Below are 57,211 nucleotides of genomic sequence, written 5' to 3'. Positions count from 1 at the left end.
TATCCTCGGGTCGCTCTACGGCGGACTCGGCGTGTCCGTTGCGTTGCAGAACGCGATGAACACCGCATGGGCCGTACCGAAGAATCTTCGGCCCGATCCCATTCGAGCCCGAGTGCGGGGATTGGGTTTGCTGAGCACCGTGGGTCTGGCGGTACTGGCGATCACCGCACTCAATGTGCTCAGTGCTGCAGGATATTTCGGCCCGGAATCCGGTCTCGTCGTGTTCGTGATCGGAACGCTGCTGTACGTCGGGGTGTTCGTCGTTGCGTTTCGGCTCGCCACAGTGCGAGCGGTGTCGATCGGACAGGTACTCCCGGGAGCCATAGCAGCCGGTTTGACGTGGCAGCTGCTGCAGACCTTCGGCGGTGTGTACGTGAAGTACGTCGCTGCAAGTGCGACGGTGACGAACGGTGTCTTTGCGGTCGTGCTCGGGCTGTTGGCCTTTCTGTACGTGACCTCGGTATCGATCGTGATCTGCATCGAGATCAACGTGGTTCGTGTCGACAGGCTGTTCCCGCGGGCCCTTCTGGCCCCGTTCACCGACGACGTCGACCTGACCGAAGGTGACAAACTCACCTACACCGGACAGGCAGAAGCGCAGCGCAGTACTGCGTTCGAGGAAATAGACGTGACGTTCGAGGACCCACCGAGCGCTCAGTCGGACTCCGGCCCGAACTCCGGCTCGGCAGCCGGGGCACCGTAGAAGCGGTCGATCCTGGTCTCCATCGGGAAGAGCACTGCCGTGTCGCCGAACATCAGACGCGTAGCCGACTCTGCCGCCGCCGCAACGGCCTCGGACACCCACGGTGCGTCTCCGAGTGGACAATGCACGACTACTTCGTCGTGCTGAAAGAACACCAACTCACTTCTGCTCGACCGCAATCGCCCGCGCAGATCTGCCAACAGGCACAGCGCCCACTCGGCTGCGGTCGCCTGCACCACGAAGTTGCGCGTGAATCGGCCACGCGCGTGGGCGTCACCGGTGGACCACCATTGCGGCGTAGGGGGAGGGCACGCTCGGCCCAGCCACGACCGGACCACCTCCCCCCGCTCACCGGCCCGCGCCGCCTCTTCCACGACCGCCACCGCGTCGGGGAATCTGGCGCGTAGGCGGGTCAGCAACGCACGAGCCTCACCCGACGTCGCGCCGTACAGCACTCCGAGAACAGCGACCTTGGCGTGCGCACGATCACCGTCGAACGACTCGGCCGCGACGGGGGCGTAGAGATCCGCTGTTCCCGCAGCGGCGACCATGCGTGGGTCACCCGACATCGCGGCGAGAATGCGGGGCTCGAGCTGGCCGGCGTCGGCGGCGACGAAGGTGTACCCCGAGTCGGCGACCACGCTGGCGCGCAGCGGTTTCGGGATCTGCAGACCCCCACCGCCCCGGCTCGCCCAGCGACCGGAGACGACGGCCCCTGGCACGTAGACCGGCCGGAAACGATCTCCGCGAACCCACGCGTCCAGCCACGTCCACCCGTTGGTGCTGTGCAGTTTCGACAGATCTCGGTGGCGAAGCAACAGCGGCACCGCAGGATGGTCGATGTCTCGGATCACGTGTGCTCGAGTGGATGTGAGCTCGATACCGGCGCGCGCGAACGCGGCGACCACCTCTGCGGGTGAACCGGGGTTCACGCGGCGCCCGAACGCCGACGAGATCTCGTTCTCGAGCTTCACCAACGCAGGAGGAGTCGATCCGTCGACCGGCCTCGCACCGAGCGCCGCGTCGAGGTGCCGCCGATGCGCAGCGGCCGAGAACGGCAATCCGTCGAAGGTCATCTCCGCCGCGGCCAGACCTCCGGCCGACTCGGCGGCCGCCAACAGCTGCAGCGCCCGATCGTCACCGATCTCCTCGCTCTGACGGCGGTAGTCGGCGAGCACTGCCACCGGATCGGCATGCGGGTCGGCGTCGAACAACCCGGGTCGAAGGTCTGCGGGTGTGGACGGTGTCGTGGTGCGCCCCGTTCGCATCGCCAGAATGGCACCGACGAGGGCGAGATCGTGGCAGCGCCGGACCCGCACCCCTCCGTCGAGCAGTCGCGGGTAGATGCGGCTCGTGTCCTCCCACACCCAACGGGGAGCGTGCTCTCGCTCGACAGCGGCCACGGAGCCCACCAGATCGTCGGTGACCTCCTCGGCAGGGGAACTGCCGCCGGACGGGGAACCGTCCTCGTCGAGGCGGATCAGTACGGCCCGGTTGCCCTGGGGAACGAGCAGCACCTTCATCGGCGTCTGCGAAGTTCGAGAACGCTCACGACACAGAAGTCTGCTGCATGCTCTGCGGCCGACGATGCGCGGGTTCTGCGTTCACGCGATGGTGTCCGAGCGGGCCTCGCGGGCGGTCGAGGGCCGTTATCAGGGCTCTGAGCAGCCGATTTGGAGAATGGGTAGTGACCTTTGATAGTCTCTATCCCGGCTCGAAACGCAGTGCACATCGATCGGATGCGCACTTCGATTCAAGTCCATTGGGGTATGGTGTAATTGGCAACACAGCGGTTTCTGGTACCGCCATTCTAGGTTCGAGTCCTGGTACCCCAGCGAGCAGGTGAGCGGCGATTTTGCCGCCGATGCCGAGGCAGTTAAGCTACCTCAGCATCACGTGTTCGATACAGCGTCAACAATGCAGGTGAAGTTCCTGGCCCCGTCGTCTAGCGGCCTAGGACGCCGCCCTCTCAAGGCGGTAGCGCGGGTTCGAATCCCGTCGGGGCTACGAAGACAGCACCCCCTCGATCTCCGGATCGAGGGGGTGCTGTCGTTTCGGTGTGACCGTCGTTGCTGTCGCGCGGTGGTGTCGCTTCGCGTCAGACGCTCTTGCGGCGGAACATCTTCTGGTGATCGGCCGGACCGTGGGCATTGTTCACCTTGGGGCCACCGTCCTTGTGGTCGACGGAATTGTGCGATTTGCTGTTCTTCTGTTCGAGAACCTCGCGGAACTTCTTCTTCAACTCTTCGCTGCCGGATTCTGACATGGGGCACTCCTTGCAGTCGGCGACCGGCCGGGTGGGCCGTTCGAGACGAACGTACTCCACTTCTGCGGCCTCATCAGCCGGTTTTTGGTGGGGTGCCGCTCGATCGGCCTCGGTTCGGCGCTCAGAGGCGCTTGTGCAGCGCGTCGGCGGCGGCGAGCAGGTCTGCCGCCCAGCGTGCGCCCGGCTTGCGTCCGATGCGGTCGATCGGGCCGGACACCGAGATCGCTGCCACGACAGTGTCGTTGCTGTCGCGAACGGGAGCCGAGACGCTCGCGACCCCCGGCTCACGTTCACCTGCGCTCTGCGCCCACCCTCGCCTGCGGATCTCCAGCAGCACCCGTTCGCCGAATTCGGCGTCCGGCAGCACTGTGCGTTGAGTCTGCGAATCTGCCCACGCCAGAAGAACTTTCGCACCGGAGCCGGCTGTCATGGGTAGCCGGGCCCCGACGAGCACGGTATCTCGGAGACCGGTCGGGGGCTCCATGGATGCGACACAGACGCGAACGGTCCCCTCGCGGCGGTAGATCTGCACGCTCTCTCCGGTGATTTCGCGAAGCCGAGGCAGTACAGATGCTGCGGCGTCGAGCAGCGCATCCGACGCGCTCGCCGCCAATTCCCCCAGCCCCGGACCGGTGCGCCACAATCCGTCGGAATCGCGCACGAGGAGGCGGTGGGTTTCGAGTCCGACCGCGAGCCGATGCGCAGTGGCGCGGGGGAGCGCTGTGCGGGCACACAGGTCGTTGAGAGTGCAGGGTGTCTCGGCCACTGCATGCAACACGGCCATGGCCTTGTCGAGGACACCGATACCGCTCGATTTGTCGACGGCGCCGCTCAGGCTATGCTGTCTCATAGAACGATATTAGCCTCCCGAATGCTGAGATTGCACAACCGCGAGAAGTCCAGCGTGCCGCGGGGGACGATGTCGAGACGATCACGCGAGGTGGACCAGCCCGTCCGCCGGCGCGACGACAGGGAAGACGAGGTCTGCGACAGCGATGTCCGAAACGACGAAATCCGATGCGTCCGTAGCACAAGCGCCGAAGACGCTGGCGGAGAAGGTGTGGGACCAACATGTGGTCGTCCCCGGTGGGGGAGAAGGCGGTGCACGTGAGCCGGATCTGATCTACATCGATCTGCACCTCGTACACGAGGTCACCAGCCCCCAGGCATTCGACGGTCTGCGTTTGGCCGGCCGCGAGCTTCGTCGCCCGGACCTGACGATCGCAACGGAGGATCACAACGTCCCGACGGCCGACATCTTCGCGCCGATCGCAGATCTCGTCTCACGCACCCAGGTCGATACTCTTCGCAGCAACTGCGAGGAATTCGGAGTTCGGTTGTACCCGATGGGAGATCTCGATCAGGGCATCGTCCACATCATCGGCCCGCAGCTCGGTCTGACCCAGCCGGGTATGACCATCGTGTGCGGAGACAGCCACACCTCGACGCACGGTGCATTCGGTTCGATCGCAATGGGAATCGGCACCAGCGAGGTCGAGCATGTGATGGCCACCCAGACTCTGTCTCTGCGACCGTTCAAGACCATGGCCATCACCGTCGACGGAGAACTGGCTCCCGGTGTGACGAGCAAGGATCTGATTCTCGCGGTGATCGCCAAGATCGGTACCGGCGGCGGTCAGGGATACGTGCTCGAATATCGCGGTGAGGCCATCCGCAAGTTGTCGATGGAAGCCCGAATGACCATCTGCAACATGTCGATCGAGGCCGGGGCGCGCGCGGGCATGATCGCACCCGACGAGATCACGTACGAATACCTGAAGGGACGGCCGCATGCGCCCCAGGGGGCGGAGTGGGATGCGGCGGTGGCCGCCTGGAACGAACTGGCAACCGACCCGGATGCAGTGTTCGACAACGAGGTACACATCGATGCGAGCACTCTGACGCCGTTCGTCACCTGGGGAACGAACCCGGGTCAAGGTGCTCCGTTGGGCGATGCCGTGCCCGATCCCGAGGCAATGCTCGACGAAGGCGAGCGCGTATCGGCCCAGAAGGCCTTGCAGTACATGGGTCTCGAAGCCGGTACACCGATCCGCGAGATCTCCGTCGACACCGTGTTCGTCGGCTCCTGCACCAACGGCCGCATCGAGGATCTGCGTGCGGTGGCGTCCGTCCTCGAGGGTCGCCGCGTCGCAGACGGCGTGCGAATGCTGGTGGTACCCGGGTCGATGCGGGTGCGCGCGCAGGCCGAAGAGGAAGGACTCGGTGAGATCTTCACCGCAGCAGGGGCCGAGTGGCGGCAGGCCGGCTGCTCGATGTGTCTGGGAATGAACCCCGATCAGCTCACCTCGGGAGAGCGTTCGGCGTCCACGTCCAACCGCAATTTCGAGGGGCGTCAGGGCAAGGGTGGTCGCACTCACCTCGTGTCGCCTCTGGTTGCGGCGGCCACTGCAGTTCGCGGAACCCTGTCCTCTCCGGCGGATCTCGCGTAGCAGCGAGCCCTCCGACCGGATCGATCGAACTCACAGGAGAAATTTCGATGGAAGCTTTCACTCGACACAAAGGCATCGGCGTTCCGCTCCGGCGGTCCAATGTCGACACCGACCAGATCATTCCGGCGGTCTATCTCAAGCGAGTGACTCGCACCGGATTCGAGGACGGATTGTTCGCCGGTTGGCGATCCGATCCGAACTTCATCTTGAACCTCGCGCCCTACGACCGCGGATCGGTTCTCGTGGCCGGGCCGGACTTCGGCACGGGATCGTCACGCGAGCACGCTGTCTGGGCGCTGTCGGACTTCGGTTTCAGGGTCGTCATCGCATCCAGATTCGCCGATATCTTCCGCGGAAACATGGGCAAGGCCGGGTTGGTGGCGGCCGAGGTCGAGCAATCGGACGTCGAATTGCTGTGGAAAGCCTTAGAAGAACAGCCCGGTCTGGAGCTCGTCGTGGACCTCGTCGACAAGACGGTCACGGCTGGAACCTTGGTGGTGCGCTTCGCGATTGACGACTACACGCGGTGGCGTCTGCTGGAGGGTCTGGACGACATCGGACTGACATTACGCCAGGTAGAGGCCATTACGGAGTACGAAAAGTCAAGGCCTTCATACAAACCCCTCACCCTTCCGGCAAGGATCGAGGAGCCTTCGAAAAGCTGACGGAGGGGGGTCCGACACGCTTTGCGGCCGTGAAGCATTCCGCGACACCGAAATGAAAATTGGCGTGGCGCATAGACTCTTGACGACTTGGGGTTTACCGTTGTAGTAGTCGGTCCGACGATGGGCCACAATATAGCGGAGGAAATCCATGAACAAGGCAGAGCTGATTGACGCCCTGACCGAGAAGTTGGGGTCTGACAGGCGGAGCGCCACAGAGGCTGTCGAGAACATCGTCGACACCATCGTGCGCGCGGTCCACCGCGGCGAAAGTGTCACGATCACGGGCTTCGGCGTGTTCGAGCAGCGTCGTCGCGCGGCGCGTGTCGCCCGTAACCCCCGCACCGGTGAGACCGTTCGCGTCAAGCCGACCAACGTACCGGCATTCCGTCCGGGCGCGCAGTTCAAGGCCGTCATCGCCGGTGGACAGAAGCTGCCCGCAACCGGACCTGCCGTCAAGCGCGGTTCGGCAGCAGCTCCGGCCAAGAAGACTGCGGCAGCGAAGAAGACGGCCGCCAAGAAGGCAGCGGTGAAGACGACCGCCCGCAAGGCCACCACCGCGGCAGCCAAGAAGGCGGCTCCGGCGAAGACTGCCGCCAAGAAGGCAGCTCCCGCAAAGACCGCCGCCAAGAAGGCAGCTCCCGCAAAGACAACCGCACGCAAGACCACGACGGCTGCTGCCAAGAAGGCTCCGGCCAAGACGACCGCACGCAAGGCCGCAACCACTACGGCCCCTGCCAAGAAGGCTCCGGCCAAGACAGCGGCCAAGAAGACCGTCGCCAAGAAGGCCCCCGCCAAGAAGGCTCCGGCCAAGAAGGCACCCGCGAAGCGCGCTGCAAAGAAGTAGCGCTCGACCGGCACCGGTCATCCAGGACCGGGCCGTTCTCGCACTCCACAGAAGGCCCCGACCGAAATTTCGGTCGGGGCCTTCTGCCGTGTTCGTGATCCGAGGATCCTCGGATGCGACTCAGTCGTCGGCGACCAGGTTCGGTAGCGGGCTGGCGATGTGGTCGGCCGCGACGAGCCGACCGTCGTGGCGCGAGAGCACCCACACGCTCCCTTTTCGATTTCTGTTGGCAGGCAACGTGATGCCGTCCTTGTCGGCCCACCATCGCATGAGATCGGGGATCACCTTGCCTTGGCTGCAGATCACCGGTGTGCTCATGGACTCGGCGATGTCGCGAGCCCGGTGGCGGCCCTTTCGGGGGTCCTCGGCGTACCCCTCCTCGGACAGCAGATGCTCCGGTTCGACCTGCACGCCCAGTGATTCGGCAAACGGCGCGACCGTCTGTTCGCACCGGACGCGGTCGGCCGCATACACCGAGTCACCGCCGAACGCGCCCAGCAGTGAGACGAGTGCCTCGGCCTGACGTCTACCGGTCTTGTCGAGGGGGCGATCGGCGTCGTTGCCCTTGTATCGCGACCGCGAGCCGGCACTGCCGTGCCGGACCAGCAGCACGGTGGACGTAGCGGCCGGCTTGGCGACGAATCGTCGAAGAATCTTGTGGTCCATGGGATACGAGAGTTCGCCGCCGATCTTGTCGGGTGCGATCCAACGGAGTTCGTCCACTTCGTCGTTCGGGACGAATTCTCCGCCGGTTGCCTCGGCAGCCCAGTAGAGCACCTTCTTCATGCGACGGTGGCCGGGAATCGGGTAGGTGACGTAGGACAGCGACCGTCCGAGAGTCGAGTCGAAGCCCGTCTCCTCCTTGACTTCTCGGACAGCCGCGTCGACCGCTGTCTCCCCGGGATCGAGCTTTCCCTTGGGAAAAGACCAGTCGTCGTACTTCGGCCTGTGTACCAGAGCTACTTCCACCACCGAGTCGTTCTCCGGCGATCGTCGCCACAGAATCGATCCGGCCGCGAAGATGTTGGCGCGGGGGGAGCCATCGGAAGTGCCCATCAGGACGCCTGATTCCTCCGGCTGCGCATCAATTCCACCTGGTGTTCTCGGACACTTTCGCCTTGCGCAGGCGACGCGACCCAGCCACCGTCCGGCCCCAGTTCCCAGCAGCGGGTGGTGGGGTCGAGAGCCGAGTCGAAGATGTCACCGAGTTGCTTGGTCAGCTTCGGATCCTTGACCTGGGCCATCACTTCCACTCGCCGGTCGAGGTTTCGGTGCATCATGTCGGCGCTGCCGATCCAGAATTCGTCGGCACCCTGGAAATGCAGAACCCGTGAGTGTTCGAGGAACCTGCCGAGAATGGACCGAACTTCGATGTTCTCCGACAGGCCCGGTACGCCCGGCTTGAGCGCGCAGATCCCGCGTACGACCACCTTGACGGGGACCCCGGCGACCGATGCGCGGTACAGCGCGTCGATCACCTGCTCGTCGACAAGAGCGTTGGCCTTGAGGCGAATTCCGGCTGCGCGGCCCGCCTTGAGGTGCTCGACTTCTGCTTCGATGCGCTCGACGATGCCGCGTCGCACGCCGTACGGGGCCACGAGGAGATTGCGGTACTTGGACTTTCGCGAGTATCCGGTGAGCGAGTTGAACAGGTCGGTGAGGTCCGCACCGATTTCGGGCGACGACGTGAGCAACCCGACGTCCTCGTAGATACGCGCCGTCTTCGGGTTGTAGTTGCCCGTGCCGATATGGCAGTACCGGCGGATGACCGAACCTTCTCGGCGGACGACGAGGCAGGTCTTGCAGTGAGTCTTCAACCCGACGAGGCCGTAGACCACGTGCACCCCGGCCTTTTCGAGCTTGCGTGCCCACTCGATGTTCGCCTGCTCGTCGAATCGTGCCTTGATCTCGACGAGTGCAACCACCTGCTTGCCGGCCCCGGCCGCGTCGACGAGTGCGTTGACGATCGGTGAGTCACCCGAGGTGCGGTACAGAGTTTGCTTGATCGCGAGGACCTGTGGGTCGGCCGCAGCTTGTTCGATGAAGCGCTGCACGCTGGTGGAGAACGAGTCGTACGGGTGATGCACCAGAACGTCGCCGTCGCGAAGCGTCGAGAACACGCTCTTCGGGGTTTCGCGCTCACCGAACGCCGGATGTGTTGCCGGGACGAAGGGAGCGTCCTTGAGATTGGGGCGGTCGACGCTGTAGACCTGCCACAGGCACGACAGATCGAGCAGACCGGGAACCTGAATGACGTCGCCCGGATCGACGTCGAGTTCACGTAGCAACAGTTCGAGCATGTGCTCGGTCATATCGTCGGCGATCTCGAGGCGGACGGGAGAACCGAAACGCCTACGCGCCAGCTCTCGTTCGAGTGCCTGCAGGAGATCCTCGTCGCGGTCCTCTTCGACCTCGAAATCGGCGTTGCGAGTAATGCGGAACGCGTGGCTCTCGACCACCTCCATGCCGGGGAACAACACGTCGAGGTGCGCCGAGATCAATTCCTCCATCGACAGGAAGGCGTCGATGCGATGGCTCCCCTCACCGCGCTTGACGCGCACGAATCGGTCGACGTTGTCGGGTACCTTCACGCGGGCGAAGTGCTCGCCGGTTGTGGAGTAATCCTTCACCGTCACAGCGAGATTCAGGCTCAGGCCGCTGATGTACGGGAAGGGGTGCGCCGGGTCGACGGCCAGCGGGGTGAGGACCGGGAAGACCTGTTCGGTGAAATAGTCGGACAGACGCGCACGCTCGTCGCTGTCGAGATCGGACCACCGGATGATTGCGATGCCCTCGGCCGTGAGCTCGGGCAGGATCGAATCGAGCAGTACTCGGGCGTGTTTGAGAGCGAGCTCCTGAGTGCGCTGCCCGATGACCGCGAGCTGCTCGCGCGGGGTCATGCCATCGGCCGATCGAACCGACAGTCCGGTCTCGTCGCGGCGTTTGAGCCCTGCGACGCGAACCATGTAGAACTCGTCCAGATTGGACGCGTAGATGGCCAGGAACTTGGCACGCTCGAGTAGCGGCAGGGACGAGTCCTCTGCGAGCGCGAGAACGCGGGAGTTGAAATCCAACCAGCTCAATTCCCGGTTCAGGTACCGATTTTCGGGAAGCACCATGGCGGCATCCACCGATTCCGGAGTGGCGGCAGGAAGGGCGGAGGGAATGCTCGGCATCGTTGCGGTCACCGGGGCACTCCACACCGGCTCCGCACCGTTGCTGTCCGCACCGTTGCTCTCCGCGGTCTCGATCGCCGGATCTTCGGTCGCTGGCTGCGCGTCGTCTGTGCTCACAGCACGATCATCCCCCATACCCGCCGTCGGTGAAACTCCGATGACCGAACTTGTTCGCACGTTCACCGAATCACGCGGTGGTTGCGGATTCCTCGTCGCTCCAACCGAGTGAGCGGAGTACGGCTGTCGTCTCCGGTCCGACCCCGAGTCGATGAGCCCGACGTACGTCGTCGACGGTGTCGACGTCGAGTCGAAGTCCCGGCCACGTGCCGTCCAGTGGTCGCGCTCCCGACAAGGTGTGGCGGCGTGCGGAATCCGATCCGAACAGCGGCGCGAGCTCGTCGGCAGAATTCTTCAGGATCAGCGCTGCGGTTCCGGTGCCGTGATGGTCGACCACGACCGACCTGCCGCCGGAGACTGCCGTCGCATACGCCTGCGCGAGTTCGGCGGGACGAAGCGCAGGCAGATCCGCTTGCAGCGCAACGATGTCGATCCGATCGGCCGGGGCCGCGCCGGGGTTCCCGTGGCGATCGCGTGGTGCGTGATCGACTCGCAGTGCGGCCGCAGCAGCGGAGAATGCGGCATTGAGACGGGCTTCGGGATCTCGAGCGCCGGAAGCCGATGGTTCGTCCAGCACCCGGGCACCGATTTGTCGCGCGGTGTCGGCGACGACCGGATCGGGTGTGACGACGGTGACCGAATCGACCACCGACACCGAACCGGCCGCGGTGACCGTGTCGACGAACATGGCGAGCACCAATCGGGTCCGGTCGGCCCCGGAGAACTCGGACGCCAGACGGGACTTCGCCGCTGTCAGGTCCTTGACCGCGATGACGACTCCGACCGCGCGGCGCAGCGCATCGGACGGCCGACCCTCGCGGTCGTCGTCGCTGCTTCGAATTGCGCCCATGGTGTTCGATCCTGCCAGCGTCACCGATGTCTGCCGACTCCGACCGCCCGGGCAGGTCTGCGCGTTAGGGTGATGCGCGCGTAGGCAGGGCATCGGCGAGTAGGTGAGAGGTTGGCGGCATGAGCAGAGCAGCGGTACTGGGGTCCGGGTCGTGGGGTACCGCATTCGCCAAAGTGTTGGCCGATGCCGGAACCGATGTCACCATGTGGGCGCGCCGAGAGGAACTCGCTGCCTCGATCAGCGAACGGCACGAGAACGCGGACTACCTCCCCGGAATCGAACTGCCGTCGTCGATCCGCACCACGAGCGATCCGGCGACGGCCCTCGACGGTGCGGACATCGTGGTGCTCGCGGTGCCGTCGCAGAGTCTGCGCGCGAACCTGGGGGAGTGGACGGATGCGATCGCACCGCACGCGACACTGCTGTCTCTGGCCAAGGGCATAGAGACCGGAACGCTCATGCGCATGAGCCAGGTGATTTCACAGGTGACCGGGGCCGATCCCAGCCGGGTGGCCTGCCTGTCCGGGCCGAATCTGGCGCGCCCGATCGCCGAGGGGCAGCCGGCCGCGACCGTCATCGCGTGTTCCGACTCGCAACGAGCGCTCGAGATTCAAAAAGCTTGCGCCACAGGATATTTCAGGCCGTACACCAACTCCGACGTCATCGGTGCCGAGATCGGTGGCGCGTGCAAGAACGTCATCGCCCTCGCCTGTGGAATGGCCAGCGGAGTCGGCTACGGCGAGAACACCCTCGCGTCGATCATGACCCGAGGCCTGGCCGAGATCATCCGGCTCGGTGTCGCGCTCGGGGCCACACCGTCGACGCTGTCCGGGCTCGCCGGCGTGGGAGATCTGGTCGCCACCTGCTCGTCGCCGCTCTCGCGCAACCGTACGTTCGGTGAGCGGCTCGGTTCGGGAGGCTCCCTCGAGAGCGCGCAGGAAGCAGCGCACGGGCAGGTGGCCGAGGGCGTGAAGTCCTGTACGTCGGTGCGCGCGCTCGCCGAGAGCTACGACGTCGAGATGCCGTTGACCGATGCCGTGCACCGTGTGTGCCACGGGGGAATGTCGGTTCCGGACGCGGTGGGCCACCTGCTGGGGCGTCGAATCAAGCCCGAGTGAGGTCACGTTCTCGACGTGTGCACGAACAGGGCGAATCCGCGTTCGCGGGGAGACGGCGGTACGGTTTGTCACCGTGAGTACTCCCCGAATCAAAGTTGCCGTCGTCTTCGGTGGCCGCAGCAGTGAGCACGCGGTGTCCTGTGTCTCGGCGGGTAGCGTGCTCGCGAATCTGGACCCCGATACCTACGAGGTGGTCCCGGTGGGGATCACCCCCGACGGTGCCTGGGTGCTCGGCTCCAGTGATCCGGATGCGCTGACGATTCGTGATCGAGTACTGCCGACGGTGGACAAGTCCGGTGCCGCACTCGCGCTGAGCACCGATCCGGGACGCGCAGGCGCGCTGATCGCTCTCGGTGAGGGCGACGCCGGACAGGTCCTGGCTGCGGTCGACGTCGTGTTTCCGGTGCTGCACGGGCCGTACGGCGAGGACGGCACCCTGCAGGGAATGCTCGAACTCGCCGGTGTCCCGTACGTGGGTCCCGGAGTGTTGGCCAGTGCCGCAGGCATGGACAAGGAGTTCACCAAGAAGCTTCTGGGAGCCGACGGACTACCGATCGGCAGGCAGGTCGTGCTGCGACGCGGCACCGATGACCTGACCGAAGCCGAACGCGACCACATCGGTCTCCCTGCCTTCGTCAAGCCCGCGCGAGGCGGATCGTCGATCGGAATCTCGCGCATCACCTCGTGGGATCACCTGCAGTCGGCGATCGGCGTTGCCCGAGAGCACGACCCCAAGGTGATCGTCGAAGGAATGATCCACGGCCGCGAGGTCGAATGCGGCGTACTCGAATTCCCCGACGGCAGCGTGCGCGCCAGCGCGATCGCCGAGATCCGGCTCCCCGACGCGGACAGCGACGATCACGCCTTCTACGACTTCGACACCAAGTACCTCGACGATGTCAGCGAATTCGACATTCCTGCCACACTCGACGACGACATCAGCGATCGTATTCGCGAACTCGCAGTCTCGGCCTTCCGCGCATTGGACTGCCAAGGATTAGCGCGGGTCGACTTCTTCGTCACCGAGGAAGGCCCGGTGATCAACGAGATCAACACGATGCCCGGATTCACGTCGATCTCGATGTACCCCAAGATGTGGGCCGAGAGCGGAATCGACTACTCGACCCTGATCAGCACCCTGATCGACACCGCTCTCGCACGCGGTACCGGCCTGCGCTGACCCGGCGCTACTGCAACGGTGCCGGGTCGAGGGGCTGCTGGGGTAGTGCTGCCGACACTGCTGACGAGGCATCCTGCAGAGGTGTCGGGCCGGAGTCGCCGGGAATGGTGAGAGCGATGTACGTGCCCCGATCGACGACGAACCACGTGCTGGCGTCGATGCCGTCGTTCTCGCCGGACACCTCGAACCACTGGACGCCGTCGATCACCTGAAGTGGTGCAGCCACATCGAATCCGACAGGGCGAGGCAGCCCGCAGCGAAGCACGACCGGCTCGGCGTTCTCCTCGGCCGATACCCAGGCTCGGACTCCGACAGGTGCCGGGTCGGCCAGGTCGGCGCGGCTGTAGTCGCCCAGCTCGTCGGGCAGCGCATCGAGGAGGGTCGAGCACTGTGCGCTCGCGGCGTCGGGTGCGTCGACCGGCCCCAGCGCTACCGGATCGTGGGCGGGGGAGCTGTTCACCGCTATCGCGGCCACGAGAACTCCCACCACCAACGCGACCGGCAGGGCGATCGCGGTGGCTATGACCGCAGGGTGGCGCTGCTCGCGGGTCTCGTCGGCCGCTGCTGCATTCTCGGACCGGGTGCCGGCGTCGTCGCCGTTGTCTTTGTCGTGGTCGTGGTCGGCAGAGTTCATGCGCTACCGAACCGCCGAGGTCGACTGCGGGGCGACGGGACAGGTGAGGGTGCGCGTGATGGCGTCGACCTTCTGAATTCGGGAGACGATGTCCGCGATCTCGGTGTCGGATGCGCCGTCGGCCCTGACGATGACGTCGTAGGGTCCGACCACAGCTTCTGCGGATACGACGCCGTCGACCGACTCGATCTGCCGCGCAACGGTCGTGGCACGGCCGACTTCGGTCTGAACGAGAACGAAGGCTTGCACCATCGGTGGTCCCTTTCCTTGCTGGGACGATCGACTGTAAGTTGAGTCGACTGTACGTTGAGTCGGTTGCGTACTCACAGCACGAAACCGGCTGCGCCGGACCGGGCCCGGGCACCGCTAAAGGTACCGCAGGCGCGGTGCCGGTTTCGCGGGAGACCGACGTCCGAATTGCGCTCTGAGGGAGGAACATCATCGACGACACCGGCCCTTCGGGGACCACCGCCGCCGAACCGACGGTGGCCCAGATCGGCGAGTTCGACGTCATCGCCCGGGCCGTCGCCGATCGAGTGCAACCGACGTCGACCATCGTCGGCCCCGGCGACGACGCTGCCGTCGTCAGTGCATCCGACGGCAGGGTGGCCGCCACGACAGATATGTTGGTGCACGGCAGGCACTTTCGGCTCGATTGGTCGACTCCGGTGGAGATCGGCCGGAAGGCGATCGCGCAGAACGGGGCAGACATCGCCGCGATGGGTGGGCAGTGCTCGGCATTCCTGGTTGCTCTCGGCTGCCCGGCGGACACACCGGTGAGCGTGACGGACGGTCTGAACGAGGGCATGTGGCGCGAGGCGTCGGCTGCGGGTTCGGCGATCGTCGGCGGTGATGTGGTGCAATCGGATCAGCTGGTGATCTCGATCACTGCGCTCGGTGACCTACAGGGCAGGGCTCCCGTACTGCGATCGGGTGCGCAGGTCGGTGATGTGATCGCGTTCGCGGGGCGGCTCGGGTGGTCCGCGGCCGGACTCGCTCTGTTGCTCGCGGGCGGCGATCGCTCCGGGCACGACGCGGTTCTCGATGCACACCGCGTGCCCGCCCCGCCGTACCGTGCCGGAATCGAGGCCGCCGAGGCAGGCGCGACATCACTCACCGATGTGTCCGACGGGTTGTCGGCCGACCTGGGGCATATCGCCGACGCATCCGGCGTATCGATGGTTCTGGAACCGGAGCGTCTTCCGATCGCCGACGAAGTCCGTTCGGCTGCAGAGCTGTTGGGGGCAGATCCCCTCGAGTGGGTACTCACCGGCGGCGAGGATCATGCTCTCGTCGGCACGTTCCCCGGCCTCGCTACCGTTCCGACGGGGTGGATCGTGATCGGCCGCGTCGAGCCGGCGTCGAATGCAACCGACGGTGGCGTCACTGTCGCCGGGCACCACCGCGTGGGCAGATCCGGTTGGTCGAGCTTCGACGGAGAGTGAGCTCCGACCGGGTCCATGGAGTCGGCTAAGTTGCAAGGATGGCTATCTACGCGCTCGGCGACCGCGAACCCGATATTCACCCGGACGCCTATGTCCATCCCGATGCAGTCGTCATCGGAGCGGTGACCTTGGCGGCGGGATCGTCGGTGTGGCCGACGGCCGTGCTCCGAGCCGATTACGGCACGATCTCCGTCGGTGCGGGCACCAACATTCAGGACGGGACCGTCATCCACTGCACCCCCATCGACGCGACCGTGATCGGTGCCGGATGCGTTCTCGGTCACAATGCGCATGTCGAGGGTGCGACCATCGGCGACAACTGCCTCATTGCATCGGGTTCCGTGGTGCTCAACGGCTCGAGGATCGGGGCCGGTTCCATCGTGGGTGCGGGTGCGGTGGTGCCGTTCAAGTTCGTCGTTCCCGAACGCAGCATGGCGCTTGGTGTTCCCGCGAAAATCCGTGAGGGCTTCGAGGTTCCGGAGGGGCACGTGGACATCAACGTGCAGATGTACTCCGCGAACGCCGCGTACTACCGCGACGCGCTGCGCCGGATCGACCGATGACGGCCCGCCCGCTCGCCGAGAGCGTAGATCCGGGTTGGGCCCGTGCCTTGGCGCCGGTCGAGACGAATGTTGCTGCGATGGGCGACTTTCTGCGAGCCGAGCTCGCCGCCGGAAAGCACTACCTCCCCGCCGGTGAGAACGTTCTGCGTGCTTTTCGGTACCCGTTCGACCGGGTTCGGGTGCTGATCGTCGGCCAGGACCCGTACCCGACGCCGGGCCACGCAGTGGGGCTGAGCTTTTCGGTCGCCCCCGACGTGCGTCCCGTTCCACGCAGTCTGGCCAACATCTTCAAGGAATATTCGGACGATCTCGGTCTGCCGACACCCAGCAACGGTGATCTCACGCCGTGGGCGGAGCAGGGTGTGATGCTGCTCAACCGTGTGCTCACGGTCGAACCGTCCGCAGCGGCGTCGCACCGCAAGAGGGGCTGGGAAGCGGTGACGGAGCAGGCAATTCGTGCTCTTGTTGACAGAGCCGAGGATCCCCGGGCCCCTGGCCTGGTGGCGATTCTCTGGGGCCGTGACGCGGCGACGCTCAAACCCATGCTGGGATCGGTGCCGTGCATCGAGTCGGCCCATCCGTCACCGCTGTCCGCATCACGGGGATTCTTCGGATCCAAGCCCTTCAGTCGCGCCAACGAATTGTTGGTCGAGGGCGGAGACGAACCGATCGACTGGACGTTGCCGTGACCGGCTCAGGAAAAATCGGGTCGACGCTTCTCGACGAATGCGTCGACGCCTTCCACTCCTGCAGGTGAGACTGCGGCCGCCGAGATCGAGGCTGCCTCGGCATCCAATTGCTCTGCCAAAGTAGTGGTGTCGGACGCCGCAAGCAGCTTCTTGATTCCCTGATACGCCGAGGTGGGTCCGACGGCGAGGGTTCGGGCCAGTCGTTCGGCCTCGCTGTCGACGAAGTCGTCGCCCACGAGGCGGCTGAGGATTCCGAGGCGCACCGCATCCTCACCGTTGAGAATCGAATCGTTCAACAGGATGTCCATTGCGTGGCCGGATCCGACGATGCGGGGCAGGGTCCAGGACATGCCACCGTCCGGCGTGAATCCGATGGCGGGGTAGGCCGGTCGAAGCTTGGTCGACGGTCCGCCGATGGCGATATCGGTGAGACACACCAGGCTCATGCCTGCACCTGCCGCCCAGCCGTGTACACCGGCGACGATGGGGACGGTGACGGCGGCGAGTTCACGAACGAACGCATGGAACGTATCTGCGACGGACCCGACGAAGGCACCGCGATCGTCGGCACCGGCGAAGTCCCGTACGTTGCCGCCGGCGCAGAAGTTCGGCCCGCGGCCGATGAGCAGGACGCTTCCTACAGATGTGGCACCGGTGTTCACCTCGTGCAGTGCCTGCGTTCCCGAGGTGATGCCGTCCAGGTCGAGAGAGGAACCGCCCGCCTCGGTGGCGACGACGATGTGCAGCACTCCGTCTTCGATGCTGACCTTGCTCGAGCTTTCGCTGTCCGAATGAGTCACGTTCGGCACTCTATCGGACGTCCAACTGTTTGCCCGAATGCGCAGGAACATCGACAGACAACTGTGCCCCGCATCCGAGTGGATGCGGGGCACAGTTCTCGCACGCGGTCGAGGCCGTGGAGGAAATCGAAGAGCGGGGCCGAAATCAGCCCCGAACCACCTTGCCTGCCTTCAAGCAGGAGGTGCACACGTTCATGCGCTTGGAGTTGCCAGGCGCAACCTGAGCGTGAACGGTCTGAATGTTCGGGTTCCAACGACGGTTGGTCCGTCGGTGCGAGTGCGAGACCGACTTACCGAAGCCGGGCCCCTTGGCGCATACGTCGCAGACGGCAGCCATAGTCGCGAACTCCTTGTTAGATGTTGAGCGTTACATGTGGTCGAAGACATCGAAACGAACTACGAGCAGATGCAAGGATTGCAATGCGTGAAGATCGCCTCGAGGCAACCCTGCAAGAATAGCGGCGTCCCACCCAATCACCAAACCGCCACCGCAGACGAGGTGTACCGGCTCACGCGCGCCGCGCTGACGATTCTGCCCGACTAAGCTTCGGTCACTGTCCGCGGCCGACATCGTCGGGCCCGGGCGCAGGTACGGACGGAACGCAGGGGAGGCGCTCGAGGTGGTCGACGTACTCGAATCCATCGATGCCTCGGGCCTGCGCCGGTGGGCCTATCGCTGTGTGGATTCCCTCACTGCTCGGTGCGACGAGATCGACGCACTGAACGTCTTCCCGATTCCGGACTCCGATACCGGCACCAACCTGATGTTCACGTTCCGCGCTGCGGTCGAGTCCATGCGCAGTGCCGGGCCGGCCGCGGGCGCGGGTGCGATCGGACGGGCTCTGGCGGTGGGAGCCGTATCGGGCGCGCGAGGAAATTCCGGGGTCATCGTCTCGCAACTCCTGCGCGCCGTGGGTGAGGCCGCAGCCGACGGTCCGCTGGACACCGTGTCGATCCAGGCCATGTTGCGGCGTGCACGAGTTCTGGTGGCGGGCGCGGTCAGTGTCCCCGCCGAGGGCACCATGCTCACGGTGCTCGAGGCTGCTGCCCACGAGGCCGCTGCCCACGACGCGAACGTCGATCTGGCCACGCTGGTGGTCGATATCGCCGAGGCCACCGCTCGCGCTCTCGATCGCACGACGGACCAACTCGCACCGTTGCGAGAGGCGGGCGTCGTGGATGCGGGGGCGCTGGGGTTGTCGGTGATCTTCGACGCGTTGGTCGAGGTCGTGACCGGCCGCACCCCGCCGAGGCGACGCTATCGCCGTCCTCAGGACCACGAACGGGTGATCGAAGTCGGTGTTTCGAACGCACACGGAGCCTCCGACGGGGCAGCGACTCGCTCGCAGTCCCGGCCGCTCGGCTACGAGGTTCTCTACGTCGTCCCCGGCATCGACGACACCCGCGCGGCAGCGCTGCGTGCAGCGCTGTCGGACCTCGGCGATTCGGTCGTGGTTGCCGGAGACGGCTCCGGGGCGTACTCCGCTCATGTGCACACCACCGACCCGGGCGGTGCCGTCGAGTGCGGGATCGCGGCGGGAAGTATTCGAGGAGTGCGCATCTCGTGTTTCGGACTGGCCGAGTACGCCGTCGACGCGAACGTCGGTGAGCACGAGCCCGAGGCTATGTCGGTGGGTCGCGATATTTTGGCCCTGGTCGCCGGTGACGGTGCCGCGGCTCTCTACGTACAGGAAGGTGCGACGGTGGTGCGATGCGACGAGCCCATCGATTCGTCGGTGTTGCATCGCGCCATCGTGGGCATGAAGCACCGCGAGGTTCTGGTGCTGCCGAACGGGGCGCTGTCCGCTCAGGAGCTCGTTGCCGTCGGTGCTGCGGCCAGGGCCGACGGTAAGGACGTGTCGATGTTGCCGTGCTCGGCGATGGTGCAGGGGTTGGCTGCGCTCGCAGTGCACGACGCGGCCAGAGCAGCCGTCGACGACGCGTTCGCGATGTCCGATGCTGCAGCGGGGACGAGGTGGGGTTCGTTGCGCATCGCCGAGCAACGCTCGCTGACCTGGGTCGGCATGTGCGAGCCGGGTGACTGTCTCGGTCTGGCCGGGCAGGAAGTGGTGATCGTTGCCGAGCATCCGCTCGATGCCGGATGCAGACTGCTGGACCAGCTGTTGGCCACCGGCGGTGAGATGGTGACGGTGTTGCTCGGGGCGCTGGCTCCCGCGGATCTCGGAGGTCGGCTCGCCGACTATGTGGCGGGTGCGCATCCCGGCGTCGACGTGGTGGTCTACCCGGGCGGGCAGCCCGGGGATCTCGTGCAATTCGGAGTGGAATAGGGAATCTCGGAACAATGGCAACGCTGGTGGATCGGCTCGACGATGTCCTCGGAGCGGCGGCTGCGGCACCGCTGGCCGAGGTGTTCGGCATCCATACCGTCGAAGACCTGCTGCGGCACTACCCGCATCGCTACATGACGCACGGTTCCGAGCTCGGCGAGAAGGAACCCCCCGAGGGGGAACACATCACCATCGTCGCCACCGTGGAATCGGCCACCCTGCGTTCGATGAAGAACCGCAACGGTCAGTTCCTTGCCGTCACCCTTGCGGCCGACGGGCAGCGGATCGAAGCCACGTTCTTCAGCCCGCACAAGCTCAAACACGTGGTCGTTCCCGGGCGGCGGGGCATGTTCTCGGGCAAGGTCAAGTATTTCGGTCGGCGGTGGAATCTCACCCACCCCAGTTACGTGATCCTCGGGGGTGACGACAACGACGGGGCCATCGTCCCCGCGGGTCGCATCGTCGGCGGTGGCACGCTGGCCGGCCTGGCGCGTGGCTCGGTCGATTCGTCCGGAGCGGTCGACATGTCGGTGTTCGACCGCGCCTACGTACCTATCTATCCCGCGGCGAAAGATGTCGAGAGCTGGACATTCATGCGTTGCGTCCGGCAGGTACTCGACCAGCTGGACGACGTGGTCGATCCGCTCCCGGAATCGGTGCGCCGCGAGCGTGGCCTCATCGACATAGACGCCGCGCTGCGTTCGGTCCACTTTCCCGATACTGCGGCGGACAAGGACGCCGCCCGGGAACGATTGAAGTTCGACGAGGCATTGGCTGTTCAATTGGTACTCGCGGACCGACGACGCGACGCGTCCGACCGGGTAGCCGCGCGGTGCCCACCGATCACCGACGGCATCGCGGCGGAGTTCGATCGCCGGCTGCCGTTCGAGTTGACGGTCGGTCAGCACCAGGTTGCTGCGGAGATCGCCAACGACCTGTCGGGTCCGCATCCGATGTCGCGTCTGTTGCAGGGCGAGGTCGGCTCGGGTAAGACCATCGTCGCGTTGCGTGCCATGCTGCAGGTGATCGACGCCGGACACCAGTGCGCACTGTTGGCACCGACGGAAGTGCTTGCCTCCCAACATGCGCGATCGATTCGATCGATGCTCGGCACGCTGGCCGCCGGTGGCGAGCTGGGATCGCACGAGCTGGCCACCAAGGTGGCTCTGCTGACGGGGTCGATGTCCACTGCGGCAAAGCGATCGGCCCTGCTCGATGCCGTGACAGGTGATGCCGGGATCGTCATCGGCACCCACGCTCTCATCGAGGATCGGGTCGAGTTTCTCGACCTCGCGATGGTCGTCGTGGACGAGCAGCACAGATTCGGTGTGGAGCAGCGAGATGCCTTGCGCGCGAAGGCTCGTGGAAACACCAGCCCGCATCTCCTCGTGATGACGGCGACACCGATTCCGCGCACGATCGCGATGTCGACACTGGGGGACCTGGAGACGTCGGTACTGACGGAGCTTCCGCGCGGCAGGTCGCCGATCGTCAGCAACGTCGTCCCGGCCAGATCCAAACCCGGATGGGTGGATCGAGCCTGGCAACGGATTCACGAGGAGGTCGCGGCCGGCCGACAGGCCTACGTGGTCTGTTCTCGTATCGGTGACGGCGATGATGCGGACACGGGCAAGAAGAGCGGAGCGGCGAAGAAGGCTGCGCCGAAAGTGGAGGACGGGCCGGAGACGACGGCTGCCGTGGATCTCTACGAGACGCTCTCCGCCGGGCCGATGGCCGATCTGCGTGTGGGGCTGCTGCACGGTCGACTGTCCGGTGACGACAAGGACATCACCATGTCGGAATTCAACGCGGGTGAGATCGACGTGCTCGTCTGCACGACGGTGGTCGAGGTGGGCGTGGATGTACCCAATGCCACGGTCATGGTGATCATGGATGCCGACCGCTTCGGCGTCAGCCAGCTCCACCAGCTGCGTGGGCGAATCGGCCGCGGCGGGCATCAGGGGCTGTGCATCATGATCAGCTGGCTCAGCCCGGGCGGTGGGTCGTTCGCTCGGCTCGAGGCTGTGGCCGCCACCAACGACGGGTTCGAGCTCGCCAAACTGGACCTGGCGACCCGCCGAGAAGGTGACGTGTTGGGAGCCGCGCAGTCGGGCACGGTGACCGGACTTCGGTTGCTCTCGTTCATCGACGACGAGGACATCATTTCCGACGCCCAGGATTGTGCCCGGTCGTTGTTCGCGCGGGACCCGTCTCTGGCCGACAATCCCGGCATCGCGTCGATGATGCGTTCGGCGTGGCGATCCGACAGAATCGACTACCTCGACAAGTCCTGACCCCGTCGCAGTCCGCACTGCACCGTTTCAGTAGCCGAAATTGAACAAAAGTTCCCGCATCGTGAGATCAGTACGCCTCCGGGGCTCTGTCTGCCGGGTAAGTTGAGCCAATGTTCTCCAAAGTTTTGGTTGCCAACCGCGGCGAGATCGCTATCCGCGCCTTCCGTGCGTCCTACGAACTCGGTGCGTCGACGGTGGCGGTGTTCCCGTTCGAGGATCGAAACTCGGTGCACCGAACGAAGGCCGACGAGGCTTATCAGATCGGGGAGAAGGGCCATCCCGTTCGGGCGTATCTCTCGGTCGACGAGATCGTCGCCGCCGCCAAGCGTAGCGGTGCCGATGCTGTGTACCCCGGCTACGGATTCCTTTCCGAGAACCCGGATCTCGCCGCCGCGTGTGTGGAGGCGGGCATCACGTTCGTCGGGCCCTCCGCCGATGTCCTCGAGCTGACCGGTAACAAGGCGCGTGCGATCGCCGCTGCGAAGGCCGCGGGACTACCGGTGTTGGCGTCCTCCGAGCCTTCCGCCGATATCGACGAATTGGTCGCGGCATCCGAATCCATGACTTTCCCGCTGTTCGTCAAGGCCGTGGCAGGTGGCGGTGGTCGCGGAATGCGCCGCGTGGCCGAGCCCGAGCAACTACGCGAGTCCATCGAAGCTGCTGCGCGCGAAGCGGAGTCGGCGTTCGGCGATGCGACCGTGTTCCTCGAGCAGGCAGTGATCGACCCCCGTCATATCGAGGTACAGATTCTTGCCGACGGCCAAGGCAACGTCGTCCATCTCTTCGAGCGCGATTGCAGTGTGCAGCGTCGACACCAGAAGGTGATCGAGTTGGCACCGGCGCCCAACCTTCCTCAGGAATTACGCGAGAAGATCTGCGCCGACGCCGTGGCGTTCGCCAAGCAGATCGGCTATTCCTGCGCCGGTACCGTCGAGTTCCTTCTCGATACCCGCGGCAATCACGTCTTCATCGAGATGAATCCGCGAATTCAGGTGGAGCACACCGTCACCGAAGAAGTGACCGATGTGGACCTGGTGCAGTCGCAGTTGCGTATCGCCTCCGGCGAGACGTTGGCGGACCTGGGATTGCAGCAGGAGAACATCGTGTTGCGCGGTGCAGCGTTGCAATGCCGCATCACCACGGAGGATCCCGCCAACGGATTCCGGCCCGACGTCGGCCGCATCACTGCCTACCGCACCCCGGGCGGTGCCGGCGTGCGCCTCGACGGCGGCACGACGTTGGGTGCCGAGGTCGGTGCCTACTTCGACTCGATGCTCGTCAAGCTCACCTGTCGCGGCCGTGATTTCGACACTGCCGTGGCGCGTGCCCGACGTGCGGTGGCGGAGTTCAGAATTCGCGGTGTCGCGACGAACATCCCGTTCCTGCAGGCGGTTCTGGTCGACCCCGATTTCACCGCAGGACGCGTCACCACCTCCTTCATCGAGGAACGTCCGGAACTGCTGACGTCGCGTTCCTCGGGTGACCGTGGCACCAAAATTCTGACCTACCTGGCCGACGTGACGGTCAACAAGCCGCACGGGGAACGTCCCTCGCCGGTGTACCCGCACGACAAGCTGCCCGACATAGACTTCTCGGCTCCCATTCCCGACGGCTCCCGGCAACGGCTGCTGGCGCTCGGGCCGGAGGGGTTCGCCCGCGATCTGCGCAATCAGAAGGCGCTCGGTGTCACCGACACCACGTTCCGTGATGCCCATCAGTCGTTGTTGGCAACGCGTGTGCGCACCAGTGGTCTGCTCGGCGTAGCGCCGTACGTGGCGCGAACGACGCCGCAGTTACTCTCGATCGAGGCCTGGGGAGGGGCGACGTACGACGTGGCGTTGCGCTTCCTGCACGAGGATCCGTGGGAGCGGTTGGCGAGCTTGCGAGAAGCCGTGCCCAACATCGCGATTCAGATGTTGCTGCGCGGCAGGAACACCGTCGGATACACCCCGTACCCGGAGAAGGTCACCCGTAGCTTCGTCGCCGAGGCCACCGACACCGGAATCGACATCTTCCGTATCTTCGATGCGCTCAACAACGTCGATCAGATGCGTCCGGCGATCGATGCAGTGCGCGAAACCGGTACGGCCATCGCAGAAGTGGCCCTGAGTTACACCGGCGACCTGTCGAATCCGAACGAGAACCTGTACACGCTCGACTACTACCTGAAGTTGGCCGAGCAGATCGTCGATGCCGGCGCGCACGTGCTGGCCATCAAGGACATGGCGGGTCTGTTGCGTGCCCCCGCGGCCAAGACGCTGGTGACGGCGTTGCGGTCCAACTTCGACCTGCCGGTGCACGTGCACACCCACGACACTCCCGGCGGACAGCTCGCTACCTATCTCGCGGCCTGGGAAGCCGGAGCCGACGCGGTCGACGGTGCCTGTGCTGCCATGGCAGGAACCACCAGTCAGCCCGCGCTGTCGGCGATCGTCGCCGCGGCCGCGCACACCGAGCGCGACACCGGCCTCGATCTGCAGGCCGTCTGCGATCTCGAGCCGTACTGGGAGGCCGTGCGAAAGGTGTATGCGCCCTTCGAGTCCGGGCTGCCGGCACCGACCGGTCGCGTGTACACCCACGAGATTCCGGGCGGCCAGCTGTCGAACCTACGCCAACAGGCTATTTCGCTCGGTCTCGGTGATCGCTTCGAGACGGTCGAAGCCAATTACGCTGCGGCCGACCGCATGTTGGGTCGATTGACCAAGGTGACGCCGAGCTCGAAGGTCGTCGGCGATCTGGCTCTTGCGCTCGTGGGTGCGAATGCGTCCGCCGAGGAATTCGCCGAGGACCCCAGCCGGTACGACATCCCCGATTCCGTTGTCGGGTTCCTACGCGGCGACCTCGGAACACCCGCCGGCGGCTGGCCGGAGCCGCTGCGCACCAAGGCGCTCGAAGGCCGTGGTGCGGGCAAGCCGGTGACGCCGCTGACCGACGAGGACGAGAAGAACCTCGACGGGACGTCGGCGCAACGCCGTACCACTCTGAATCGGTTGCTCTTCCCCGGCCCCACAGCGGAACTCGAAGCTCATCGAGAGAAGTACGGCGACACGACCCGATTGTCGGCCAACCAGTTCTTCTACGGTCTGCGTCAGGGCGAGGAGCATCGAGTCACGCTCGAGAAGGGCGTCGAACTGCTCATCGGACTCGAAGCGATCTCCGACCCGGACGAACGCGGTATGCGCACCGTCATGTGCATCCTCAACGGGCAGCTACGTCCGGTGTCGGTGCGCGATCGGTCCATCGCGAGCGAAGCACCCACGGTCGAGAAGGCAGACCGCTCCAACTCCGGACACATTCCGGCTCCGTTCGCCGGGGTGGTCACCCTGGCAGTCGAGGAGGGCCAGAAGATCTCGGCCGGCGACACCATTGCCACGATCGAAGCGATGAAGATGGAGGCAGCGATCACCGCACCGCGGGGCGGCTCGGTCACTCGTCTGGCGATCTCGGGCGTTCAGCAGGTGGAGGGCGGCGATCTGCTCGTCGTCATCGGTGGGGGGTCGACGGGCGAAGAGGCCGGGAGCGAATGACCCGGATCGTCGCGGGCGTTGCCGGGGGTCGCCGATTGGCGGTCCCCGGCCAAGGCACCCGGCCCACGTCGGAGCGGGTTCGAGAGGCACTGTTCAGTGCGCTCGAAAGTCGGATGGAGCTCGACGGGGCCGCGGTGTTGGATCTGTTCGCAGGGTCGGGTGCGCTCGGCCTCGAAGCACTCTCACGTGGGGCCGCGTCGGCGGTGCTGGTCGAATCCGACGCACGGGCGGCCGCGGTAGTGCGCAAGAACATCGAATCGGTCGGCCTGACCGGAGCTTCGGTCAAATGCGCGCCGGTGGCCTCGGTCCTGGCCGGCACCGCCGACGCGGCCTACGACCTGGTGTTGGCAGATCCGCCGTACGCCGTCACGGACACCGCCGTGGCCGGCCTCCTCGAGCGGCTGGTGAGCGGGGGATGGCTCTCGGTCGACGCGGTGGTCGTGCTCGAACGGTCGTCGCGTTCGCCGGAGACCGTATGGCCGACTGGGCTCGTGCCGGAGAAGTCCAAGAAGTACGGCGAGAGCCGAATCGAGATCGCAATCCGGTCAGGAGTGGAGCCTGCGGAATGACCGGGTTGGGTCAGGAGTGGAGCCTGCGGAATGACCGGGTTGGGTCAGGAGTGGAGCCTGCGGAATGACCGAAGTGGTCAGGAGTGGAGCCTGCGGAATGAGCTGTCTGAGCTGATAGGTTCGCGGGCATGACTGGCGCACTGTGTCCTGGATCCTTCGACCCGGTGACCATCGGTCACCTGGATATCTTCGAGCGCGCGGCGGCCGCCTTCGACGAGGTGGTGGTGACGGTGATGGTGAACAAGAGCAAGAAGGGCATGTTCAGCGTCGAGGAGCGGATCGAGATGCTCGAGGTCGCGACCGAGCATCTGCCTAACGTTCGGGTCGGTTCGTGGTATGGCCTGCTGGTCGATTACGCACGGCAAGAGGGCTTTTCGGCGATCGTGAAGGGTCTTCGGAGTGCTGTCGACTTCGATTACGAGTTGCAGATGGCGCAGATGAACCGGACGCTGACCGGAGTGGACACGGTGTTCCTCCCTGCGAATCCGGCGCACAGTTTTCTGTCGAGCTCGTTGGTCAAGGAGGTGGCCACGTTCGGGGGAGACGTCACCGGTATGTTGCCGCCGTTCGTGCAGGACCGGTTGATGTCGCGTATCGCCGAGCGTGCCGCCCAGTAGTTCGATGGCCCAGTAGTTCGAAAGGGCGACACACCGGGTGGGTATAGCGCAGACCGGCGTATCGGCGGGCAGACTGAGAAGCGAAGAACTGTGGGTGTCGTCTGCGGAGCAGATGCGTTCACGGTGGCAGATTCGACGATTGGGGTAACCGGTGTACCGCGTATTCGAGGCGCTCGACGAGCTCGTCGCCATTGTCGAGGAGGCGCGCGGCGTTCCGATGACTGCCGGGTGTGTCGTCCCTCGCGGCGATGTCCTGGAACTGCTCGACGACGTCCGTGACGCAATCCCCGGCGAGCTCGACGACGCGCAGGACGTGTTGGATCATCGCGACAAGCTGGTGGGTGACGCGCGGGCGACGGCGGAGAAGACCGTCACCAGTGCGAACGCCGAAGCTCAGGACACGGTGGAGAACGCACGCGACTCGGCGGACCGCATTCTCGCCGACGCCAAAGCCCAGGCCGATCGCATGGTGTCCGAAGCGTCGGCGCATGCCGATCAGCTCGTGGCCGATGCCGAAGCCGAGGCCGAGCGAACGGTTCTCGAAGGCCAGCGTGAGTACGAGGCGCTGACCGTTCGCGCTCGCACCGAGGCCGATCGGATGATCGAGTCCGGTACGGCGTCGTACGAGCGGTCGGTCGCAGACGGCACCGCCGAACAGAACCGGCTCGTCTCGGAGACGGAGGTCGTGCAGGCGGCCCACGCCGAGTCGGCTCGGGTGATCGACAGCGCACACGCCGAATCCGATCGGATGCGCAGCGAGTGCGACGTCTACGTCGACACCAAGCTTGCAGAGTTCGAGGAGTTCCTCAGCGGCACCATTCGGTCGGTGGGTCGCGGTCGGCAGCAGTTGCGCACCGGCTCGGGCGTCCCGGACTACGGCAACGAACCGTACGGTGACACCTCCTACGGAAGTGCAGACCAGGGACGTCGTAGTCGGCACTGACCCGTCACGATTTGCTCACGTATGCGCAGATGCGTATCGTTATGTGGTTGCTTACCGACAGTAGGCACACCGACAGTAAGGAAGATCAGCCGTGCCCCCGCCCAAGAGAACGACGCGTCCCGAACTGGACGCAGGATTCGTTCTGGACATTCTCAACCTCGGTCGTCGACCCGGGTCGACGAAAACCATCGAGCGGACGGTTCCGGCTCCTTCCCGAATCGGCCTCGATGCCATCGCCATCGAAGCCGGTGTACCGGTTTCGCTCGATCTGCAGTTGCAGGCGGTATCCGAGGGCGTTCTCGTCACCGGTTCCGTGCGAGCTGCCACGGCCGGTGAGTGCACGCGCTGCCTCGACCCGGTCACTGGCAATGTCGACGTCTACCTCACCGAGCTGTTCGCTTACCCGAACAGCATCACCGAGGAGACCACGGATGCGGACGAGATTCACCGTATCGTCGACGACCTGATAGATCTCGAACCCGTCATCGTCGACGCGGTCGGTCTGGAGCTTCCACTCCACCCCGTCTGCAGTGACGAGTGCGAGGGATTGTGCCCAGAATGCGGCGTTCGCCTGGCGATTGCTGAATCCGGCCACAGTCACGATACAATTGATCCTCGCTGGGCTGGACTTGCAGCCAAATTTGGCGTGGATCCAGAACCGAGCACAGAACTTGTGAACAACGAAGCCGAGGAGAAGTAAGTGGCTGTCCCGAAGCGCAAAATGTCGCGTTCCAACACGAGGTCGCGTCGTGCACAGTGGAAAACCACTGCGCCCACCCTCGTGACGTGCCCCAACCGTGGTTGCGGCGAGAAGACGCTGCCCCACATCGCGTGCCCTTCGTGCGGTACCTACAAGGGCCGCCAGGTCGTCGCAGCGGTCTGATTCCCGCTCAGGTGACAAACGAAGTAGTGGACCGACACAACGGCGGGCCACAGAACAATAGCTCCACTGCCGTCAGCGGCGGGGACGACCGAGAGTCGCTCCTCGCCGCTATCGGTGTTTCTCTGTCCGAACCCTTGTTGACGCTGGCTCTGACGCACCGGTCGTTCGCCTACGAGCACGGTGGTCTGCCGACCAACGAACGGCTCGAGTTCTTGGGCGACTCCGTGCTCGGCTTGGCGGTCACCGAGCACCTGTACGCGGTGCACCCCACCAAGTCCGAAGGACAGCTGGCCAAGATCAGAGCCAGTGTGGTCAACATGCATGCGCTCGCCGAGGTGGCTCGTGATCTCGGTGACGGCGGCCTCGGTCGTCATCTGTTGCTGGGTAAGGGCGAAGAGCAGACCGGCGGGCGCGACAAGCCCAGCATCTTGGCCGACGGTATGGAGTCCTTGCTGGGTGCCATCCACCTGCAACACGGAATCGATGTTGCCCGCACCGTGGTTCTGACACTGTTCGCCGGCTTGCTCGATCGGGCTCCCAAGCTCGGTGCGGGTCTGGATTGGAAGACCAGCCTGCAGGAGTTGACTGCGGAACGTGCACTGGGTGTCCCCGCGTACGAGATCTCGTCCACCGGACCCGACCACGACAAGGAATTCACGGCCACTGTGCTCGTCGGCGGATTCCCGCGCGGCGTCGGGGTGGGCCGGTCGAAGAAGGAAGCCGAGCAAAAGGCTGCCAGCACGGCGTGGAACTCGTTGTCGGACAACGAGACTCCTGTCGTTGCCGACTCCGCATCCGACTCTTCCTGATGCCCGAACTGCCTGAGGTCGAGGTGGTCCGGCTCGGCCTGGAATCTCACGTGGTCGGCAAGACGGTGCGCTCGGTGGAGGTACTGCACCCTCGCGCCGTACGGCGACACGACCTCGGCGGCCTCGATCTGATCGGCCAATTGCAGGGTCAGCGCATCGCCTCGGCCCAGCGGCGTGGCAAGTATCTGTGGCTGGTGATGGAACCCGGAGATTTCGCGACCGTCGTCCACCTGGGTATGAGCGGGCAGATGCTCGTGCAGCCTCCCACTGCCCCGGACGAGAAGCACCTGAGAATTCGAGCTCGCCTGGACGACGGTAGCGACCTCCGCTTCGTCGACCAACGGACCTTCGGCGGTTGGGCACTCGCTCCGATCGTGACGGTGAACGGAACCCAGGTACCCGAACCGGTCGCGCACATCGCCCGCGATCCTATCGACCCACTGTTCGATGCCGAATCGGTGGTGAACGTGTTGCGCGGCAAGCACACCGAGATCAAGCGGGCACTGCTCGACCAGACCGTGCTGTCCGGTGTCGGCAACATATACGCAGACGAAGCGTTGTGGCGCGCGAAGATTCACGGCAATCGAATCGCAGAAACACTGACGCGTCCCGCGCTGCGGCGTCTGCTGACCGGGGTCCACGCGGTGATGGGGGAGGCCCTCGCTCAAGGCGGAACCTCCTTCGATGCGCTGTACGTCAACGTCAACGGGCAGTCCGGCTACTTCGACAGGTCGCTCGATGCCTACGGGCAGGAAGGACTGCCCTGTTCGAGGTGCGGCGCACCGATCCGGCGCGAAAAATTCATGAACCGCTCCTCGTTCAGCTGCCCCACCTGCCAGCCGCGGCCGCGACACCTCCGGACCTGACCCCATTCCGCAGGCTCCACTCCTGAACCGCCCGCCTAGTATTTCGGTCATGGCAGAACAGAGCACGCCGACCAACCTCTGGGTCGAGCGCACAGGCACACGTCGATACACCGGTCGCAGTTCGCGGGGAGCCGAGGTGCTCATCGGTTCCGAGTCGGTCGAGGGCGTTTTCACTCCGGGGGAGCTGCTCAAGATCGCCCTCGCGGCGTGCACGGGCATGAGCTCCGACGTCCCGCTCTCTCGTCGACTCGGTGACGACTACTCCGCCACCGTCGAGGTGTCGGGGACCGCCGACCGCGAGAACGAGCTCTATCCCGAGTTGAACGAGATCCTTCGAGTCGACCTCAGCGCGATGGACCCCGAGGCGCAGCAACGCCTGCTGACCGTCGTCGAGCGTGCCATCGACAAGGTGTGCACGGTCGGGCGGACCTTGAAGGCCGGAACGACGATCAACCTGGACATCGACGTGGACGCCTGATGAAGTCTCGGGCGATCCTCACCGCTGCGTTGCTCTGCGGCGCGTCGATCGCCGCGGCCCCGGCCGCACAGGCGTCGAGTGCGTGCACTCCGTGGTCGGTGAGCACAGTGGCGTCGGGATTCGGGATGCTCGAGAATCTCGAGTTCGACGGCCGCGGCTCGATGATCGTTTCCGAGACGTCGCCGATCGGACCGGGTGCTCTACGTAGCGTCGCGCCGAACGGAGACCGGGGCACTCTGGTGTCGGGCGTCGAGTCACCCGGCGGCTTGGTGCGGGACGGAGACACCCTGTACTTCACCACCGGAAACAGTGCGGCCGCAGGACTTTTCGATTCCACTTCCGGAACGATCGACGCGCTCGATCTCGATACCGGCGGTCGCTCGACGTACGCGTCGGGCCTGGCGATGCCCAACGGACTGGCGAGATCGGAGACGGGTGATCTCTTCACCACCCGTAATCTGGGTGTCGCTGCAGGCCTGAGCCGGATCGCGACCGATCGCACCGTGTCGACGGTACGTACGGATCTGGGGTCTGCCAACGGGATTGCGATTGCGCGCGGGAAGATCTACGTGGGCAACACGTTCGATGTCGAGCCCGTCGTGTACGTCCTCGACGAGCAGGATCCGTCCGGTTCGGTCTCGCGTGTTCGCGTCGACGGATTCGGACCACTCACCATGTCGGACGATCTGACCGTGGGTGTCGACGGAATGATCTATCTCGCACAGAATCTCGCGGGACGAGTTATTCGCATCGACCCGACGTCGGGGTCGTCGTGTGTCGTGGCGACAGGTGTGCCGCTGACATCCGCGGTCGCGTTCGGCGGGGTGGGATTCGACCCGACGTCGTTGTACGCAACGAGTTTCGACGGATCCGTCCGAGAGTTGAGCCCGGCATGAACGACGAGCGTCTGACGGCGTGGGTGCACGGCCTGGTGCAGGGCGTCGGGTTTCGGTGGTGGACTCGATCGCGTGCTCTCGAACTCGGTCTCGTCGGTCATGCGACCAACCACGCCGACGGACGGGTGCTGGTGATCGCCGAGGGACCGCGCGATCGTCTCGACGCGCTTCTCGAACTGCTACGCGGCGGTGGAACCCCCGGCACGGTGACGCTCGTCGTCGAGAGTTGGGGGTCGGCCCGCGGTGATCTGAGCGGTTTCGTCGAGCGCTGACCTGCACTACCGGAGGCTGGGCGCGCGGGTGGGCACCTGGCCGGTAAAGTACAGACGCTATGTATCTGAAGAGTCTGACGCTCAAGGGCTTCAAGTCCTTCGCTTCGGCGACGACTCTTCGATTCGAGCCCGGTATCACCTGCGTGGTCGGACCGAACGGCTCCGGTAAATCGAATGTCGTGGACGCTCTGACCTGGGTGATGGGCGAGCAGGGTGCCAAAGCCCTGCGCGGCGGCAAGATGGAAGACGTCATCTTCGCGGGAACCTCGGGTCGAGCGCCGCTGGGTCGGGCCGAGGTGACGCTGACGATCGACAACTCCGACGGAGCGCTGCCGATCGACTACTCCGAGGTATCGATCACCCGCCGCATGTTTCGCGATGGTGCGGGCGAGTACGAAATCAACGGAAGCTCCTGCCGTTTGATGGACGTCCAGGAGCTGCTGAGCGACTCCGGTATCGGGCGCGAGATGCACGTGATCGTCGGGCAGGGCCGGCTGGCGGCGATTCTCGAATCCCGCCCAGAGGACCGGCGAGCATTCATCGAGGAAGCTGCCGGCGTTCTCAAGCACCGCAAACGCAAGGAAAAGGCGGTCCGCAAACTCGACGCGATGCAGGCCAATCTCGCGCGACTGACCGATCTGACGACCGAACTGCGTCGGCAACTCAAGCCGTTGGGTCGGCAGGCCGAGGTCGCACGTCGAGCGCAGACGGTGCAGGCAGACCTGCGCGACGCCCGCCTCCGGCTGGCGGCAGACGATTTGGTGGCCAGGCGAGAAGAATTCGCCAACCAGACGCAGGACGAGGAAGCGGCTCGCGAGCAGTATGCGATGGTGCAGGACGCCCTCGAGGCGGGGACCGTAGCCCTCGCCGAACACGAGCAAGCCGTGGCTCGCCTGACGCCCAGCGCCGAAGCCGCCGGGCAGACGTGGTTTCGACTTTCCGCGCTGGCCGAACGAGTCAACGCGACTGTTCGCATCGCGCACGAGCGGGCCCGGCACCTCGACTCCGTGCAGAGCGCCGGTCGAGGGCAGGACCCAGACGAGCTGGAGGCACAAGCCGAGCGGGTTGCCGAAGAAGAGATGGAACTCGTCGAAGCCGTGGAGATGGCGCGGGAAACCCTCGAAGCGGCCCGCGAACAGTTGGCCGAACGAGAGTCGGCGGCTGCGGCTGCGGAACGGGCGCACCTGGCGGCCGTGCGTGCGGTGGCCGATCGCAGGGAGGGCTTTGCACGCTTGTCCGGGCGGGTCGATACTTTCCGGACCAAGGTCGAATCGATCGACGCCGAGGTGGCACGCCTGTCGGTGGCCATCGACGAGGCCCGTGAACGGGGCGAGGCGGCCCAGCGCGAGTTCGAGAGCGTGCAGGACCAGATCGGTACCCTCGACGCCAGCGAACTGAGCTTGGACACCCACTACGAGCGCGCAGTGGCTGCGCTACGTCATGCCGATGCGCGTGTCTCGGAATTGCAGGCAGAGGAACGCACCGCGGGTAAGCGGGTGGCGTCCTTCGAAGCGAGGATCGAGGCGCTGACGATGGGCCTCGAACGAAAAGACGGTGCCGGCTGGTTGGTGGAGAACGAACAGGACGGACTGTCGGGACTGCTGGCCGGGCACCTGACGGTCGAGCCGGGATACGAGATCGCGGTCGCAGTCGCGATGGGACCGGCGGCCGACGCTGCCCATGCAGAGTCCTTCGCCGCTGCCCGCGATGCAGTCCTGGCGCTCCGCGCCGCGGACGGTGGTCGCGCAGCCATAGTGCACAGCAGTTCCGTTGCAGTGCAACCACTCTCACGTCCCGAACTTCCTGATGGCGCGCGGTGGGTGCTCGATCTCATCGACTACCCGGACCGCCTGGCCGGTGCCATGACGGCATTGCTCGACGGCGTGGTTGCCGTCGACTCGCTCGACACCGCGCACCGACTCGTCTCCGACAACGGCCGACTGCGCGCGGTGACCAAGGACGGCGACGTCGTAGAACCCGGGTGGGTGACCGGAGGATCGGACCGACGGCCCAGCACGCTCGAAGTGCAATCCGCCATCGACACCTCGACCGTCGAGCTGGCTGCGGCCGTGCGCCGGGCCGAGGAACTCGATGCTGCGCTCTCCGGTGCACTCGCGGAACAGCGCGACCGACGTGAATCGGCGGAGCAGGCTCTGGCTGCCCTCAACGAATCCGATGCCGCTATGGCAGCTGTGTACGAGCAGCTGGGCAGGCTCGGTCAATTGGCGCGGTCTGCTCATGCCGAGTCGGCACGGTTGACGACGCAGCGTGATTCGGCAGAGACGAGTCGCGAGGAAGCGGTCGCTCGGCTGGCCGAGCTCGAAGACAGCCTGCGATCCGCCGAGGACGAACAATCCGGGTTCGTGGGAGACGGTGAGAGCGGCGACGCGGCCACCACGATGGAGCGTGAAATGGCGGCGGCCGCGCTCACCGAGGTCCGCGCCGTGGAAGTCGAAGCTCGGCTGAACGTGCGCACCGCGGAGGAGCGTGCGCAGTCGGTCCGGGGACGGGCAGATTCGCTACGCCGGGCGGCGCGAGCCGAGCGGGAGGCCAGAGCCAGGGCCGAGAGGGAGAGCGCGGCTCGGCGTCATGCTGCCGCGGTCGCTGCCGCAGTGGCGGAGTCGGGTGAAGAGCTCGCGACTCGTCTCGGGGCGGTCGTCGCTGCTGCCGCACGACGGCGCGACGAGCTCTCGGCCGAACGGACAACGCGCACAGCCGAACTCGACACGGTGAAGGAGCAGGTTCGGGCACTGCAGGGACAGTTGGCCTCGATCACCGACGCGGTGCACCGCGACGAGGTGGCGCGTGCCCAGGCCGCTCTGCGCATCGAGCAACTCGAGACGACCATTCTCGAACAGCACGGGATCGGGCTCGACGATCTGGTGGCGGAATACGGCCCCGACGTCCCGCTGCCTCCGACCGAACTCGAAATGGCCGAGTACGAGGCGGCCAAGGAACGCGGTGAGCAGGTGGTGGCACCCGCCCCGATGCCGTTCGACCGCGCCACTCAGCAGGCGCGTGTCAAACGCGCCGAACGGGATCTGGCCACGCTCGGCAAGGTGAACCCGCTGGCTCTGGAAGAGTTCGCGGCACTGGAAGAGCGATACAACTTTCTGTCCACCCAGCTCGAGGACGTCAAGTCCGCGCGCAAGGACCTGCTCGGGGTCGTCGCCGACGTGGACGACCGCATCCTGCAGGTGTTCACCGAGGCCTGGCTGGACGTCGAGCGTGAATTCACCGGTGTCTTCGCCAAACTGTTCCCCGGGGGCGAGGGACGGCTGATTCTGACCGACCCGTCGGACATGCTCACCACCGGAATCGAAGTGGAAGCACGGCCGCCCGGCAAGAAGGTCAAGCGGCTGTCGCTGCTGTCCGGCGGCGAGAAGTCGCTGACGGCCGTTGCGATGCTCGTGGCGATCTTCCGTGCTCGACCGTCGCCGTTCTACGTGATGGACGAGGTCGAAGCAGCGCTGGACGACACCAACCTGCGGCGACTCATCGGTTTGTTCGAGCAACTCCGCGAGAAGTCGCAACTGATCGTCATCACGCACCAGAAGCCGACGATGGAAGTGGCCGACGCCCTCTACGGCGTCAGTATGCGCGGTGACGGCATCACCACCGTCATCTCGCAGCGGCTCAATCGCGAGCGCGTCGCCGTCGATGCAGTCGAACCTGCCGTCGAGGCCGCCGAACCGGACGTGTCGGTGCCCAGCGACACCGATTCCGCGACGTGAGGCTGCGCTACTTCTCGGGGTAGAGCTGCTCGGCGTAGGAGGGCCCGTAGTACTCGCGGAGTTCTTCCACCGTTTCGGGTGCCTGCGGAATCAACGCTTTCGTCAAGGACGCGACATCGGGAATGGAGTCCGCATCCCACGTGTCCGGCTGCCACAACTTGGACCGCATGAATGCCTTGGCGCAGTGGTGGAACACCTGCTCGACGTCGACGACGAGGCACATGATGGGTCGGTGGCCCTTGACCTGCAGTTCGTCGAAGAACGGTGCGTCGGTCACCAGCGACGCGCGACCGTTGATGCGCAGGGTGTCGCCGCGCCCCGGCACGAAGAAGTTCAGGCCGACGAACGGATTCTCGAGAATGTTGCGGTAGCCGTCCATTCGACGATTACCGGGCCGTTCGGCCAGTGCGATCGTGGCCTCGTCGATGACGTGGACCAGGCTGCCGGGCGGATCACCCTTGGGGGAGACGTCGCACCGCCCGCTCGCGTCCGAGGTTCCCATCAGGCAGAAAGGCGAGGCCGCGAGCCAGTGCACGTCGAGTGGATGCAGGGTCCGGCGATCCTTGTTGGCCGCCCGGAAGCTGGGTTCGCCGAACATGGCGGTCAGTTGGTCGGCGTCGCGCACCGCGGTCCACGTCATGGCGACGATGCTATCGACACGACCCGGACGGCGGACAGTCCATTTCGGCGATGCACCACCGATGCGTTCGGACGTGACCACCTGAGAGGATGGTCACGTGAGTAATCAAGCGTGGATCATCGTCGCGGCGATCGCTGCCGTCCTGCTCGTCGTCCTCGTCGTCGGGTTCGTTCTGTCCCGTCGCCGGAGAGTGTCCCTCAAGTCGGACGAGGCCGCCCGAATCGAGGACGCGGCCACCAAGGACAGATCCGGTGGCTACACCGCGGGCAGCGGTTTCTCGTTCAGTCAGGGCACTGCGACCGCCGAGCCCGTCCCGCCTGCCCCGAAGCCCGTCCCGCCTGCCCCGAAGCCTGTCGAGACCTTCCCGGTCGAGCCGACGCCGGTGCCACCCACCCACACTCGGGACGAGCCGGAGGTCCTCGACCCCGAGGTTCCGGTCGTCGAGCCTCAGGTGCCGGTTGTCGAGCCCGCCGAGCCGGCCGAGCCCACCGCGCCTGCGGTGCCGGAACCCGCCCCGGACGCCGAGGCACCTGCTCCTCGACTGGACACCATCGATCCGACCGAAGGTCGGTTGGACCGTCTTCGTGGACGTCTGGCTCGTTCCCAGTCCGCGGTGGGCAAGTCCCTGCTCGGATTGCTCGGCGGCGGAGACCTGGACGAGGACTCGTGGGAAGAGGTCGAGGACACGCTGCTGATCGCCGACATCGGCTCGGCCACGACGACGGAGATCATGCGTACGCTGCGCGAGCAGATGGCAGCTCGCAGTATTCGTACCGAAGCCGATGCGCGAGCGCTGCTGCGGGAAATTCTGGTGGCGCAACTGCATCCGGAGTTCGATCGTTCGATTCGCGCGCTTCCGCACGACGGCGCGCCTGCGGTGTTGTTGGTCGTCGGAGTCAACGGCACCGGCAAGACCACCACTACCGGAAAGCTTGCCCGTGTCCTGGTCGCGGATGGCCGGCGGGTACTCCTCGGTGCGGCCGACACGTTCCGTGCCGCTGCCGCAGATCAGCTGCAGACCTGGGCGGAGCGAGTCGGTGCCGAGGTAGTGCGCGGCAAGGAGGCCGCTGATCCGGCCGCCGTTGCCTTCGACGCGGTGAGCAAGGGGATCGAGAACGGAGTCGATGTGGTCCTGGTCGACACCGCAGGTCGCCTGCACACGAAGTCCGGTCTGATGGACGAGCTGAGCAAGGTCAAGCGTGTGATCGAGAAGCGCGCCCACGTCGACGACGTGCTGCTCGTTCTGGACGCGACGGTCGGCCAGAACGGACTGACTCAGGCGCGCGTCTTCGCCGAGATCGTGGACATCACCGGTGTCGTGCTGACCAAGCTCGACGGAACCGCGAAGGGCGGCATCGTTTTTCAGGTACAGCGGGAACTCGGGGTACCCGTCAAGCTCGTCGGTCTCGGCGAAGGTGCCGACGATCTGGCTCCGTTCGAGCCGGGGGCGTTCGTCGACGCACTGCTCGGTTGATCGACCTCGCCGGGCTCCCGCGAACCGGGTGAAAAGCACAAACGCCAGCACGAAACCTTTTAGCAACAGAATTCGGTCATGCGTTCACATGCCCGAAACACCCGAGTGTCACGGATGAAACTTCGTGAAACCACTCTTCTTGCGTAACGGCGCGCCAACCGGTGTGCAGGAGAATGGAGGGTGTACGTGAGTCCCGAGGATATGTTGGCCAACTCCGGCAACGCCGCGTGGATGCTGATGGCAGCATCGCTGGTACTGCTGATGACGCCGGGCTTGGCGTTCTTCTACGGCGGTATGTCGCAGTCGAAGTCCGTGTTGAACATGATGATGATGTCGTTCGGAGCTATGGCCGTCGTCTCGATCATCTACTTCCTGTGGGGATGGTCGATGTCCTACGGCACCCAGGACATCGGCGGTGTCTTCGCCAACCCGTTCGAGTTCTTCGGACTCAAGGATTCGATCACCGACGCGGACGGCAACTACATCGCCGGCGCATGGGGTTACGCCAACGTCATCGACGTAGCGTTCCAGGTCACGTTCGCCATCATCACGGTCGCCCTGATCAGCGGCTCGATCGCCGGTCGAGTCAAGTACGGCACCTGGCTCGCCTTCGCAGGAATCTGGGTCACCCTCGCGTACTTCCCGCTGGCACACATGGTCTGGGGCGGCGGACTGCTGTCGGGCTCCGAGAAGGGCTTGGCCGCAAAGATTTTCGGAACGATGGTCAACGACGATGGTGACACCGTCGCCAACGTCGCACCGATCGACTTCGCCGGTGGAACCGTCGTGCACATCAACGCCGGTATCGCAGGCCTGATCCTGGCGATCATCATCGGCAAGCGAGCCGGATTCGGCAAGGTCGCCTACCGTCCGCACAACCTCCCGTTCGTCATGCTCGGCGCAGCGCTGCTGTGGTTCGGCTGGTTCGGATTCAACGCCGGTTCGGCATTCGCCGCCGACGGCATCGCAGGCGTGGCCTGGGTCAACACCACCGCGGCCACCGCAGCGGCCATCGCAGGCTGGCTCATCACCGAGCGCATCCGCGACGGACACGCAACCAGCCTCGGTGCCGCATCGGGCATTGTCGCAGGTCTGGTCGCCATCACCCCGGCCGCCGGTGCGCTCACCCCGGTCGGAGCCATGATCCTCGGCGTCATCGCCGGCGTGCTGTCGGCTCTCGCCGTCGGACTGAAGTTCAAGTTCGGCTACGACGACTCGCTCGACGTCGTCGGCGTCCACCTGGTCGCAGGCCTGTGGGGCACCATCGGAATCGGCTTCCTCGGATCCGAGACCGGCCTGTTCTACGGTGGTGACTACAAGCAGCTCGTCGTGCAGATCGTCATCGCGTTGTTCGCATTGGTCTTCACCGCAATCGTGACCGCGGTCATCGCCTTCGCTCTGAAGCCGCTGGGCTGGCGCGTGACGGACGAGGAAGAGGCGAACGGCATCGACGAGGCCGAGCACGCCGAGACTGCATATGATTTCGCCTGACAAGGTAGAGATAGAGATGAACGCTGCACCGTACGACAACGGGCACTCGAGGTCTTGTGAAGGGAAGCAAAAATGAAGCTGATCACGGCAATCGTCAAACCGTTCACCCTGGAGGACGTCAAGACGGGGCTGGAACAGGCCGGCGTGCTCGGAATGACCGTCAGTGAGGTTCAGGGCTACGGCCGCCAGAAGGGCCACACCGAGGTCTACCGAGGTGCGGAGTACTCGGTCGATTTCGTCCCTAAGGTGCGTGTCGAGGTAGTCGTCGACGACGCCGCAGTGGAGAAGGTCGTCGAGGTCATCGTCGAAGCAGCCCGCACCGGCAAGATCGGTGACGGCAAAGTGTGGGTTTCCCCGGTGGATTCGGTCATCCGAGTCCGTACCGGAGAACGTGGCGCCGATGCGCTCTGACCCCACAGGGTCTCGGTCCGGGGGCCCCGGTTCTGGCGCACGCGCGCCAGAACCGGGGCCTTCGGTCTCTACGGGCTCCGCATCGAAGGGCACGAGCGATGCAGCTGCGGATCTCGCTCGGGCCAGAAAGCAACTGCTCGACGGCGGCACCCGCAACCGCCGCCTCGATGCGCCCTCGCTCAGGCAGGCGCTCGTCGATCTTCACGAGTTCTGGCTGACCACCAAGGGCGCAGAACTGGGCGTGAAGCCGGATTCCGGTTTCGCGATAGTCGCAGTAGGAGGTCTGGCGCGTCGCGAACTGCTGCCGTACTCCGACCTGGACTTGATTCTGTTGCACGACGATCTCGACCCCCGCATCGTGGCCGACGTCGCCGACAAGCTCTGGTATCCGTTGTGGGACGCCCACATCAAGCTCGATCACAGTGTGCGTACCGTGCCGCAGGCCCTGCAGGTTGCCGCGGCGGACATGACCGCAGCACTCGGCATGCTCGAAGCACGCCACATCGCCGGTGACGTGGAACTGAGCAACCTGTTGATCGGTGGCATACGTCGGCAGTGGCGCACCGGAATTCGCGGTCGCTTCGACGAGCTGATCGGCCAGACTCAGGGGCGCTGGGCACGAAGCGGCGAGATCGCACACCGTGCCGAACCCGACCTCAAGAGCGGCCGTGGCGGTCTGCGCGACGTGCAACTGCTCGACGCCCTGTCGATTGCTCAGTTGACCGATGGCATGCCCGGGTTGGGACCCGAATCACCCGGCGGCGGTTTGGCATTCGCGCACGGGCGACTTCTCGACGTGCGTACCGAACTGCACCGGGTGGCCGGTCGTGCCCGAGATCAGCTGCGTGCGCAGGACGCCGACGAGATCGGTGCTGCGCTTCGCATCGGCGATCGGTTCGATCTCGCTCGTGTGCTCAGCGATTCGGCACGCACCATCAGCTACTCGGTCGATGTGGGTTTGCGTACCGCCGGCAATTCGCTTCCACGACGAGGTCTTTCGCGTCTGCGTCGCGTACCCGTTCGCCGTCCGCTGGACGAGGGAGTCGTCGAGCACGCGGGTGAGGTGGTGCTGGCACGCGACGCACGACCGAACAAGGATCCGGGTCTGATCATGCGGGTTGCGGCAGCGTCGGCTCAGACCGGCATGCCGATGTCTGCCTCCACGCTCAACCGTCTGTCCGACAGCGCCCCCGAACTCCGTGAGCCGTGGCCCAAGGAAGCACTCAACGATCTGTTGGTGCTGCTGGGATCCGGCCGCAAGGCCATCGCGGCCATCGAAGCGCTCGATCGAACCGGATTGTGGGGCAGGCTGATTCCGGAATGGGGTGCGGTTCGAGATCTGCCGCCACGAGATGCGGTGCACACCTGGACGGTGGATCGACACCTGGTCGAAACTGCCGCGTACGCAAGTGCATTGACCACACGTGTCGCTCGTCCCGATCTGCTGGTGCTCGGCGCGCTCGTCCACGACATCGGAAAGGGACGCGGCGGCGACCACAGCGTCGTCGGTGCCGATCTCGCCGTTCAGATCGGTAACCGGCTCGGCTTGTGGCCCTCCGACGTGGCCCTGCTGACGGCAATGGTCCGCTATCACCTCCTGCTGCCGGAGACTGCCACCCGGCGCGATCTGGACGACCCGGCAACCGTGCAGACCGTCGTGGATGCGCTCGGTGCGGACACCGTTCTGCTGGAGCTTCTGCATGCACTCGCCGAGGCGGACTCTCTCGCGACCGGACCCGGGGTGTGGGGGGACTGGAAGGCGTCGCTGATCCGTGAACTCGTTCGTCGTTGTCGGCTGGTGATGGCGGGAGAGACTCTGCCGTCGCCGGATCCGCTCGACCCGGCGCACATCGAGTTGGCCTCGCGCGGGGGAGTGCACGTCGACATCACGCCCACCGACGGTCTGCACACCTTCGTCGTGACCGTGGTTGCACCCGATACTCCAGGGCTGCTGTCCGACGCGGCCGGAGTGCTGGCACTGCATTCCTTGCGGGTGCTGTCGGCCTCGCTCGGCAGTCACGACGGTTCGGCGATCAACTCGTTCGATGTCGCACCGTTGTTCGGTGCTCCGCCGCAGGCGGGGTTGATCCGGCAGGAGATCATCCGTGCGCAGGCGGGCGAGCTCGACCTGGTCGCCGTACTCGACGCGAAGGAACGAGACGCCCGCGTCGAGACCTCGGACGAGGACGGCGAGGATTCGGCTGTGCCGGTCCTGTACGCCCAGGCTCCGCCTCGGGTGCTGTGGTTCGACGACAACGAACCGGGTCAGGTCGTGCTCGAACTGCGAGCCGAGGACCGCCTCGGCCTGCTGTGTCGATTGGCGAGCGCAATCGAGCAGCAGGGATTCGATATTCGCTGGGCGCGGGTATCGACGCTGGGTAGTTCTGTGGTCGATTCCTTCTGCATCGACTTGGCCGGCGCGGACAGTCGGGCTGTGCGCGAGGATCTCGAACGCGCGCTCCTCGCCGTCGTGCCATCGCCGGAACCGCCCAAACCCCCGGAAAAGCCCGAGGGCACTTGACCGTTGGTCGGAAGTTCGTCGGAAACCGACATGCCGTGGTGACATTTCACGAACTTCCGGCCGATGGGTTTACCCCCGAGACCGATTTGTTATGTTCGTCACCTGACGCAGCAGGCCCTTCGGGCCGAACTGCCGGCTCCGCTGCTCGAACGTCTCGTCGTTCCTGCAGGCTCCAATTCTGACATTTCGAGAGGCGCGCACTGTGGGATCACACCGACGGTCGAACATCTACGTACCGGCCGAGACGGCATCGGGTACGCCCGGTGGCAAGCACCGCGCCGCGGAGGAAGTTCAGGACACCGGCAGGCGTGCGGCCACCATCGTCGCCGCAACCGGTGCCATCGTCGTCGGCGCGACCACCATGGGCGCGGGCACCGCAGGCGCGGCACCCGTCCCGGAACCGCCCGCGGCCGGATTCCCCTTCGCCGTCCCGGAGGGTGTGCTGCCTGCCGGATTCGAGCTGCCCCAGTTCGTGCCACCGCAGTTCGTGCCGCCACAGTTCGAGTTGCCGCAGTTCGCGCCGCTTTTCGGTGCGCCGCCGCAGGCCGCACCGGACCTTGCTCCGGCCCCACAGACCGATCCTTCGGCAGTCCCGTCGGACGCCGCGACACAGGCACCGACTCCGGGACCGCTCGCCGCTCTCGGCCCCGAGGTGGACGCCGCGGCCCAGCAGTGGCTCGACGACGTCGGACTCGGTGGAACAGGTGCCGGGCCGGCGTCTCCGCTCGAGAGTCTGCGTTCGTTGAAGAAGGCGACGGTCCAGCCCGTCGCCGGAGTGTTGACGTCGAACTTCGGTTCGCGGTGGGGCACCCAGCACAGCGGGCTGGACATCGCCGCCCCGATCGGCACGCCCATCTACGCTGCAGCCGACGGCACGGTGTCCGATGCGGGACCGGCGTCCGGGTTCGGACTCTGGGTCAAGGTTCTGCACGACGACGGCACCGAGACCATCTACGGACACGTCAACGACTTCTCGGTGCAGCCCGGTCAGCGGGTCACAGCCGGAGAACAGATCGCAACTGTGGGCAATCGCGGTCAGTCGACCGGCCCGCACCTGCATTTCGAGGTGCACGATCCCGCCGGCGTCAAAGTCGATCCCGCACAGTGGCTCTCCACCCGCGGCGTCGCTGTGACGTGGAGTGATTCGGCAAGCAAGGCCTGACCGGTCGCACCGCACCGAACGGACTCACTGCCCGACGCCCTGAGCGAGGATAAGGTGGGCTGGCGTTAGTCTGGTGACAACGCCGGACTCGGTCTGGTGACAGTGCCGGACTCGGCTCGTTTTCGGTGATCGGCTAGCTCAGGAGTGCAATCGGTGTTCGAATCCCTTTCCGACAGGTTGACCGGGACTCTCAAGGACCTGCGTGGCAAAGGTCGACTGTCCGGTGCGGATATCGACGCCACAGCCCGCGAGATCCGACTGGCCCTGCTCGAGGCCGACGTGGCGTTGCCCGTCGTGCGGGAGTTCATCAACCGCATCAAGGTCCGCGCCAAGGGTGCCGAAGTATCGGGCGCACTCAACCCGGCTCAGCAGGTCGTCAAGATCGTCAACGAGGAACTGGTCGGCATCCTCGGCGGCGAAACACGCAGACTGGTGTTCGCCAAGAACCCGCCCACCGTCATCATGCTGGCCGGCCTGCAGGGTTCCGGTAAGACGACCTTGGCGGGCAAGCTCGCCAAGTGGCTCAAGGGTCAGGGTCACACTCCGCTTCTCGTCGCCTGTGACCTGCAACGTCCCGGTGCCGTCAGCCAGCTCCAGATCGTCGGCGAACGGGCAGGCGCGGCAGTCTTCGCCCCGCACCCGGGCACGTCCATCGGCGGTGGCGAGAACGCGCTCGGCGTGTCGGCCGCGGACCCGGTCGAGGTGGCCCGCGCCGGAGTGGCCGAGGCTCGCAGCAAGCAGTACGACGTGGTCATCGTCGACACCGCAGGCCGTCTCGGTATCGACACCGAGCTGATGAGCCAGGCCGCCGGTATTCGCGACGCGGTCGAGCCGGACGAAACCTTGTTCGTTCTCGACGCCATGGTCGGCCAGGACGCCGTCAGTACCGCCGAGGCGTTCCGCGACGGAGTCGGCTTCACCGGTGTCGTGCTGACCAAGCTCGACGGCGATGCCCGCGGCGGCGCAGCACTGAGCGTGCGCGAGGTGACCGGGCAGCCCATCATGTTCGCGTCGACCGGCGAGAAGCTCGAAGATTTCGACGTCTTCCACCCCGACCGCATGGCCAGTCGCATCCTCGGCATGGGCGACGTGCTCAGCCTCATCGAGCAGGCCGAGCAGCACTTCGACGCCGAGCAGGCCGAGGCCACCGCCAACAAGATCGGCTCCGGCCAGCTCACGCTCGACGACTTCCTCGAGCAGATGATGGCCGTTCGCAAGATGGGGCCGATCGGAAATCTGTTGGGAATGTTGCCCGGCGCGGGCCAGATGAAAGAACTGGCCAATGTCGACGAGAAGCAACTCGACCGGGTGCAGGCGATCATTCGCGGCATGACGCCGCAGGAGCGCACCGATCCGAAGATCATCAATGCCTCTCGACGGCTGCGGATCGCGAACGGCTCGGGCGTGAAGGTCTCCGACGTCAACCAATTGGTCGATCGGTTCTTCGAGGCACGCAAGATGATGTCGGCGATGGCCGGTCGGATGGGCATGCCGGGTGCGCGAAAGCAGGTGCGCAACAACAAGAAGGGCAAGAAAGGCAAGAAGGGTGCTCGCGGGCCCACACAGCCGAAGATCCGCGGCGGGTTCCCAGGAATGCCGGGTGGAATGCCTGCCGGAATGCCCGACCTGTCGTCGATGCCCAAGGGCCTCGATCAATTGCCGCCGGGACTCGAGGGAATCGATCTCTCGCAGCTGAAGCTGCCGAAGAAGTAAGCGGGCCTACGGTGTCGGCATTGCGGGTGCGGGGACGCGGGCTGCCGGACGAGTCCCCGATCGACCTGTGGATCGACGGCGGTGTCCTGTCCACGGAGCCCATCGCCGATGCCGACTTCATCCACGACGGCGGGTGGATCCTGCCCGGGCTCGTCGACGCGCACTGTCATGTCGGCATCGAGTACGGCGGAGGACACACCGACCTGGCTGGGTCGATCGCGCAGGCCGAGACCGAACGAGGCGTCGGGGCTCTGCTGCTGCGTGACGCGGGATCTCCGGTCGACACGCGGGCGTTGGACGACCACGACGATCTCCCACGCATCATCAGGGCGGGGCGGCACATCGCCTCCCCGAAGCGATACATCCCTGGCCTGGCGATCGACATCGAGGACGAATCACAACTTCCCGAGGCGGTCGCGCAACAGGCGCGATTCGGTGACGGGTGGGTCAAGCTCGTCGGTGACTGGATCGACCGCTCGGTGGGAGACCTCCGGCCTCTCTGGAACGACGCGATCCTCGTCGATGCCATTGCCGCGGCCCATGCGGAAGGGGCACGCGTCACCGCGCACGTCTTCGGGGAAGACGCGCTCCCCGGACTGATCGCGGCAGGCATCGACTGCATCGAACACGGCACCGGCCTGACCGACGAGACCATCGAGATGATGGTCCAGCACGGGACAGCGTTGGTGCCGACGTTGATCAACATCGAGACCTTTCCCGGCATCGCGGACTCGGCCACCCGCTACCCGGTCTACGCCCGGCACATGCGCGCGTTGCATGCGCGAGTCGGCGATACCGTCGGCCGTGCCCACGACGCAGGTATCCCGATCTTCGCGGGAACCGACGCCGGCGGATCCATCGCGCACGGCCGCATCGCCGACGAGGTGGACGCTCTGGGACGCGTCGGATTGTCACCGACCGACGCGCTCGGTGCTGCTTGCTGGGACGCCCGGTCGTGGCTGGGGCGAGGCGGGCTCGAGCACGGTGCGCCCGCCGATCTCGTCGTGTACTCCGACGACCCGCGCGGGGGAGCGGACGTGTTGTCCAACCCCGAGCTGGTGATTCTGCGCGGCCGCGTGACCGATCGTCGTGGACGCGCCGCGAGTGGATCGGGATACGTCGATGGTTGATCCGCGGCAAGGCCCGGACCGATTCGATGCCGACCAGTTCGGCCGCACACCAGGAGGCGCGGGGGAATTCGACGTGAACCGGCCCAGCTGGGCGGGAATGGCACCGATGAATCACGTGCAACAGCAGGGCTCGGGACTGTCCGAGACCTACTGGCGTGCCGAAGCAGCGGCCGAGGAGCGCAGACCCGGCCAACGGTGGGGACTGCCGGCGGCCGCCCTCGTGCTCGGCCTCAATCTTGCCGGGTTCCTGCTCCTCGGCCTGGTCGTGTCCTCGGAGTCCTCGCCGCTGTTCGTCGTGGGGATCATGATCCCGAGCCTGCTCGCCGCAGGACTGGCGGTGGCGGTGACGATGTCGAGGGGCAACGGCCCCGTCGTCGACTTCGGGCTACCGAGATCCGTTCACGAACTCGTCGGTCATATCCGATCGGGTCTGGCCTGGGGCGGAGTCGCCCTCGTCGGTGGAGTGCTGCTCGCACTCGTGCTGCTCTCGCGTATCGATTTTCAGGATCAGGCACCGCTGGGCGGTATGGCAGACATCGCCGTGGGGTGGAAAGTCGTTTTCGCCGTGTGGATTTGGATCGGCGCACCGATCTGCGAAGAAACGATGTTCCGCGGCATGTTGTGGGGAGCTCTCGAAAAGCGCACTCGACCCATGCCGATGGCGTGGCTGGGCAACCGCTGGGTGGTCCTGGTGATCACGGCGGTGATGTTCGCGATCTGGCACCGAGAATGGTGGCGCTTCGTCGTCCTGCTGTGGGGAGGACTCGCCATCGGCATCGCGAGAATGAGAAGTGGCTCGATCGTCGCGTCGACCACGGCTCACTCCGTCAACAACACCTTTCCGGCTTTGGTGATTCTGCTGGCCTGACCGGGCGATTGAGGGTATCGGGTGGTCGTCTGGCAGAATGGACCGCTGTTCGCCCGTCTCCGGTTACGTACCGCGCGGCGGTCACGACAACTCCAACGCAAAACCGGGTTCGCATGCCGTGCGAACCGCTGAATTGCGCAGTGACCACTCCTCGAAAGGCTTCACCAGAACATGGCCGTCAAGATCAAGCTCATGCGTATCGGCAAGATCCGCACCCCGCATTACCGCGTCGTCATTTCCGACGCCCGCACCCGCCGTAACGGCCGTGCAATCGAGACCATCGGGACGTACGAGCCCAAGCAGGACCCCAGCGTCATCGAGATCAACTCCGAGCGTGCGCAGTACTGGCTGGGCGTCGGCGCGCAGCCGACCGAGCCCGTCGAGGCACTGCTGAAGATCACCGGCGACTGGCAGAAGTTCAAGGGCCTACCCGGCACCGAGGGCACCCTCCGCGTCGCCGAGCCCAAGCCGTCCAAGCTCGACCTCTTCAACGCTGCGCTGGCGCAGGCGGATTCCGAGCCCCAGGGCGAGGCCACCACCGCCAAGAAGAAGAAGGCACCGAAGTCGGACGATTCCGCTGCCGCGGACACCACCGACGCTGCAGCAACCGAGACGGCAGACGCGCCGGCCGCCGAGGCTGCTGAGAAGTGAGTGCCGTTGTCGCCGATGCCGTCGAACATCTCGTTCGCGGCATCGTCGCCAATCCCGATGACGTTCGCGTCGAGATGATCACCGGCCGCCGTGGACGCACCGTGGAAGTTCACGTGCACCCCGACGACCTGGGCAAGGTCATCGGACGCGGTGGTCGCACCGCTACGGCGCTGCGCACTCTCGTCTCCGGAATCGGTGGTCGCGGCATCCGAGTCGACGTCGTCGACACGGACCAATAGGTCACGTAACCCATCATGGAGCTGGTCATCGGTCGTGTCGCCAAGTCGCACGGCATCAAAGGTGAAGTGGTTGTCGAGGTTCGCACCGACGACCCCGACGACAGATTCGCCGTCGGCACTGTTCTGCGTGGCCGCAAGCCACGATCGAATGCACAGCCCGTGACACACACGGTGGACGCCGTCCGGGAACACTCCGGGCGGCTTCTGCTGCGTCTGAACGGCATCGACGACAAGACCGCAGCGGACGAACTGCGCGGGATTCTCTTCGTCGTCGAATCCACCGATCTCCCGCCGTCCGACGATCCGGACGAGTTCTACGATCACGAACTCGAAGGCCTCACCGTGGTACTCACCGACGGTTCGGTCGTCGGTACCGTCCGCGAGGTCCTGCACTCGGCAGCAGGCGAACTGCTGTCCATCACGCCGAGTGCTGACGAGGAATCCGGTCGTTCCGAGATACTCGTACCCTTCGTCTCGGCCATCGTGACCTCTGTGTCGTTGGCAGACAAGACAATCGAGATCGATCCGCCCGAGGGCTTGCTGGATCCGGAGTAGTTCGTGCGCCTCGACGTCGTCACCATCTTCCCGGAATACCTCACCCCACTGCGTACTGCTCTGCTCGGTAAGGCGATCGATCGCGGGCTGGTATCGGTGGACGTTCACGACCTGCGCTCCTGGACCCACGACGTGCACAAGGCCGTCGACGATTCCCCGTACGGCGGCGGGCCGGGAATGGTCATGAAGCCGACCGTCTGGGGTGACGCACTCGACCACGTGCTGACCGAGGAGTCGCTCCTCGTCGTCCCCACTCCCGCAGGGGTGCCGTTCACACAACGTACGGCCGAAAGATGGTCCACCGAACAGCATCTCGTGTTCGCGTGCGGTCGCTACGAAGGCATCGATCAACGCGTGTTCGACGACGCCGCACGCCGCGTTCGGGTCGAGGAAGTCAGCATCGGAGACTACGTTCTCATCGGCGGCGAGGCGGCAGTACTGGTCATGGCCGAGGCCGTCGTCAGATTGATGCCGGGCGTACTCGGCAATCAGCAGTCGCACCAAGAGGATTCGTTCTCCGATGGGCTGCTGGAAGGTCCGAGTTTTACCCGGCCGGCCCGATGGCGAGAACTCGACGTCCCCGAGATTCTGTTGTCCGGCGACCACGCGAAGATCGCCGCCTGGCGTCGAGAACAATCTCTGCGCAGAACAGCGGACCGACGCCCGGATCTACTGACGGACTGACGTTTTCAGCTGATTCTGCCGTCGGGGAACAACATCGACACGAAGCCGGTCAGGGTGTCCCGTGCGTGCAGTGCGCTGGCGTCGTCGCTCACGTCGACGACGGCCGTGTCCGGGTAACTTTCCATGTCGTCGGCGTAGAAGATGTCTTCACGGGACGACAGGGCCAGTACGTAGCGATTGTCCGCGCCGATGGTTCCCGTCGACAGATGGACCCACCGATCGGACACGCAGCACATCCAGCCCTGCTTGACTGCATGCACGGTCTCGCCAGGTAAGCCGTCGACGATCCCGAAGTGTTGCTTGTAGCCGTCGGCAGCTACGGGGGCCGAGCGTCGCAGCATTCCGATGATGATGTCGGTCGACGCGGTGGTCAGGCCGCCGCTGCCGTTCAGCAGCCCGGCGTAGTAGCCGACCAGGTCACTGGGAGTCGTTTCCGTGTTGTACCACTGGTCGTCGCCGGGAGCGTCGGTGTTCCTCAGGGCATATCGCGCCGCGACTGCGCGGACGATCTCGGACGAACCGTATCGATACCAGAGCGTGTATGCGGCATTGTCGTCGGAGAACTCGAGCATGCTGGTCATCGTGGCCAGCTCGTCGGCGGAGACGGGGCGGTTCTGCGACTGCGCCTCGAACATCACCTCGTCGGCAATGAAGAGCTTGGAGACCGACGCCGTTTCGATCGGCTCGTCGGCATCGCTGCTGTAGTAGGAACCGGTCTCTCGATCCAGCAACGCGAAGTTCACATCGGCACCTCGGGCTTGCGCCGATTCCACCGCCATCGGAATACGCGCTTCCAAGGCCACGCCGTCGACCTTCTGGATATCCGGGAACGGTGATGCCGATGTCTCCGCCGAATCCCTGCCACCGGGATCGCCGGCCTGATCATCGGGCGGTACGGAGCACGCGCTCAGGACCAACAGTGCGGCGCAGGTGGCGGTCAGTAACCGAGCCCCCCTGACCATCTACAGAACTCTCCCGCACATAGAACCGCTGACCGACCTGTCCCACACTAGCGGTAGGGTCCATCGCCGTGACCACTGCTCTGAAATCTGTGAACAAGCGCATAGCCGAAGAACTCGATGTTCGCGAAGAACAGGTTCGTGCCGCTGTAGAACTCCTCGACGGCGGGTCCACGGTCCCGTTCATCGCGCGCTACCGCAAGGAGGTCACCGGCACACTCGACGACGCGCAATTGCGCCAACTCGACGAGCGACTTCGATACCTCCGAGAACTCGACGAGCGGCGAGATGCCGTCATCGAATCGATTCGTTCGCAGGGCAAACTCGACGACGCGCTCGAACAGTCGCTGATGCTGGCCGAGACCAAGGCCCGCGTCGAGGACATCTACCTGCCGTTCAAGCCCAAGCGTCGGACGAAGGCACAGATTGCGCGGGAGGCCGGCCACGAACCCGTCGCAGACGCCCTGTTCACCGATCCGTCCACCGACCCGGCGCAGTTCGATCAGGAGCAGCTCGACGGGGCACGAGCAATTCTCGTCGAGCGTTTCGCCGAGGATGCCGACCTGGTGGGTGAGCTGCGTGAACTGATGTGGACCTCCGGCAAGCTGGTCGCCACCGTGCGCAAGGGAAAAGAGGAGGAAGGCGCGAAATTCTCGGACTACTTCGAGTTCTCCGAACCGTTCACGAGCCTGCCCTCGCATCGCATCCTCGCGACGCTACGCGGTGAGAAGGAAGAGATTCTGTCCCTCGGGTTCGAACCCGAGCGGGACGAGCCGACTCCCGGTGTGCCCAGTGTCTACGAGGGGCGGATCGCCACCAAGTTCGGAATCGCAGATCGCGGCCGCCCGGCCGACAAGTGGCTGCTCGATACCGTTCGCTGGGCATGGCGCACCAAGATGCTGGTCACCGTCTCACTCGATACGCGCATGAGACTGCGCCAGTCGGCCGAGAAGGACGCCGTGGACGTGTTCGCGAGCAACCTCAAAGACCTCCTGTTGGCTGCACCCGCCGGAAACCGCACCACGATGGGACTCGACCCCGGCTTTCGCACCGGAACCAAGGTGGCGATCGTCGACGCCACCGGCAAGGTCGTCGACTACGACACGATCTATCCCCACAAGCCGCAGGGCAAGTGGGACCAGGCGGTGGCCACACTCGCCGGGCTCGCGGCCAAGCACAAGGTGGAGCTCATCGCCATCGGAAACGGTACGGCCTCACGCGAAACCGATTCTTTAGCAGCAGAATTGATTGCAAAATTCCCGGCGGCGAATTTGACCAAGGTGGTGGTGTCCGAGGCGGGTGCCTCGGTCTACTCGGCGTCGGCGTACGCCTCGAGTGAGCTGCCCGAACTCGACGTCTCCATCCGCGGCGCGGTCTCGATCGCTCGCAGGCTGCAGGATCCGTTGGCCGAGCTGGTCAAGATCGACCCCAAGTCCATCGGTGTCGGCCAGTACCAGCACGACATCTCCGAAACTCTGCTCGCCCGTTCTCTCGGGGCTGTGGTCGAGGATGCGGTGAACGCGGTGGGTGTCGACGTCAACACAGCGTCGGTGCCCTTGCTGTCGAGGGTCTCCGGTATCGCCGGTTCGCTCGCCGAGAGCATCGTGGCGTACCGCGACCAGAACGGTCCGTTCTCCAGCCGTAGCACCCTCAAGGACGTACCGCGCTTGGGTCCCAAGGCTTTCGAGCAGTGCGCCGGGTTCCTGCGCATCTCCGGGGGAGAGGATCCACTCGACCGCTCCAGCGTGCACCCGGAGGCCTATCCCGTCGTGCGCCGCATCGTCGGCAAGGCGGGCGTGGGCGTGCGCGAGGTGGTGGGCAACACCGCACTCCTGCGCCGCATCGACCCCGCGGAATTCGTCGACGAACGATTCGGGCTGCCCACTGTCACCGACATCATCTCCGAGCTGGAGAAGCCTGGACGCGATCCGCGTCCGGAGTTCAAGACCGCTACTTTCGCAGCCGGTATCGAGAAGGTCGCCGACCTGAAGCCGGGGATGACGCTCGAAGGTGTCGTGACCAACGTGGCGGCGTTCGGTGCTTTCGTCGACGTCGGCGTGCATCAGGACGGACTCGTTCACGTCTCTGCGATGTCGCACAACTTCGTCAAGGACCCGCGTGAGGTCGTCAAATCCGGCGATGTGGTGCGGGTCAAGGTGATGGAGGTCGACATCCCACGTCAGCGCATCGGCCTGAGTCTGCGGTTGGACGACGAGCCCGGTGCGAGCGGTGGCAAGGACGCACCTCGTGGGCAGCAGGGTGACCGCTCCCGCGGTACGTCCTCGAGCAAGGGCAACGGCCGTCAGAGCAATGGCGGCCAGGGCAACCGCCCGCAACGCGACCGACGCGGCGGCCAAGCAGCAACGCCTGCGGCAGGTTCCATGGCCGACGCGTTGCGCAAAGCGGGCTTCGGGAAGTAGCGCTCGGACTTTCCCGGTCGATGCCGACCCCGGCGGCGAAGAACGAGAATAGGCTGATTCGGCGATAGCCGTTGTTTCGGGCGTGCGGCGGGAAGGACGTGGAGCGCGTGAGGTGGTTGGAGCACGGTGTCGTCGAGCACGGCCGCCTTCCGTTGCTCTGCTTCCTGCTCGGCCTACTCGTGGGATTTCTGCTGATTCGCCTGAGCGTCAGAATGATTCGCGCGGATGTGAAGTGGTGGCCTGGCAACATCACCCCTGGCGGCCAGCACATTCACCATGTCGTGTTCGGAATCGTGCTGATGCTGTTGGCGGGGATCGGGCTCATCGCGGTGTACGTGGACGGGTCGCAGACCATCGGTGCCGTGCTGGCGGCGATCTTCGGCAGCGGTGCTGCCCTCGTGCTCGACGAATTTGCACTCATCTTCTATCTCCGCGACGTCTACTGGTCCGAGCAGGGCCGAACATCCGTCGATGCGGTATTCGCAGCCGTCGCCTTCACCGGGTTCCTGCTACTGGGACTTCACCCGTTGGAGCTGCTCAGCCCCGCCGATTTCCGGGCCGATCCCGATCCCTGGGTTCGCGGAACACTCGGTGTGCTGGCACTGCTCAACCTGAGTCTGTGCGTCGTCGTGCTGCTCAAGGGCAAGATCTGGACCGGGCTGATCGGGCTGTTCGTTCTGCCCATCCTCATTCTGGCCGCGGTCCGACTCAGCAGGCCGAGTGCACCCTGGGCGAGGTGGCGCTACACGAGCAGACCGAAGAAGATGGAGCGTGCGCTGCGGCGAGAGAAGAAGTGGCGCAGGCCGTTGATACGGGCCAAGATCTACCTGCAGGATGCGATCGCGGGCAAGCCCAGCATTGTTCACGCGGTCGAGGCCACCGAGGACGAGCTCGCGCGGACCGTCGTGCCTGCACCCCAGGCCGGAACCGTGGCCCAGTCCTCGGTCGGGGCGATTTCCTCGAACGCCTGACGGTCTGGCACAATAGGCGGGTTGCCTCTCGCGAGGCACACACCTCACTCGGAGTACGAACCAGTTGTGCCGCCCCGGTGGCGAGCCGCTCGGTTCCTCTGCTCAAGCGCAGAACGCAAGGATGGCACAACCGATGAACACCCTGGACTTTCTCGACAATCAGTCGCTGCGTAGCGACATCCCCGATTTCCGCCCCGGCGACACGCTGAACGTGCACGTCAAGGTTATCGAAGGCTCGAAAGAGCGTATTCAGATCTTCAAGGGCGTCGTGATTCGACGTCAGGGCGGTGGCGTCCGCGAGACGTTCACCGTTCGTAAGGTGTCGTTCGGCGTCGGCGTGGAGCGCACTTTCCCGGTGCACAGCCCCAACATCGCGCAGTTCGAGGTCCTCACTCGCGGCGACGTTCGTCGCGCGAAGCTGTACTACCTCCGCGATCTGCGTGGCAAGGCCGCCAAGATCAAAGAAAAGCGCTGACCCGGTCGTATCGACCGCTTCGAGCAGCAACCATGCCGCGTCACCGAACATCGGTGACGCGGCATGGTGCGTTGGAGCCACCGCCCTGACATTTCGGACGTACCGGTACGAGCGATGCTCGGTGAAAACGCCGCAGGCGCGGACCGACCGGCCCGCGGGCGACGGTTCCGGCTAACCTGTCCAGGTGACGCAGTCCCCACAGGATCCGACCCCACAGGGTTCGACGAACGAGCCCGACGACGAGTCTCCCCGGAACAAGCGTGCGGATCGCAAGCAGCGGTCCTTCTGGCGTGAACTTCCCATCCTCATTCTGGTAGCTCTCGTGCTGAGTTTTCTGCTTCAGACGTTCGTCGCCCGGGTCTATCTCATCCCATCCGAATCGATGGAACCGACACTGCACGGCTGCGCCGGCTGCACCGGGGACCGCATCGTCGTGGAGAAGATCGGCTATCGATTCGGCGATCCGAAGCCCGGCGATATCGTCGTGTTCCGCGGCCCCGATTCCTGGAACGACGAATTCGTCTCGCAGCGCTCCGACAATTCGGTCATCCGCGGGGCCCAGGAAGTGGGCTCTTTGATCGGAGTCGTCGCTCCGGACGAGAACGATCTGGTCAAACGCGTCATTGCCACCGGCGGTCAGACGGTCGAGTGCTGTGACGCTCAGGGACGGGTGCTCGTGGACGGAAAGCCGTTGGACGAGCCGTACATACAGATGGATTTCCCGTTCGTTCCGGACACGATGACGTGCGAGACCGAATTGAAGTCGGGCCGGTGCTTCGACCCTGTAACGGTGCCCGAGGGCAACATCTGGGTCATGGGCGACAATCGCAGCAATTCGCGAGACTCGCGGTATCACGTCACCGACGAGTTCACCGGCACCGTTCCGCTGGACAACGTGATAGGTAAGGCCGTGGCCACCGCGTTGCCGCCATCGCGAACCGGCCTCCTGGACTCGCCGGACATTCAGGGTCGATGACGGCCCGTCCTCGTCCCGCGCCTCGTGCGCGCGCATCTCTGAGCCGCTCGTCGTGGCCGCCTCGTCCCATCATTAGGAGGGCGGCGGGGCTGCGGACCATGGAATCGGCACTCGAACGCAACGGGCTCGGTCCGGTTGCGGGTGTCGACGAAGCAGGCAGGGGAGCCTGCGCGGGGCCGTTGACGGTCGCGGCGTGCATCCTGGGCTCTCGGTCGCACACTGCCCTCGCGGACCTCGACGATTCCAAGAAGCTGACCGAGCGTCGCCGGGAGGAGCTCTTTCCCCGGATCAAGAAATTGGCACTTGCGTGGAGTGTGGTGTTCGTCGACGCGGCCGAGGTCGACCGCATCGGGGTACACGTGGCGAACATCGAGGGAATGCGCCGCGCGGTGGCGGGCCTGAGCCTCACTCCCGGGTATGTCCTCACCGACGGCTTTCGGGTTCCCGGACTTCCGGTGCCGTCTCTACCCGTCATCGGAGGGGACGCCACAGCTGCCTGCATCGCTGCGGCCAGTGTCCTGGCCAAGGTGTCCAGAGACCGGTTGATGGTGCAGATGGACACCGACATTCCCGGTTACGGATTCGCCGTGCACAAGGGGTACAGCACACGTGCGCATTCGACCGCGATGACCACGCTCGGCCCGAGCCGAGAGCATCGAATGTCCTATGCCAACGTGGCTGCCGCGGCAGCCGGTCGCTCGCGTAGCGAGGTCGACGCACTGGGGCGAATGGACTGCACCGACGACGGTGCGCCATGATTGAATTTCACGCCCGACTGGAGGATGAAAGAGACCGATGAGTGCCGAAGATCTCGAAAAGTACGAAACCGAGATGGAGCTCTCGCTGTACCGCGAGTATCGGGACATCGTCGGACAGTTCAACTATGTCGTCGAAACCGAGCGTCGTTTCTATCTCGCGAACTCCGTCGAACTCATTCCGCACAATGCCGACGGTGAGATCTACTTCGAATTGCGGATGTCCGACTCGTGGGTATGGGACATGTACAGACCGGCTCGTTTCGTCAAGCACGTGCGGGTGATCACGTTCAAGGACGTCAACATCGAAGAGCTGGACAAACCGGATCTGCGTCTCCCCGAATAGTCCTACCCGGGTCGGATCGGCAGGTGTGCCCGGTGCCTGACGGGCGCACCTGGACGGTTCCGCGCGGCAGATTTCCCGTGTGGAGTGTTCCGAAGCGCACCGATCAGCGAAAAGCTGGACAACCGACCGAATAATTCCCCGTGTTCTGTTTCGAGCAGAGGCCCGTTGCCGGGTTACGTCGAGCGCGGGAGAATCGTCGAAATGTGAACGCCGAATTCTGTTGTCTCACATAGTATTTCGATTTAATGATGCAAATAGCTTCCGGTATTCACACGTTTTCGTACCGAATGTTTTCGACCCTACGCCGATGTGAACATCGTTGGGTCTTTGCCTCGGTCCGATAATCGGTGGTAGAACTTGAATTACCACATTCTCCCAGACGCGTAAGAGGTACGAGATGGCACGCAAGACGCTTGTCCAGATGATCGACGATGTCGACGGCTCGGTAATCAAAGAAGGCCAGGGGGAGTCGATCGAATTCGGTATCGGTGGAAACCAGTACCGCATCGACTTGAATCTCAAGCATGCGAACGAACTGCACGAGCAGCTGGCTTTCTGGATCGAGCACGCCGAGAAGATTTCCGGTCGCCGCCCCCGCAAGACCGGTGCCGCGCCTGCACCGGCTCGAGGAAAGGTCGATCTGCAGGACATCAGAGCGTGGGCTCGCGAAAACGGCCACGAGGTCAGCGCCCGAGGTCGAATCAGCCAGGAAGTTCAGGCCGCCTACGAGGCTGCGCACTGACCGCCTCCCAGCCTTGATATGCCCGCTGTCTTCGGTCAGCGGTAGTTCGGTCATCGAATTCGATTACCGATTCCGTGCTTCAGCTCCGTCCGTGCAGTAATCCGGACGGAGCTTTTGCATGTTCGAACCATTTGTCGGGCGATCGACAGGGCATGAACGCCGGTAAGCACACAGGTACGACAAAACAGGTGTGTCGGCCCTGCGATTCGACGGTTCTCTCCACAGGATTGCGCGTGTCCACAGGGCAATGCGGCACCTGCACTTTCTCGGAATCACCTCCTTTCGGTCGTGTCACCGTCATGGCGACCGGATCCGGCCGTGCTGTGCGGCCGCAGAGTGGAGGAATTCGACA

General features: G+C 65.1%; 55 protein-coding genes and 2 tRNA genes (2 of these 57 running past the window's edge). 45 read left to right on the top strand and 12 right to left on the bottom strand.

Features of this window, described 5'->3' with window-relative positions; all coding sequences use genetic code 11:
* Window positions 1–703, top strand: the 3' portion of a protein-coding gene (locus J2X62_RS20665) for a YihY/virulence factor BrkB family protein (RefSeq protein WP_032366375.1). The gene continues 308 nt to the left of window position 1, outside the view; only the last 703 of its 1,011 coding nucleotides appear in the window; its start codon lies off the left edge, out of view; its stop codon occupies window positions 701–703.
* Here the strand turns inward: J2X62_RS20665 and J2X62_RS20660 are convergent.
* Entirely contained in the window at window positions 655–2,226 is a 1,572-nt protein-coding gene (locus J2X62_RS20660) for a bifunctional 3'-5' exonuclease/DNA polymerase (RefSeq protein ID WP_310183044.1), read from the bottom strand. The two genes, J2X62_RS20665 and J2X62_RS20660, sit on opposite strands and share 49 nt — an antisense overlap.
* A gap of 240 nt (window positions 2,227–2,466) precedes the next feature.
* Between J2X62_RS20660 and J2X62_RS20655 the strand changes: the two genes are divergently transcribed.
* Together J2X62_RS20655 and J2X62_RS20650 are read left to right on the top strand one after the other, a co-directional pair.
* Window positions 2,467–2,538 (top strand) — tRNA-Gln (locus J2X62_RS20655).
* 99 nt (window positions 2,539–2,637) lie between these two features.
* Window positions 2,638–2,710 (top strand) — tRNA-Glu (locus J2X62_RS20650).
* Between the two features lie 91 nt (window positions 2,711–2,801).
* Here the strand turns inward: J2X62_RS20650 and J2X62_RS20645 are convergent.
* The gene (locus J2X62_RS20645) at window positions 2,802–2,969 is read right to left on the bottom strand and encodes a DUF5302 domain-containing protein (RefSeq protein WP_158514274.1); all 168 of its coding nucleotides are present in this window, start codon (window positions 2,967–2,969) and stop codon (window positions 2,802–2,804) included.
* 121 nt (window positions 2,970–3,090) lie between these two features.
* The gene (locus J2X62_RS20640; RefSeq protein ID WP_032366378.1) at window positions 3,091–3,819 is read right to left on the bottom strand and encodes an IclR family transcriptional regulator; all 729 of its coding nucleotides are present in this window, start codon (window positions 3,817–3,819) and stop codon (window positions 3,091–3,093) included.
* Window positions 3,820–3,964: 145 nt separating this feature from the next.
* Here J2X62_RS20640 and leuC point away from each other — a divergent pair, with 145 nt between their 5' ends.
* The 3 genes from leuC to J2X62_RS20625 all read left to right on the top strand — a co-directional run bounded on the left by leuC (window position 3,965) and on the right by J2X62_RS20625 (window position 6,928).
* On the top strand, window positions 3,965–5,419 hold the full coding sequence (leuC, locus tag J2X62_RS20635; protein WP_310183039.1) for a 3-isopropylmalate dehydratase large subunit: 1,455 nt from the start codon (window positions 3,965–3,967) through the stop codon (window positions 5,417–5,419).
* Window positions 5,420–5,466: 47 nt separating this feature from the next.
* Window positions 5,467–6,084: a 3-isopropylmalate dehydratase small subunit gene (gene leuD / locus J2X62_RS20630; protein ID WP_032366380.1), complete on the top strand. Its 618-nt coding sequence runs from the start codon at window positions 5,467–5,469 to the stop codon at window positions 6,082–6,084.
* Between the two features lie 148 nt (window positions 6,085–6,232).
* The gene (locus tag J2X62_RS20625) at window positions 6,233–6,928 is read left to right on the top strand and encodes an HU family DNA-binding protein (protein ID WP_027496655.1); all 696 of its coding nucleotides are present in this window, start codon (window positions 6,233–6,235) and stop codon (window positions 6,926–6,928) included.
* A 120-nt stretch (window positions 6,929–7,048) separates the two neighbouring features.
* On the opposite strand, the gene J2X62_RS20620 is transcribed toward J2X62_RS20625, so the two are convergent.
* From J2X62_RS20620 to cofC, 3 genes are all read right to left on the bottom strand, one after another.
* Window positions 7,049–7,984 (bottom strand): NUDIX hydrolase, encoded by a 936-nt coding sequence (locus J2X62_RS20620; protein WP_027496656.1) that lies wholly within the window; start codon window positions 7,982–7,984, stop codon window positions 7,049–7,051.
* A complete protein-coding gene (locus J2X62_RS20615) occupies window positions 7,984–10,104 on the bottom strand; it encodes an RNA degradosome polyphosphate kinase (protein WP_228139401.1) in 2,121 nt (706 codons plus the stop codon). The genes J2X62_RS20620 and J2X62_RS20615 overlap by 1 nt, the downstream gene beginning before the upstream one ends.
* Window positions 10,105–10,291: 187 nt before the next feature.
* Window positions 10,292–11,089: a 2-phospho-L-lactate guanylyltransferase gene (cofC, locus tag J2X62_RS20610; RefSeq protein WP_179274454.1), complete on the bottom strand. Its 798-nt coding sequence runs from the start codon at window positions 11,087–11,089 to the stop codon at window positions 10,292–10,294.
* Between the two features lie 101 nt (window positions 11,090–11,190).
* Here cofC and J2X62_RS20605 point away from each other — a divergent pair, with 101 nt between their 5' ends.
* Both J2X62_RS20605 and J2X62_RS20600 read left to right on the top strand, forming a co-directional pair.
* Entirely contained in the window at window positions 11,191–12,189 is a 999-nt protein-coding gene (locus J2X62_RS20605) for an NAD(P)H-dependent glycerol-3-phosphate dehydrogenase (RefSeq protein ID WP_310183032.1), read from the top strand.
* Window positions 12,190–12,262: 73 nt separating this feature from the next.
* Complete coding sequence (locus tag J2X62_RS20600; protein ID WP_032370774.1) at window positions 12,263–13,369, top strand: D-alanine--D-alanine ligase family protein; 1,107 nt, start codon at window positions 12,263–12,265, stop codon at window positions 13,367–13,369.
* 7 nt (window positions 13,370–13,376) lie between these two features.
* Here the strand turns inward: J2X62_RS20600 and J2X62_RS20595 are convergent, their stop codons facing one another.
* Window positions 13,377–14,003 (bottom strand): DUF3515 domain-containing protein, encoded by a 627-nt coding sequence (locus J2X62_RS20595; RefSeq protein WP_032387214.1) that lies wholly within the window; start codon window positions 14,001–14,003, stop codon window positions 13,377–13,379.
* Window positions 14,004–14,006: 3 nt separating this feature from the next.
* Entirely contained in the window at window positions 14,007–14,255 is a 249-nt protein-coding gene (locus J2X62_RS20590) for an Lrp/AsnC ligand binding domain-containing protein (RefSeq protein ID WP_032370776.1), read from the bottom strand.
* Window positions 14,256–14,488: 233 nt separating this feature from the next.
* Between J2X62_RS20590 and J2X62_RS20585 the strand changes: the two genes are divergently transcribed.
* From J2X62_RS20585 to J2X62_RS20575, 3 genes are read left to right on the top strand one after another with little or no spacing between them, the layout of a single operon-like run.
* Window positions 14,489–15,448 carry a thiamine-phosphate kinase gene (locus tag J2X62_RS20585; protein WP_371831857.1) on the top strand — a complete coding sequence of 320 codons (960 nt, stop codon included), beginning with the start codon at window positions 14,489–14,491 and terminating at the stop codon, window positions 15,446–15,448.
* Window positions 15,449–15,486: 38 nt separating this feature from the next.
* Complete coding sequence (locus J2X62_RS20580; protein ID WP_032366386.1) at window positions 15,487–16,011, top strand: gamma carbonic anhydrase family protein; 525 nt, start codon at window positions 15,487–15,489, stop codon at window positions 16,009–16,011.
* Window positions 16,008–16,700 carry a uracil-DNA glycosylase gene (locus J2X62_RS20575; RefSeq protein WP_310183025.1) on the top strand — a complete coding sequence of 231 codons (693 nt, stop codon included), beginning with the start codon at window positions 16,008–16,010 and terminating at the stop codon, window positions 16,698–16,700. Before J2X62_RS20580 ends, J2X62_RS20575 begins: the two co-directional genes overlap by 4 nt.
* 5 nt (window positions 16,701–16,705) lie before the next feature.
* Here J2X62_RS20575 and J2X62_RS20570 read toward each other — a convergent pair whose 3' ends face one another.
* Window positions 16,706–17,500, bottom strand: a complete 795-nt coding sequence (locus J2X62_RS20570) for an enoyl-CoA hydratase-related protein (RefSeq protein ID WP_310183022.1) — start codon at window positions 17,498–17,500, stop codon at window positions 16,706–16,708.
* 145 nt (window positions 17,501–17,645) lie between these two features.
* Window positions 17,646–17,837: a 50S ribosomal protein L28 gene (rpmB, locus tag J2X62_RS20565; RefSeq protein WP_008717389.1), complete on the bottom strand. Its 192-nt coding sequence runs from the start codon at window positions 17,835–17,837 to the stop codon at window positions 17,646–17,648.
* A gap of 283 nt (window positions 17,838–18,120) precedes the next feature.
* On the opposite strand from rpmB, the gene J2X62_RS20560 reads away from it, so the two are divergent.
* The 14 genes from J2X62_RS20560 (at window position 18,121) to smc (ending at window position 35,676) form a co-directional block, all read left to right on the top strand.
* Complete coding sequence (locus J2X62_RS20560; protein ID WP_310183015.1) at window positions 18,121–19,788, top strand: DAK2 domain-containing protein; 1,668 nt, start codon at window positions 18,121–18,123, stop codon at window positions 19,786–19,788.
* A 14-nt stretch (window positions 19,789–19,802) separates the two neighbouring features.
* Window positions 19,803–22,082, top strand: a complete 2,280-nt coding sequence (recG, locus tag J2X62_RS20555) for an ATP-dependent DNA helicase RecG (RefSeq protein WP_032370778.1) — start codon at window positions 19,803–19,805, stop codon at window positions 22,080–22,082.
* 110 nt (window positions 22,083–22,192) lie between these two features.
* Window positions 22,193–25,609: a pyruvate carboxylase gene (locus J2X62_RS20550; RefSeq protein ID WP_032370779.1), complete on the top strand. Its 3,417-nt coding sequence runs from the start codon at window positions 22,193–22,195 to the stop codon at window positions 25,607–25,609.
* Entirely contained in the window at window positions 25,606–26,178 is a 573-nt protein-coding gene (gene rsmD, locus J2X62_RS20545; RefSeq protein WP_027496669.1) for a 16S rRNA (guanine(966)-N(2))-methyltransferase RsmD, read from the top strand. The genes J2X62_RS20550 and rsmD overlap by 4 nt, the downstream gene beginning before the upstream one ends.
* Before the next feature lie 128 nt (window positions 26,179–26,306).
* On the top strand, window positions 26,307–26,795 hold the full coding sequence (gene coaD / locus J2X62_RS20540; RefSeq protein ID WP_027496670.1) for a pantetheine-phosphate adenylyltransferase: 489 nt from the start codon (window positions 26,307–26,309) through the stop codon (window positions 26,793–26,795).
* 151 nt (window positions 26,796–26,946) lie between these two features.
* Window positions 26,947–27,738, top strand: coding sequence for a DivIVA domain-containing protein (locus tag J2X62_RS20535; RefSeq protein ID WP_045841865.1), 792 nt, complete (start codon window positions 26,947–26,949; stop codon window positions 27,736–27,738).
* 91 nt (window positions 27,739–27,829) lie between these two features.
* Entirely contained in the window at window positions 27,830–28,438 is a 609-nt protein-coding gene (locus tag J2X62_RS20530; RefSeq protein WP_027496671.1) for a DUF177 domain-containing protein, read from the top strand.
* Window positions 28,439–28,621, top strand: coding sequence for a 50S ribosomal protein L32 (gene rpmF / locus J2X62_RS20525; RefSeq protein ID WP_032397784.1), 183 nt, complete (start codon window positions 28,439–28,441; stop codon window positions 28,619–28,621).
* Between the two features lie 26 nt (window positions 28,622–28,647).
* Window positions 28,648–29,430, top strand: coding sequence for a ribonuclease III (gene rnc / locus J2X62_RS20520; RefSeq protein ID WP_027496672.1), 783 nt, complete (start codon window positions 28,648–28,650; stop codon window positions 29,428–29,430).
* Window positions 29,430–30,296: a bifunctional DNA-formamidopyrimidine glycosylase/DNA-(apurinic or apyrimidinic site) lyase gene (gene mutM / locus J2X62_RS20515; protein ID WP_027496673.1), complete on the top strand. Its 867-nt coding sequence runs from the start codon at window positions 29,430–29,432 to the stop codon at window positions 30,294–30,296. Before rnc ends, mutM begins: the two co-directional genes overlap by 1 nt.
* 49 nt (window positions 30,297–30,345) lie before the next feature.
* Window positions 30,346–30,774: an OsmC family protein gene (locus tag J2X62_RS20510; protein ID WP_032400562.1), complete on the top strand. Its 429-nt coding sequence runs from the start codon at window positions 30,346–30,348 to the stop codon at window positions 30,772–30,774.
* Complete coding sequence (locus J2X62_RS20505; protein ID WP_310183004.1) at window positions 30,774–31,670, top strand: SMP-30/gluconolactonase/LRE family protein; 897 nt, start codon at window positions 30,774–30,776, stop codon at window positions 31,668–31,670. The genes J2X62_RS20510 and J2X62_RS20505 overlap by 1 nt, the downstream gene beginning before the upstream one ends.
* The gene (locus J2X62_RS20500) at window positions 31,667–31,942 is read left to right on the top strand and encodes an acylphosphatase (protein WP_027496676.1); all 276 of its coding nucleotides are present in this window, start codon (window positions 31,667–31,669) and stop codon (window positions 31,940–31,942) included. The genes J2X62_RS20505 and J2X62_RS20500 overlap by 4 nt, the downstream gene beginning before the upstream one ends.
* Window positions 31,943–32,001: 59 nt before the next feature.
* Entirely contained in the window at window positions 32,002–35,676 is a 3,675-nt protein-coding gene (smc, locus tag J2X62_RS20495) for a chromosome segregation protein SMC (protein WP_167325578.1), read from the top strand.
* 7 nt (window positions 35,677–35,683) lie between these two features.
* Here the strand turns inward: smc and J2X62_RS20490 are convergent, their stop codons facing one another.
* The gene (locus tag J2X62_RS20490) at window positions 35,684–36,316 is read right to left on the bottom strand and encodes an MSMEG_1061 family FMN-dependent PPOX-type flavoprotein (RefSeq protein WP_310182999.1); all 633 of its coding nucleotides are present in this window, start codon (window positions 36,314–36,316) and stop codon (window positions 35,684–35,686) included.
* A gap of 97 nt (window positions 36,317–36,413) precedes the next feature.
* Here J2X62_RS20490 and ftsY point away from each other — a divergent pair, with 97 nt between their 5' ends.
* The 12 genes from ftsY to trmD all read left to right on the top strand — a co-directional run bounded on the left by ftsY (window position 36,414) and on the right by trmD (window position 49,215).
* Window positions 36,414–37,790 carry a signal recognition particle-docking protein FtsY gene (ftsY, locus tag J2X62_RS20485; RefSeq protein WP_027496679.1) on the top strand — a complete coding sequence of 459 codons (1,377 nt, stop codon included), beginning with the start codon at window positions 36,414–36,416 and terminating at the stop codon, window positions 37,788–37,790.
* Between the two features lie 186 nt (window positions 37,791–37,976).
* The gene (locus J2X62_RS20480; protein ID WP_370878683.1) at window positions 37,977–39,281 is read left to right on the top strand and encodes an ammonium transporter; all 1,305 of its coding nucleotides are present in this window, start codon (window positions 37,977–37,979) and stop codon (window positions 39,279–39,281) included.
* Window positions 39,282–39,353: 72 nt separating this feature from the next.
* Window positions 39,354–39,692, top strand: coding sequence for a P-II family nitrogen regulator (locus tag J2X62_RS20475; protein ID WP_019664269.1), 339 nt, complete (start codon window positions 39,354–39,356; stop codon window positions 39,690–39,692).
* Window positions 39,682–42,213, top strand: coding sequence for a [protein-PII] uridylyltransferase (locus tag J2X62_RS20470; protein ID WP_027496681.1), 2,532 nt, complete (start codon window positions 39,682–39,684; stop codon window positions 42,211–42,213). The genes J2X62_RS20475 and J2X62_RS20470 overlap by 11 nt, the downstream gene beginning before the upstream one ends.
* Window positions 42,214–42,415: 202 nt before the next feature.
* Window positions 42,416–43,375 carry a peptidoglycan DD-metalloendopeptidase family protein gene (locus tag J2X62_RS20465; protein WP_310182992.1) on the top strand — a complete coding sequence of 320 codons (960 nt, stop codon included), beginning with the start codon at window positions 42,416–42,418 and terminating at the stop codon, window positions 43,373–43,375.
* A gap of 153 nt (window positions 43,376–43,528) precedes the next feature.
* The gene (gene ffh / locus J2X62_RS20460) at window positions 43,529–45,088 is read left to right on the top strand and encodes a signal recognition particle protein (protein ID WP_032366589.1); all 1,560 of its coding nucleotides are present in this window, start codon (window positions 43,529–43,531) and stop codon (window positions 45,086–45,088) included.
* Between the two features lie 11 nt (window positions 45,089–45,099).
* Window positions 45,100–46,218: an amidohydrolase family protein gene (locus J2X62_RS20455; RefSeq protein ID WP_222066172.1), complete on the top strand. Its 1,119-nt coding sequence runs from the start codon at window positions 45,100–45,102 to the stop codon at window positions 46,216–46,218.
* The gene (locus J2X62_RS20450) at window positions 46,211–47,086 is read left to right on the top strand and encodes a CPBP family intramembrane glutamic endopeptidase (RefSeq protein WP_080731228.1); all 876 of its coding nucleotides are present in this window, start codon (window positions 46,211–46,213) and stop codon (window positions 47,084–47,086) included. Before J2X62_RS20455 ends, J2X62_RS20450 begins: the two co-directional genes overlap by 8 nt.
* 171 nt (window positions 47,087–47,257) lie before the next feature.
* Window positions 47,258–47,737, top strand: a complete 480-nt coding sequence (gene rpsP, locus J2X62_RS20445; protein WP_027496686.1) for a 30S ribosomal protein S16 — start codon at window positions 47,258–47,260, stop codon at window positions 47,735–47,737.
* Window positions 47,734–47,976 carry an RNA-binding protein gene (locus J2X62_RS20440; protein WP_027496687.1) on the top strand — a complete coding sequence of 81 codons (243 nt, stop codon included), beginning with the start codon at window positions 47,734–47,736 and terminating at the stop codon, window positions 47,974–47,976. The genes rpsP and J2X62_RS20440 overlap by 4 nt, the downstream gene beginning before the upstream one ends.
* 15 nt (window positions 47,977–47,991) lie before the next feature.
* Window positions 47,992–48,531, top strand: coding sequence for a ribosome maturation factor RimM (rimM, locus tag J2X62_RS20435; protein WP_027496688.1), 540 nt, complete (start codon window positions 47,992–47,994; stop codon window positions 48,529–48,531).
* A 3-nt stretch (window positions 48,532–48,534) separates the two neighbouring features.
* Window positions 48,535–49,215, top strand: a complete 681-nt coding sequence (gene trmD, locus J2X62_RS20430; protein WP_310182986.1) for a tRNA (guanosine(37)-N1)-methyltransferase TrmD — start codon at window positions 48,535–48,537, stop codon at window positions 49,213–49,215.
* Between the two features lie 5 nt (window positions 49,216–49,220).
* On the opposite strand, the gene J2X62_RS20425 is transcribed toward trmD, so the two are convergent.
* Window positions 49,221–50,177: a serine hydrolase gene (locus tag J2X62_RS20425; RefSeq protein ID WP_052057248.1), complete on the bottom strand. Its 957-nt coding sequence runs from the start codon at window positions 50,175–50,177 to the stop codon at window positions 49,221–49,223.
* 68 nt (window positions 50,178–50,245) lie between these two features.
* Here J2X62_RS20425 and J2X62_RS20420 point away from each other — a divergent pair, with 68 nt between their 5' ends.
* The 8 genes from J2X62_RS20420 to J2X62_RS20385 form a co-directional block, all read left to right on the top strand.
* Window positions 50,246–52,594 (top strand): Tex family protein, encoded by a 2,349-nt coding sequence (locus J2X62_RS20420; RefSeq protein WP_310182982.1) that lies wholly within the window; start codon window positions 50,246–50,248, stop codon window positions 52,592–52,594.
* 107 nt (window positions 52,595–52,701) lie between these two features.
* Window positions 52,702–53,565 carry a hypothetical protein gene (locus tag J2X62_RS20415; protein ID WP_370878684.1) on the top strand — a complete coding sequence of 288 codons (864 nt, stop codon included), beginning with the start codon at window positions 52,702–52,704 and terminating at the stop codon, window positions 53,563–53,565.
* A 133-nt stretch (window positions 53,566–53,698) separates the two neighbouring features.
* Window positions 53,699–54,040, top strand: coding sequence for a 50S ribosomal protein L19 (rplS, locus tag J2X62_RS20410; RefSeq protein WP_027496692.1), 342 nt, complete (start codon window positions 53,699–53,701; stop codon window positions 54,038–54,040).
* Between the two features lie 184 nt (window positions 54,041–54,224).
* Window positions 54,225–55,016 (top strand): signal peptidase I, encoded by a 792-nt coding sequence (gene lepB, locus J2X62_RS20405; RefSeq protein ID WP_027496693.1) that lies wholly within the window; start codon window positions 54,225–54,227, stop codon window positions 55,014–55,016.
* Window positions 55,013–55,774: a ribonuclease HII gene (locus tag J2X62_RS20400; protein WP_072692096.1), complete on the top strand. Its 762-nt coding sequence runs from the start codon at window positions 55,013–55,015 to the stop codon at window positions 55,772–55,774. The genes lepB and J2X62_RS20400 overlap by 4 nt, the downstream gene beginning before the upstream one ends.
* A 37-nt stretch (window positions 55,775–55,811) precedes the next feature.
* Window positions 55,812–56,117 (top strand): DUF2469 domain-containing protein, encoded by a 306-nt coding sequence (locus tag J2X62_RS20395; protein ID WP_008717288.1) that lies wholly within the window; start codon window positions 55,812–55,814, stop codon window positions 56,115–56,117.
* 397 nt (window positions 56,118–56,514) lie between these two features.
* Window positions 56,515–56,859, top strand: a complete 345-nt coding sequence (locus J2X62_RS20390) for an Lsr2 family protein (RefSeq protein ID WP_027496695.1) — start codon at window positions 56,515–56,517, stop codon at window positions 56,857–56,859.
* 351 nt (window positions 56,860–57,210) lie between these two features.
* On the top strand, window position 57,211 holds a 1-nt sliver of the coding sequence (locus J2X62_RS20385) for a YraN family protein (RefSeq protein ID WP_027496696.1). Its footprint extends 356 nt past the window's final position; just 1 of its 357 coding nucleotides falls inside the window; only part of the start codon is in view: it crosses the right edge, with 1 base visible at window position 57,211; its stop codon lies off the right edge, out of view.

This window comes from Rhodococcus sp. 3258, assembly GCF_031456475.1.
In the GTDB taxonomy this organism is placed as follows: Bacteria; Actinomycetota; Actinomycetes; order Mycobacteriales; family Mycobacteriaceae; genus Rhodococcoides; species Rhodococcoides fascians.
This window is presented reverse-complemented; position numbering and strand designations above follow the sequence as displayed.

Excerpts from the sequence above, each read along its gene's own strand:
- J2X62_RS20660 (WP_310183044.1), bottom strand. The coding sequence starts at position 2,226 with ATGAAGGTGCTGCTCGTTCCCCAGGGCAACCGGGCCGTACTGATCCGC.
- J2X62_RS20645 (WP_158514274.1), bottom strand. The coding sequence starts at position 2,969 with ATGTCAGAATCCGGCAGCGAAGAGTTGAAGAAGAAGTTCCGCGAGGTT.
- J2X62_RS20640 (WP_032366378.1), bottom strand. The coding sequence starts at position 3,819 with ATGAGACAGCATAGCCTGAGCGGCGCCGTCGACAAATCGAGCGGTATC.
- leuC (WP_310183039.1), top strand. The coding sequence starts at position 3,965 with ATGTCCGAAACGACGAAATCCGATGCGTCCGTAGCACAAGCGCCGAAG.
- leuD (WP_032366380.1), top strand. The coding sequence starts at position 5,467 with ATGGAAGCTTTCACTCGACACAAAGGCATCGGCGTTCCGCTCCGGCGG.
- J2X62_RS20625 (WP_027496655.1), top strand. The coding sequence starts at position 6,233 with ATGAACAAGGCAGAGCTGATTGACGCCCTGACCGAGAAGTTGGGGTCT.
- J2X62_RS20620 (WP_027496656.1), bottom strand. The coding sequence starts at position 7,984 with ATGGGCACTTCCGATGGCTCCCCCCGCGCCAACATCTTCGCGGCCGGA.
- J2X62_RS20615 (WP_228139401.1), bottom strand. The coding sequence starts at position 10,104 with ATGCCGAGCATTCCCTCCGCCCTTCCTGCCGCCACTCCGGAATCGGTG.
- J2X62_RS20605 (WP_310183032.1), top strand. The coding sequence starts at position 11,191 with ATGAGCAGAGCAGCGGTACTGGGGTCCGGGTCGTGGGGTACCGCATTC.
- J2X62_RS20595 (WP_032387214.1), bottom strand. The coding sequence starts at position 14,003 with ATGAACTCTGCCGACCACGACCACGACAAAGACAACGGCGACGACGCC.
- J2X62_RS20590 (WP_032370776.1), bottom strand. The coding sequence starts at position 14,255 with ATGGTGCAAGCCTTCGTTCTCGTTCAGACCGAAGTCGGCCGTGCCACG.
- J2X62_RS20580 (WP_032366386.1), top strand. The coding sequence starts at position 15,487 with ATGGCTATCTACGCGCTCGGCGACCGCGAACCCGATATTCACCCGGAC.
- J2X62_RS20575 (WP_310183025.1), top strand. The coding sequence starts at position 16,008 with ATGACGGCCCGCCCGCTCGCCGAGAGCGTAGATCCGGGTTGGGCCCGT.
- rpmB (WP_008717389.1), bottom strand. The coding sequence starts at position 17,837 with ATGGCTGCCGTCTGCGACGTATGCGCCAAGGGGCCCGGCTTCGGTAAG.
- recG (WP_032370778.1), top strand. The coding sequence starts at position 19,803 with ATGGCAACGCTGGTGGATCGGCTCGACGATGTCCTCGGAGCGGCGGCT.
- J2X62_RS20550 (WP_032370779.1), top strand. The coding sequence starts at position 22,193 with ATGTTCTCCAAAGTTTTGGTTGCCAACCGCGGCGAGATCGCTATCCGC.
- rsmD (WP_027496669.1), top strand. The coding sequence starts at position 25,606 with ATGACCCGGATCGTCGCGGGCGTTGCCGGGGGTCGCCGATTGGCGGTC.
- coaD (WP_027496670.1), top strand. The coding sequence starts at position 26,307 with ATGACTGGCGCACTGTGTCCTGGATCCTTCGACCCGGTGACCATCGGT.
- mutM (WP_027496673.1), top strand. The coding sequence starts at position 29,430 with ATGCCCGAACTGCCTGAGGTCGAGGTGGTCCGGCTCGGCCTGGAATCT.
- J2X62_RS20510 (WP_032400562.1), top strand. The coding sequence starts at position 30,346 with ATGGCAGAACAGAGCACGCCGACCAACCTCTGGGTCGAGCGCACAGGC.
- J2X62_RS20505 (WP_310183004.1), top strand. The coding sequence starts at position 30,774 with ATGAAGTCTCGGGCGATCCTCACCGCTGCGTTGCTCTGCGGCGCGTCG.
- J2X62_RS20500 (WP_027496676.1), top strand. The coding sequence starts at position 31,667 with ATGAACGACGAGCGTCTGACGGCGTGGGTGCACGGCCTGGTGCAGGGC.
- smc (WP_167325578.1), top strand. The coding sequence starts at position 32,002 with ATGTATCTGAAGAGTCTGACGCTCAAGGGCTTCAAGTCCTTCGCTTCG.
- J2X62_RS20490 (WP_310182999.1), bottom strand. The coding sequence starts at position 36,316 with ATGACGTGGACCGCGGTGCGCGACGCCGACCAACTGACCGCCATGTTC.
- J2X62_RS20475 (WP_019664269.1), top strand. The coding sequence starts at position 39,354 with ATGAAGCTGATCACGGCAATCGTCAAACCGTTCACCCTGGAGGACGTC.
- J2X62_RS20470 (WP_027496681.1), top strand. The coding sequence starts at position 39,682 with ATGCGCTCTGACCCCACAGGGTCTCGGTCCGGGGGCCCCGGTTCTGGC.
- J2X62_RS20450 (WP_080731228.1), top strand. The coding sequence starts at position 46,211 with ATGGTTGATCCGCGGCAAGGCCCGGACCGATTCGATGCCGACCAGTTC.
- rpsP (WP_027496686.1), top strand. The coding sequence starts at position 47,258 with ATGGCCGTCAAGATCAAGCTCATGCGTATCGGCAAGATCCGCACCCCG.
- rimM (WP_027496688.1), top strand. The coding sequence starts at position 47,992 with ATGGAGCTGGTCATCGGTCGTGTCGCCAAGTCGCACGGCATCAAAGGT.
- J2X62_RS20425 (WP_052057248.1), bottom strand. The coding sequence starts at position 50,177 with ATGGTCAGGGGGGCTCGGTTACTGACCGCCACCTGCGCCGCACTGTTG.
- rplS (WP_027496692.1), top strand. The coding sequence starts at position 53,699 with ATGAACACCCTGGACTTTCTCGACAATCAGTCGCTGCGTAGCGACATC.
- J2X62_RS20400 (WP_072692096.1), top strand. The coding sequence starts at position 55,013 with ATGACGGCCCGTCCTCGTCCCGCGCCTCGTGCGCGCGCATCTCTGAGC.
- J2X62_RS20395 (WP_008717288.1), top strand. The coding sequence starts at position 55,812 with ATGAGTGCCGAAGATCTCGAAAAGTACGAAACCGAGATGGAGCTCTCG.
- J2X62_RS20390 (WP_027496695.1), top strand. The coding sequence starts at position 56,515 with ATGGCACGCAAGACGCTTGTCCAGATGATCGACGATGTCGACGGCTCG.